At 52.7% G+C, this 57,671-nt stretch carries 50 protein-coding genes (1 of these 50 running past the window's edge); 25 read left to right on the plus strand and 25 right to left on the minus strand.

What is annotated here, in order from left to right; genetic code table 11:
* The first annotated feature begins 158 nt into the window (after positions 1 to 158).
* Positions 159 to 1,568, plus strand: a complete 1,410-nt coding sequence (locus A9B99_RS11355) for a glycoside-pentoside-hexuronide family transporter (protein WP_064597556.1) — start codon at positions 159 to 161, stop codon at positions 1,566 to 1,568.
* Entirely contained in the window at positions 1,565 to 3,886 is a 2,322-nt protein-coding gene (gene yicI / locus A9B99_RS11360; RefSeq protein ID WP_064597558.1) for an alpha-xylosidase, read from the plus strand. The genes A9B99_RS11355 and yicI overlap by 4 nt, the downstream gene beginning before the upstream one ends.
* 66 nt (positions 3,887 to 3,952) lie before the next feature.
* Here yicI and A9B99_RS11365 read toward each other — a convergent pair whose 3' ends face one another.
* Positions 3,953 to 4,552 carry a nitroreductase family protein gene (locus A9B99_RS11365; RefSeq protein WP_064598035.1) on the minus strand — a complete coding sequence of 200 codons (600 nt, stop codon included), beginning with the start codon at positions 4,550 to 4,552 and terminating at the stop codon, positions 3,953 to 3,955.
* 612 nt (positions 4,553 to 5,164) lie between these two features.
* Here A9B99_RS11365 and A9B99_RS11370 point away from each other — a divergent pair.
* The 13 genes from A9B99_RS11370 (at position 5,165) to arsC (ending at position 16,481) form a co-directional block, all read left to right on the plus strand.
* Positions 5,165 to 6,730 (plus strand): BglG family transcription antiterminator, encoded by a 1,566-nt coding sequence (locus A9B99_RS11370; RefSeq protein WP_064597560.1) that lies wholly within the window; start codon positions 5,165 to 5,167, stop codon positions 6,728 to 6,730.
* A gap of 24 nt (positions 6,731 to 6,754) precedes the next feature.
* On the plus strand, positions 6,755 to 7,225 hold the full coding sequence (locus A9B99_RS11375) for a PTS sugar transporter subunit IIA (RefSeq protein ID WP_064597561.1): 471 nt from the start codon (positions 6,755 to 6,757) through the stop codon (positions 7,223 to 7,225).
* Positions 7,226 to 7,296: 71 nt separating this feature from the next.
* On the plus strand, positions 7,297 to 7,611 hold the full coding sequence (locus A9B99_RS11380; RefSeq protein WP_064597563.1) for a PTS fructose transporter subunit IIB: 315 nt from the start codon (positions 7,297 to 7,299) through the stop codon (positions 7,609 to 7,611).
* A 23-nt stretch (positions 7,612 to 7,634) separates the two neighbouring features.
* Positions 7,635 to 8,726, plus strand: coding sequence for a PTS fructose transporter subunit IIC (locus tag A9B99_RS11385; RefSeq protein ID WP_064597565.1), 1,092 nt, complete (start codon positions 7,635 to 7,637; stop codon positions 8,724 to 8,726).
* Positions 8,727 to 8,738: 12 nt separating this feature from the next.
* Positions 8,739 to 9,590: a class II fructose-bisphosphate aldolase gene (locus A9B99_RS11390; RefSeq protein WP_064597567.1), complete on the plus strand. Its 852-nt coding sequence runs from the start codon at positions 8,739 to 8,741 to the stop codon at positions 9,588 to 9,590.
* A gap of 78 nt (positions 9,591 to 9,668) precedes the next feature.
* Positions 9,669 to 10,529 carry a ketose-bisphosphate aldolase gene (locus A9B99_RS11395; protein WP_064597569.1) on the plus strand — a complete coding sequence of 287 codons (861 nt, stop codon included), beginning with the start codon at positions 9,669 to 9,671 and terminating at the stop codon, positions 10,527 to 10,529.
* Positions 10,530 to 10,762: 233 nt separating this feature from the next.
* Entirely contained in the window at positions 10,763 to 11,677 is a 915-nt protein-coding gene (locus A9B99_RS11400; RefSeq protein WP_064597571.1) for an ROK family protein, read from the plus strand.
* Positions 11,678 to 11,859: 182 nt separating this feature from the next.
* Positions 11,860 to 11,961 carry an ilvB operon leader peptide IvbL gene (ivbL, locus tag A9B99_RS23845; RefSeq protein ID WP_110027050.1) on the plus strand — a complete coding sequence of 34 codons (102 nt, stop codon included), beginning with the start codon at positions 11,860 to 11,862 and terminating at the stop codon, positions 11,959 to 11,961.
* 107 nt (positions 11,962 to 12,068) lie between these two features.
* Complete coding sequence (ilvB, locus tag A9B99_RS11405; RefSeq protein ID WP_064597573.1) at positions 12,069 to 13,757, plus strand: acetolactate synthase large subunit; 1,689 nt, start codon at positions 12,069 to 12,071, stop codon at positions 13,755 to 13,757.
* A gap of 3 nt (positions 13,758 to 13,760) precedes the next feature.
* Positions 13,761 to 14,051 (plus strand): acetolactate synthase small subunit, encoded by a 291-nt coding sequence (gene ilvN / locus A9B99_RS11410; RefSeq protein WP_064597575.1) that lies wholly within the window; start codon positions 13,761 to 13,763, stop codon positions 14,049 to 14,051.
* 239 nt (positions 14,052 to 14,290) lie between these two features.
* On the plus strand, positions 14,291 to 14,641 hold the full coding sequence (locus A9B99_RS11415) for a metalloregulator ArsR/SmtB family transcription factor (RefSeq protein WP_064597577.1): 351 nt from the start codon (positions 14,291 to 14,293) through the stop codon (positions 14,639 to 14,641).
* 112 nt (positions 14,642 to 14,753) lie between these two features.
* A complete protein-coding gene (locus A9B99_RS11420) occupies positions 14,754 to 16,043 on the plus strand; it encodes an arsenic transporter (protein WP_064597579.1) in 1,290 nt (429 codons plus the stop codon).
* A 12-nt stretch (positions 16,044 to 16,055) separates the two neighbouring features.
* Entirely contained in the window at positions 16,056 to 16,481 is a 426-nt protein-coding gene (arsC, locus tag A9B99_RS11425; protein ID WP_064597581.1) for a glutaredoxin-dependent arsenate reductase, read from the plus strand.
* A 228-nt stretch (positions 16,482 to 16,709) separates the two neighbouring features.
* Here the strand turns inward: arsC and A9B99_RS11430 are convergent, their stop codons facing one another.
* The 6 genes from A9B99_RS11430 to fdnG all read right to left on the minus strand — a co-directional run bounded on the left by A9B99_RS11430 (position 16,710) and on the right by fdnG (position 24,453).
* Positions 16,710 to 17,483, minus strand: coding sequence for a retron system putative HNH endonuclease (locus A9B99_RS11430; RefSeq protein WP_064597582.1), 774 nt, complete (start codon positions 17,481 to 17,483; stop codon positions 16,710 to 16,712).
* Positions 17,471 to 18,829 carry an AAA family ATPase gene (locus A9B99_RS11435; RefSeq protein ID WP_064597584.1) on the minus strand — a complete coding sequence of 453 codons (1,359 nt, stop codon included), beginning with the start codon at positions 18,827 to 18,829 and terminating at the stop codon, positions 17,471 to 17,473. The genes A9B99_RS11430 and A9B99_RS11435 overlap by 13 nt, the downstream gene beginning before the upstream one ends.
* Positions 18,830 to 18,914: 85 nt before the next feature.
* Positions 18,915 to 19,844, minus strand: coding sequence for a formate dehydrogenase accessory protein FdhE (gene fdhE, locus A9B99_RS11440; RefSeq protein WP_064597586.1), 930 nt, complete (start codon positions 19,842 to 19,844; stop codon positions 18,915 to 18,917).
* On the minus strand, positions 19,841 to 20,476 hold the full coding sequence (gene fdoI / locus A9B99_RS11445) for a formate dehydrogenase cytochrome b556 subunit (RefSeq protein WP_064597588.1): 636 nt from the start codon (positions 20,474 to 20,476) through the stop codon (positions 19,841 to 19,843). Before fdoI ends, fdhE begins: the two co-directional genes overlap by 4 nt.
* Positions 20,473 to 21,393, minus strand: a complete 921-nt coding sequence (gene fdxH, locus A9B99_RS11450; protein ID WP_064597590.1) for a formate dehydrogenase subunit beta — start codon at positions 21,391 to 21,393, stop codon at positions 20,473 to 20,475. Before fdxH ends, fdoI begins: the two co-directional genes overlap by 4 nt.
* Before the next feature lie 12 nt (positions 21,394 to 21,405).
* A complete protein-coding gene (gene fdnG, locus A9B99_RS11455) occupies positions 21,406 to 24,453 on the minus strand; it encodes a formate dehydrogenase-N subunit alpha (RefSeq protein WP_156519045.1) in 3,048 nt (1,015 codons plus the stop codon).
* Between the two features lie 163 nt (positions 24,454 to 24,616).
* On the opposite strand from fdnG, the gene fdhD reads away from it, so the two are divergent.
* A complete protein-coding gene (gene fdhD, locus A9B99_RS11465; protein WP_064597596.1) occupies positions 24,617 to 25,450 on the plus strand; it encodes a formate dehydrogenase accessory sulfurtransferase FdhD in 834 nt (277 codons plus the stop codon).
* Between the two features lie 1,022 nt (positions 25,451 to 26,472).
* Positions 26,473 to 27,108, plus strand: coding sequence for a glutaredoxin 2 (gene grxB, locus A9B99_RS11475; RefSeq protein ID WP_064597599.1), 636 nt, complete (start codon positions 26,473 to 26,475; stop codon positions 27,106 to 27,108).
* A 57-nt stretch (positions 27,109 to 27,165) separates the two neighbouring features.
* Here grxB and rhaM read toward each other — a convergent pair whose 3' ends face one another.
* The 5 genes from rhaM to rhaB are packed head-to-tail and all read right to left on the minus strand — an operon-like array spanning position 27,166 to position 32,196.
* A complete protein-coding gene (gene rhaM / locus A9B99_RS11480) occupies positions 27,166 to 27,480 on the minus strand; it encodes an L-rhamnose mutarotase (RefSeq protein WP_064597601.1) in 315 nt (104 codons plus the stop codon).
* Positions 27,477 to 28,625, minus strand: coding sequence for a lactaldehyde reductase (fucO, locus tag A9B99_RS11485; RefSeq protein ID WP_064597603.1), 1,149 nt, complete (start codon positions 28,623 to 28,625; stop codon positions 27,477 to 27,479). Before fucO ends, rhaM begins: the two co-directional genes overlap by 4 nt.
* An 11-nt stretch (positions 28,626 to 28,636) precedes the next feature.
* Complete coding sequence (gene rhaD / locus A9B99_RS11490) at positions 28,637 to 29,461, minus strand: rhamnulose-1-phosphate aldolase (protein WP_064597605.1); 825 nt, start codon at positions 29,459 to 29,461, stop codon at positions 28,637 to 28,639.
* Positions 29,462 to 29,470: 9 nt separating this feature from the next.
* Positions 29,471 to 30,727 carry an L-rhamnose isomerase gene (rhaA, locus tag A9B99_RS11495; RefSeq protein ID WP_064597606.1) on the minus strand — a complete coding sequence of 419 codons (1,257 nt, stop codon included), beginning with the start codon at positions 30,725 to 30,727 and terminating at the stop codon, positions 29,471 to 29,473.
* The gene (gene rhaB, locus A9B99_RS11500; RefSeq protein ID WP_064597609.1) at positions 30,724 to 32,196 is read right to left on the minus strand and encodes a rhamnulokinase; all 1,473 of its coding nucleotides are present in this window, start codon (positions 32,194 to 32,196) and stop codon (positions 30,724 to 30,726) included. The genes rhaA and rhaB overlap by 4 nt, the downstream gene beginning before the upstream one ends.
* A gap of 303 nt (positions 32,197 to 32,499) precedes the next feature.
* Here rhaB and rhaS point away from each other — a divergent pair, with 303 nt between their 5' ends.
* Positions 32,500 to 33,336: an HTH-type transcriptional activator RhaS gene (gene rhaS, locus A9B99_RS11505; protein ID WP_064597611.1), complete on the plus strand. Its 837-nt coding sequence runs from the start codon at positions 32,500 to 32,502 to the stop codon at positions 33,334 to 33,336.
* Between the two features lie 72 nt (positions 33,337 to 33,408).
* On the plus strand, positions 33,409 to 34,239 hold the full coding sequence (rhaR, locus tag A9B99_RS11510) for an HTH-type transcriptional activator RhaR (RefSeq protein WP_064597613.1): 831 nt from the start codon (positions 33,409 to 33,411) through the stop codon (positions 34,237 to 34,239).
* A gap of 26 nt (positions 34,240 to 34,265) precedes the next feature.
* On the opposite strand, the gene rhaT is transcribed toward rhaR, so the two are convergent.
* From rhaT to A9B99_RS11530, 4 genes are all read right to left on the minus strand, one after another.
* Positions 34,266 to 35,300, minus strand: a complete 1,035-nt coding sequence (rhaT, locus tag A9B99_RS11515; protein WP_064597615.1) for an L-rhamnose/proton symporter RhaT — start codon at positions 35,298 to 35,300, stop codon at positions 34,266 to 34,268.
* 260 nt (positions 35,301 to 35,560) lie between these two features.
* Positions 35,561 to 36,868 (minus strand): TRAP transporter large permease, encoded by a 1,308-nt coding sequence (locus A9B99_RS11520; RefSeq protein ID WP_064597618.1) that lies wholly within the window; start codon positions 36,866 to 36,868, stop codon positions 35,561 to 35,563.
* Positions 36,861 to 37,376 (minus strand): TRAP transporter small permease, encoded by a 516-nt coding sequence (locus A9B99_RS11525; protein WP_064597621.1) that lies wholly within the window; start codon positions 37,374 to 37,376, stop codon positions 36,861 to 36,863. The genes A9B99_RS11520 and A9B99_RS11525 overlap by 8 nt, the downstream gene beginning before the upstream one ends.
* Positions 37,373 to 38,371, minus strand: a complete 999-nt coding sequence (locus A9B99_RS11530; RefSeq protein ID WP_064597623.1) for a TRAP transporter substrate-binding protein — start codon at positions 38,369 to 38,371, stop codon at positions 37,373 to 37,375. Before A9B99_RS11530 ends, A9B99_RS11525 begins: the two co-directional genes overlap by 4 nt.
* Before the next feature lie 298 nt (positions 38,372 to 38,669).
* On the opposite strand from A9B99_RS11530, the gene sodA reads away from it, so the two are divergent.
* On the plus strand, positions 38,670 to 39,290 hold the full coding sequence (sodA, locus tag A9B99_RS11535) for a superoxide dismutase [Mn] (RefSeq protein WP_064597625.1): 621 nt from the start codon (positions 38,670 to 38,672) through the stop codon (positions 39,288 to 39,290).
* 843 nt (positions 39,291 to 40,133) lie between these two features.
* Entirely contained in the window at positions 40,134 to 40,814 is a 681-nt protein-coding gene (gene yiiM, locus A9B99_RS11545; RefSeq protein WP_064597629.1) for a 6-hydroxyaminopurine reductase, read from the plus strand.
* Positions 40,815 to 41,029: 215 nt separating this feature from the next.
* Here yiiM and lldD read toward each other — a convergent pair whose 3' ends face one another.
* The 7 genes from lldD to A9B99_RS11580 all read right to left on the minus strand — a co-directional run bounded on the left by lldD (position 41,030) and on the right by A9B99_RS11580 (position 49,328).
* Positions 41,030 to 42,220 (minus strand): FMN-dependent L-lactate dehydrogenase LldD, encoded by a 1,191-nt coding sequence (gene lldD, locus A9B99_RS11550; RefSeq protein WP_064597630.1) that lies wholly within the window; start codon positions 42,218 to 42,220, stop codon positions 41,030 to 41,032.
* Between the two features lie 3 nt (positions 42,221 to 42,223).
* A complete protein-coding gene (lldR, locus tag A9B99_RS11555; protein WP_064597631.1) occupies positions 42,224 to 43,006 on the minus strand; it encodes a transcriptional regulator LldR in 783 nt (260 codons plus the stop codon).
* Positions 43,003 to 44,658 carry an L-lactate permease gene (lldP, locus tag A9B99_RS11560; RefSeq protein ID WP_064597632.1) on the minus strand — a complete coding sequence of 552 codons (1,656 nt, stop codon included), beginning with the start codon at positions 44,656 to 44,658 and terminating at the stop codon, positions 43,003 to 43,005. Before lldP ends, lldR begins: the two co-directional genes overlap by 4 nt.
* Positions 44,659 to 44,910: 252 nt before the next feature.
* On the minus strand, positions 44,911 to 45,273 hold the full coding sequence (locus tag A9B99_RS11565; protein ID WP_064597634.1) for a YibL family ribosome-associated protein: 363 nt from the start codon (positions 45,271 to 45,273) through the stop codon (positions 44,911 to 44,913).
* Positions 45,274 to 45,405: 132 nt separating this feature from the next.
* Entirely contained in the window at positions 45,406 to 46,020 is a 615-nt protein-coding gene (gene mtlR, locus A9B99_RS11570) for a mannitol operon repressor MtlR (protein ID WP_197499273.1), read from the minus strand.
* The gene (mtlD, locus tag A9B99_RS11575; RefSeq protein WP_064597638.1) at positions 45,995 to 47,134 is read right to left on the minus strand and encodes a mannitol-1-phosphate 5-dehydrogenase; all 1,140 of its coding nucleotides are present in this window, start codon (positions 47,132 to 47,134) and stop codon (positions 45,995 to 45,997) included. The genes mtlR and mtlD overlap by 26 nt, the downstream gene beginning before the upstream one ends.
* Before the next feature lie 268 nt (positions 47,135 to 47,402).
* On the minus strand, positions 47,403 to 49,328 hold the full coding sequence (locus tag A9B99_RS11580; protein WP_064597640.1) for a PTS mannitol transporter subunit IICBA: 1,926 nt from the start codon (positions 49,326 to 49,328) through the stop codon (positions 47,403 to 47,405).
* A 524-nt stretch (positions 49,329 to 49,852) separates the two neighbouring features.
* Between A9B99_RS11580 and A9B99_RS11585 the strand changes: the two genes are divergently transcribed.
* From A9B99_RS11585 to selB, 3 genes are all read left to right on the plus strand, one after another.
* Complete coding sequence (locus A9B99_RS11585) at positions 49,853 to 50,461, plus strand: glutathione S-transferase (RefSeq protein WP_064597642.1); 609 nt, start codon at positions 49,853 to 49,855, stop codon at positions 50,459 to 50,461.
* A 72-nt stretch (positions 50,462 to 50,533) separates the two neighbouring features.
* On the plus strand, positions 50,534 to 51,925 hold the full coding sequence (gene selA, locus A9B99_RS11590) for an L-seryl-tRNA(Sec) selenium transferase (protein ID WP_064597644.1): 1,392 nt from the start codon (positions 50,534 to 50,536) through the stop codon (positions 51,923 to 51,925).
* A complete protein-coding gene (gene selB, locus A9B99_RS11595) occupies positions 51,922 to 53,769 on the plus strand; it encodes a selenocysteine-specific translation elongation factor (protein WP_064597646.1) in 1,848 nt (615 codons plus the stop codon). The genes selA and selB overlap by 4 nt, the downstream gene beginning before the upstream one ends.
* An 84-nt stretch (positions 53,770 to 53,853) precedes the next feature.
* On the opposite strand, the gene A9B99_RS11600 is transcribed toward selB, so the two are convergent.
* Together A9B99_RS11600 and A9B99_RS11605 are read right to left on the minus strand one after the other, a co-directional pair.
* Positions 53,854 to 55,830, minus strand: coding sequence for a glycoside hydrolase family 127 protein (locus A9B99_RS11600; protein ID WP_156519046.1), 1,977 nt, complete (start codon positions 55,828 to 55,830; stop codon positions 53,854 to 53,856).
* A 10-nt stretch (positions 55,831 to 55,840) separates the two neighbouring features.
* A complete protein-coding gene (locus tag A9B99_RS11605) occupies positions 55,841 to 57,244 on the minus strand; it encodes an MFS transporter (protein ID WP_064597650.1) in 1,404 nt (467 codons plus the stop codon).
* 259 nt (positions 57,245 to 57,503) lie between these two features.
* On the opposite strand from A9B99_RS11605, the gene A9B99_RS11610 reads away from it, so the two are divergent.
* On the plus strand, positions 57,504 to 57,671 hold the beginning of the coding sequence (locus A9B99_RS11610) for an AraC family transcriptional regulator (RefSeq protein ID WP_064598037.1). The gene runs 654 nt beyond the window's last position; 168 of the gene's 822 nt are visible here — the first part of the coding sequence; its start codon is at positions 57,504 to 57,506; its stop codon lies off the right edge, out of view.

Raw genomic sequence — 57,671 nt, forward strand, 5'->3', positions numbered from 1 at the left:
TTGAAATCTTGCTTTCAGGTCAACAGGTTGCGCAGATCACAGAAAACAAGAAACGTAATTCCATTACCAGAAAAAACAATACAACCCCTGTCTGGAATCTTCTAAAACGGCAACAGAACACCTTACTTCTGTCTCTGTTAGCCTGAGGAAAACGCACAATGAACAGTCAGGTTTTATCTCTGAAGGAGAAATTTGGTTATGGTCTGGGTGATGCCGCCAGCCATATTGTCTTTGATAACGTCATGCTTTACATGATGTTTTTTTATACCGATATCTTTGGGCTACCAGCTGCCTTCGTTGGTACCATGTTCCTTCTGGCGCGTGCGCTGGATGCGGTATCTGACCCGTGCATGGGGCTGATAGCAGACCGCACCCGCAGCCGTTCCGGTAAGTTCCGCCCATGGATTTTATGGGGCGCATTGCCGTTTGGTATTGTCTGTGTGTTTGCCTATAGCTCACCGGATTTGTCGATGAGTGGCAAAATGATTTATGCCGCCGTGACTTACACCCTGCTCACGCTGATGTATACCGTTGTGAATATTCCTTATTGCGCACTGGGCGGGGTTATCACCAACGACCCGGACCAGCGTATTTCCCTGCAATCCTGGCGGTTTGTGCTGGCAACCGCGGGCGGCATGCTGTCTACGGTGTTAATGATGCCGCTGGTCAAACTGATTGGTGGCGACAATAAAGCGCTGGGCTTCCAGGGCGGTATTGCTGTGCTCGCTGTCGTGGCTATTTTGATGTTCCTGTTTTGTTTCTGGAGCACAAAAGAACGTGTTGAAACCCCACCGAATGCCACGCCAATGCGTGAAGACCTGCGTGACATCCTGAAAAATGACCAGTGGCGCATTGTCGGTGTGCTGACCATTCTCAATATTCTTGCCGTGGCAGTACGTGGCGGGGCGATGATGTATTACGTCACCTGGATAATGGGCAAGCCCGGTGTGTTTGCCCTGTTCCTGACCACGTATTGTGTGGGCAACTTACTCGGCAGTGCTCTGGCAAAACCCCTGACCAGTTTGCTGTGCAAAGTGGAGGTGTTCTGGTTAACCAACGCGGCGCTGTGCGTGATAAGTGCGGGGATGTTTTTTGTACCGATGCATGAAACCGCGCTGATGTTCATTCTGATTGCCGTCATTGGGGTACTGCACCAGCTCGTTACCCCAATCCAGTGGGTGATGATGTCCGATACCGTTGATTACGGTGAATGGCAGAATGGTAAACGCCTGACGGGCATCAGCTTTGCCGGCACCTTGTTTGTGCTGAAGCTGGGCCTGGCGATTGGCGGTGCAATAATCGGCTGGCTGCTGGCATTTGGTGGCTACAGTGCTGGAGCCACCGCGCAAAACAGTGCAACACTTTCTATCATTATTGGCCTGTTTACCCTGGTGCCCGCAGTTTGCTACCTGATAAGCGCGGTAGTGGCAAAACGCTATTACACCCTGAAAACCCCTTTCCTGAAAAAAATACTCGCTGAACTGGCACAGAACACGCGCGATAACCAACAGCCGCTTCTGGATGTGCCGGTGTCTGAACCACACCAAGTTAAGAGGATTGAGTCATGAAAATCAGTGACGGTAACTGGCTGATTCAGCCGGGTCTTGCCCTTATTCACCCGCTACAAGTGTTTGAGGCACAGCAGCAGGGCAATGAACTGGTGGTGTACGCCGCACCACGGGATGTGCGTGAGCGTGCCTGGCAACTGGATACCCCGTTGTTCACTCTGTGTTTCTTTTCACCACAAACCGGCATTATTGGTGTGCGTATTGAACACTTTCAGGGGGGCGTGGCGCGCGGCCCCGATTACCCGTTACAGGCAGACAGCTCAACGCCCGTCACCATCGAAAACAGTGAAACCTGCGCCATGCTGACCAGCGGCAACCTCAGTGTGCGGGTAAGTAAAGGTGAGTTTTGGGCACTGGATTTCCTGCGTGATGGCGAACGGATCACCGGCAGCCAGGTGAAAAATAATGGCTATGTGCAGGACGCTAACAGCGGCAAAAATTACATGTTCGAACGCCTCGACCTGGGCGTCGGCGAAACGGTATACGGCCTGGGTGAACGCTTTACGGCTCTGGTGCGCAATGGGCAATCGGTAGAAACCTGGAACCGCGATGGTGGCACCAGCACAGAGCAGGCCTATAAAAATATCCCGTTCTGGCTCACCAACAAAGGCTACGGCGTTCTGGTCAACCACCCGGAAAATGTCTCGTTCGAAGTGGGTTCTGAAAAAGTCTCCAAAGTGCAGTTCAGTGTGGAAGGAGAATACCTGGAATACTTTGTGATTGACGGCCCCACACCGAAAGCGGTGCTGGACCGCTACACCCGCTTTACCGGCCGCCCGGCGCTGCCTCCGGCCTGGTCTTTTGGCCTGTGGCTCACCACGTCGTTCACCACCAATTACGATGAAGCCACCGTTAACCGTTTTATTGATGGCATGGCAGAACGCCAGTTGCCGCTGCATGTGTTCCACTTCGACTGCTTCTGGATGAAAGCATTCCAGTGGTGTGATTTTGAGTGGGATCCGGCGACATTCCCGGACCCGGAAGGCATGCTGGCCCGCCTGAAAGCGCGCGGGCTGAAAATATGCGTGTGGATCAACCCCTATATCGGCCAGAAATCGCCGCTGTTTGCCGAAGGCAAAGAGAAAGGGTATTTACTCAAACGCCCCGATGGCAGTGTGTGGCAGTGGGATAAATGGCAGCCAGGCCAGGGCATTGTAGATTTCACCAACCCGGATGCCTGCACCTGGTACGCCGGGCACCTGAAACGCCTGGTGGCAATGGGGGTGGACTGTTTCAAAACCGATTTCGGCGAGCGTATTCCGGTGGATGTCGCGTGGCATGATGGTTCCGACCCACAGAAAATGCACAATCACTACGCTTTTTTGTACAACGCCTTAGTGTGGCAGGCGCTCAAAGATACCGTGGGTGAAGAAGAGGCGGTGCTGTTTGCCCGTTCAGCCTCGGTTGGCGCGCAACAGTTCCCTGTGCACTGGGGGGGCGATTGCTACGCCAATTATGAATCTATGGCCGAAAGCCTGCGGGGCGGTTTATCGATTGGCCTGTCGGGCTTTGGGTTCTGGAGCCATGATATTGGCGGCTTTGAAAACACGGCACCGGCCGATGTCTATAAACGCTGGTGCGCGTTCGGCCTGCTTTCCAGCCACAGTCGCCTGCATGGCAGCAAGTCTTACCGCGTGCCCTGGGCTTATGATGACGAAGCCTGCGATGTGGTGCGCCATTTTACCCAGCTTAAATGCCGTTTAATGCCGTATTTATACCGCCAGGCGGTGCTGGCCCATGAATGCGGGACGCCAGTGATGCGCGCCATGATGCTGGAGTTCCCGGATGACCCGGGCTGTGATTATCTCGACCGCCAGTACATGCTGGGTGACAGTCTGTTAGTAGCGCCAGTATTCAGTGAGCAGGGCGATGTAGCATTTTACCTGCCAGCAGGGCGCTGGACCCATTTATGGCATAACGATGAACTGGCTGGTGGCTGGCATAAACAGCGCCATGACGTTATGAGCCTGCCGGTGTATGTGCGTGATAATACGTTACTGGCACTGGGTAATAACGACCAGAAGCCGGATTATGCCTGGCATGAAGGCACGGCATTCCAGTTATTTAACCTGGATGACGGGCGTGAGGCTGTGTGTGAAGTGCCTGCTCAGGATGGCAGCACTCTGTTTACCCTGCGGGTAAAACGTGAAGGCGGCACGCTACAGGTGCATGGCGAAGGGGATGCCCGTAACTGGCACCTTTGCCTGCGCAATATTCACCAGGTAAAAGCAGTGCAACAAGGGGAAAGCCAGAACAGTGAATGGGGGCTTGTGGTTCGCCCGGTTTCTGGGGCGTCATCACTGGTGGTGCATTATTGAGTTGCGGTTTGAGTGATATAAAAACGCCCGGGTATATTGCCCGGGCGTTTTTTAAAACTGTGTGGCTTATTTAGCAACCACAAAGCGGTCTGCATCGTCCATAAACGCTTTATCGCCAGCAGGTGCTTCAATAGAACCGAAGTTCATTTGCGCACGCAGTTTCCAGCTTGCCGGAATGTTCCAGGTGCGCTGTACATCTTCGTCTACCAGTGGGTTGTAGTGTTGCAGGTTCGCTCCAATGCCTTTCTCGGCCAGCGCCATCCACACGGCGTACTGTGCAATACCGGTGCTGTGTTCAGACCATACCGGGAAGTTATCCGCATAAGCGGCAAACTGTTCTTGCAGGTTTTTCACAACATTCTGGTCTTCAAAGAACAGCACGGAACCAGCTGCCGCCGCAAAGCCATCAATTTTTTGTGAAGTCGGGGCGAAATGTTCTGCCGGGACAATTTTACGTAGTTGTTCGCGGGTCAGTTCCCAGAATTTAGTGTGTTCTGCACCCAGCAGGATCAGCGCACGAGAGCTCTGCGAGTTAAACGCAGAAGGTGCCTGGCGAATGGCTTCTTTAATCAGGGCGACAACGGCATCATCAGAAACAGGCAGTGTCTTACCCAGTGCATAAACGGTACGGCGTTGGGTTGCCAGCGAATGGAATTCTTGTTGCATAATCTCTCCCGAACTAGTCTCAGTACCTTTGAATAAGTTAATCAGGTTTTTAATCCACATTTTCTTTAAGGTCAATCTCAAAGCATGCCATTAACATGGCTGAACCAGAAAAGGCAGAGGATCTGTGATACCTGTCTCAATGCCCGTTTGATCAGTAAGTTACTTCTGGCATTTTGCTGGTTAACGTGGCGTTAGCGGCAGCCTGAAGCGCCCTGATGTGTAATGATAGTACGCCTGGCGGAACTTGAGAGAAAACTGAACTATTTGTTGTTATATTTCAAAAAAACTGAACAAAATGGAGGTGCGGTGTAGTGCTGAACTATATGGTGAGAAAAGACGCTGGAGAATAAATACACCAGCTGTGTCGGTTAATAAAATTAATAATTGAGATGCCTGTCACGCAAAGTAATTGCAAAAATGTGATCTGCTCAGAATAAATGAGCCATTTTCAGCGGTGTTTGTTAATTGTCCGGATATATGGACAGTTTTTAGTATTGTAGCTGCACATGTGGCTCTCTATATTTATTATCACAGAGCGTTCACAGAAACGGTGCCAGAAAAATTGAGCGGTTAATTTTATTTATTAATCTGGTCTGTAACTAAAGGTAAAAAATGAAAATGATTACCTCACGACAACACAGATTATTACGTTTCCTGTTACAACAGCAGGAATATGCCACGTTACTCAGTCTGGCAGAGCAGTTTGCTGTGTCGGAAAAAACTATTCAGCGCGATCTGAATATCATTAATGATTACCTGGCTGAGTGGAATATCCGGGCAGATAAAAAAGCCGGTGCCGGTGTTTTGCTGGTGGCTGAAAATATGGCGGATTTATTGCAACTGGAACAAAAAATTAACGGCGAAAATGATGACGCTGGCGGGATTATGGGCCATGCCCGCCGGGTAAAAATCGCCTCTCAGTTACTGAGTGAGACCCCAAAAGAAACCTCAATCAATAAGTTGTCAGAACGTTACTTCATTAGCAATGCCTCTATTGTCAATGACTTAAGGATTATTGAAGAATGGATAACTCCCCTGGGGCTACAGTTAATTCGTAGCCAAAGCGGCACCCGTATTAAAGGTAATGAAAACAGTGTGCGCCAGGCGATGGCCGCACTGATTAACGGGTTGATGAACCACCAGGAGCCAGGGTCCGTGAACCATTCACGGCTGGACCCAGGGAGCTATAAAGCGCTGGTTCAGTATTTTGGTGAGGAAGATGTCGCTTTTGTCCAGGCACTGTTGCAGGAGATGGAACAGGCACTGGCCTACCCACTGGGTGAACCTTATTACATCAACATTTTTACCCATATTTTAATTATGATGCACCGCCGCACCAGGGGAAATTTACTGGATAATCCGGGCTATGTTACCCGGTCGCATGTGGATGACCCGGTTTTTGTGGTTGCCGGGAAAATGGTGGCAGAAATCGAACAACGTATTGGTCTGCCATTACCTGAAGATGAAGTGTGGTTTATCTACCAATATATTATTTCGTCCGGTGTGCTGGTAATGGAAAATCAAAGTGGCAGCCTGTTGCATGCCGAATTATTTAGCGATGAGGCCCGTGATATTACGCTGCATTTGGTCACGAAGTTTTCGCGGTTAATTAACATTGAACTTAATCTTGACCAACAATTATACGAAGGGCTGGTGGTGCATATTCGGCCATTAATTAACCGGCTTAACTACCAAATCATTATTCGCAACCCATTGCTGGATGATATTAAAAATGAGCTGGCGGATATTTATTACCTGACACGTATCGCAGTAGAACAGGTGTTTGTTCGCTACACGCCGCGGGCTGTGTCTGACGATGAAGTGGGCTACCTGGCGGTGCATTTCCAGGCGGCGGTTGAACGCCAGATTGCCCGTAAGCGCGTGTTGCTGGTGTGTTCAACGGGTATAGGGACATCGCATTTACTGAAAAGCCGGATTCTGCGGGCATTTCCTGACTGGGAAATTGTGGGTGTTGTCTCTTCAGCAACTGCGCAAAGCGTAACCCAGCAAATGGCGCCAGACCTGGTTATTTCCACGGTTCATCTGCCTGAAGGGGAAACTCCGGTGGTGTATGTCACTGCGTTTTTCAATGATGCGGATATCCGGCGGGTTACCGACAAACTGATAACAGAAAAACTGCACCAGGCCAGTGAGGCTTATGCAGTGACACAACTTTGATTCTATTGTGGTGAGAGGTGGTTTATGGATATCACGAAAATATTAAATGTCAGCCATGTGAAGTTAAATATGGTGGCGAAAACAAAAGACGAAGTGATTGAAGAATTAACGGATTTATTATTAGCCGATGGTGCAATTACCAACCGCGATGAGTTTATTCGCGATGTCTGGCAGCGGGAAGCTGAAGGGTCTACAGGGTTTGAAAATCATATTGCCATTCCCCATGGTAAATCCTCGGCTGTCAGCCATACCACACTTGCCATTGGGCGTACCCAACAGGATATTCCCTGGGAAACACTGGATGGCAGCCATGTCCGCTGCATCATTTTATTTGCTGTTCGCCTGGAGGATCAAAATACCACACATATTCGTTTGTTATCTCAAGTTGCCAGTGCGCTGGCGGATGATGACGTAATCGCCCGGCTGCTGGCAGAAAATAATCCAAATAATATTATTCAGTTATTTAGCCAATACGCTGAAACAGATATCTGCTAACCCTACAAACTCATTATCTTTTTACTTAATAGCGGTAGTGAAAATAGTGAGAATAACTATCGAGAGTGATTATGAATATTGTTTGTGTTGCCGCCTGTACAGCAGGCATTGCCCATACTTATATCGCACGTGAGAAACTGATTAAAGGAGCCAAACAACTTGGGCACCAAATTAAAGTGGAAACCCAGGGAACTATTGGTACAGAAAATGAGTTACTGCCAGATGATATCGCTCAGGCTGATGTCGTGATTCTGGCAATAGATGTGAAAATAAAAGGTGAGGAGCGTTTTAAAAATAAACGTGTGGTGCGTGTTAAAACCGAGGTGGTGATTAAATCACCGGTCCAGTTTATTGAAAAAGTCGCGAAGTCATTAAGCCACGCCTGATCCTCACACTGGAGGGTTTTATCATGAAAGAAAATAAAACACCGGTTTCTCAGGAAATAAAGCGCCATTTATTAACAGGTATTTCCTGGATGATTCCCCTGATTGTCGCTGCCGGGATTTGTATTGCCCTGGGGCAAATCCTGGGTGGAACGGATGTCGGCAAAAAAGTGGATACAATCCCGTGGATGCTCAACCAAATCGGTGGCTGGGGGATGGGGTTAATCGTACCGTTAATTTGTGCTGCCATTGCTTATTCAATTGCCGATCGGCCCGGTTTTGCTCCGGGGTTAATTGTCGGGTTTGTCTGCGGGCAAATTCACACCGGGTTTATTGGCGGGATGCTGGGGGGTTTTTTGGTGGGCTACACCGTATTGCTGCTTAAACGGTACATAAAGTTACCGCAGTCCATGCAGGGGCTAATGCCCATCATGATATTGCCAGTGTTAAGCACCATTATCAGCGGGCTGTTGATGATGACCTTAATCGGCAAGCCTATAGCCTGGTTGCAGGAAGCGTTGATTCAGATGTTGCAATCCATGCAGGGCGGTTCCCGCTTTGTGATGGGCGCTATTCTTGGCGCGATGGCGACGTTTGATTTTGGCGGTCCGGTGAATAAAACCATGTCGCTGTTCGCCGATGGCATGCTGGTCAGTGGTGTTTATGGCCCGGAAGCCGTGAAGTTTGTTGGGTCGATTATTCCACCGTTTGGCATCACGCTGTCGTTCCTGCTGACCCGCCACAAATATACCCGTGCCGAAAAAGAGGCCCTGAAAGCCGCGTTCCCCATGGGCATTTGCATGATAACCGAAGGGGTAATTCCTATTGCCGCACGGGACTTATTGCGGGTGGTAGCCTCCTGCGTTGTTGCCTCGGCAGTCGCTGGCGGGCTGATTATGGTCTGGGGAGTGGAAAGCCCGGTTCCCCATGGTGGCATGTTTGTAGTGCCGTTATTCACTCATCCCTGGTTGTTCTGCCTGGCGCTGGGCATTGGCACGGTTATCTGCGGTGTCATGTTGTCGATTATCAAAAAACCAGTCACTGAACAGGATGAAGAGTTTGATGAACTCTCTGACCAAAAAGTGGATGACGACGAAATTACCTTCACCCTGGAATAAACGGAGCGTGCCATGTTTGCTGAAATGAAAACTCTGGTCGCACAGGCACAACAAGGGCATTACGCCTTGCTCGCCATCAACTGCGTCAATATGGAAACAGCAAGGGCCGCCATTCGTGTTGCTGAACAACACCGGGCGCCCATCATTCTGAATCTGTATCAGGCGCATTTAGCGCACTTTCCGGCAGATATCGCTTTCCCTCTGGTGAAATCGCTGGCCGAAAAAGCACAGGTACCGGTTACCCTGAGCCTGGATCATGGTAAAGATCCGGGCCACATTCACCGCTGCTTCCGGGCCGGATTTAGTGGGTTGATGATTGATGCCTCGGCTTTTCCGCTGGATGAAAACGTGCGACAAACCCGGGCGGTGGTGGAACTGGCTGCCAGTGCTGGTGTGTGCGTTGAAGGGGAACTGGGGCACCTGGGAGACGCACCGGTCTATAACCATGCCACGAATCGCGACCTGATGACCAACCCGGCAGATGTCGCCCCGTTTATTGCCAGAACCGGCATTGATTTGTTGGCGGTGTCTGTGGGAACAGCACATGGTATGTACCCGGAAGGGGTCATCCCGGCAATTGACTTTGACCGGCTGGCTGCTGTTTACCGTGAATCATCGGTGCCTCTGGCGCTGCATGGCGGGAGCGGTACGCCATTTAGTGAACTTGCCCGCTGCCCGCAATTTGGGGTGGCAAAAATCAACGTGGGCGCGGCGGTGTTTGATGCCGGGAAAAACGCCTTACTTCATACCCTTTGCCACGATAAAGACCGCGATATGGATGCGGTAATGGCCGCAATGGAAGAGGCCTGTATGGCTGCTATTGAGCCATATCTGGAAGCCAGCGGCGCTATCGGCAAAGCCTGATTATTCACTGTGTTACCTGTTATGCCAGCGTAATCCTGCCTGGCAGGGCTGGCTGTTACCCAAAAATGGAGAATGACGATGTTAGTGTCCATGCAACAACTCCTGAAATATACCCGCCAACACCACTTCGCGGTGGGGGCATTTAATGTGGCGGATAGCTGTTTTGTGCGCGCTGTAGTGGAAGAAGCAGAGGCCGCAAACGCGCCGGCGATTATCTCTATTCACCCCAGCGAACATGACTTTGTTGGCGATGCGTTTTTTGCCTATGTGCGGGACATTACCCTGCGCAGCCCGGTGCCCTTCGTGATTCACCTTGATCACGGGGCATCTATTGAACATGTGCAACGGGCGATTCAGTGCGGGTTCACATCTGTAATGATTGACGGCTCTCTGCTGCCTTATGAAGAGAATGTGGCGCTAACCCGCGAAGCCGTGCGCCTGGCGCATGCGGTTGGCGTGTCTGTTGAAGGGGAACTGGGCACGATTGGGCAAACCGGCACTTCTGTTGAAGGTGGTGTGTCCAAAGTCACCTATACCGACCCGGCGCAGGCGGAAGACTTTGTTAACCGCACTGGTGTGGATACCCTGGCCGTCGCTATTGGTACGGCGCACGGCATCTACCCGAAAGGCATGCAACCACAGTTACAGATGCACATTCTGAAAGATATTGCCGGGCGTACTTCCATTCCTCTGGTGCTGCATGGCGGCTCAGCTAACCCCGATGCGGAAATTGCTGAATCCGTCACGTTGGGTGTCGGGAAAGTAAATATCTCCAGTGATATGAAGTATGCCTATTTCCAGAAAGTGCGCGAGATTTTAAGCAAAGAAACCTGGTGGGATCCTAACGTTATCTACCCTGAGCCTATCAAGGCCGCGCGTGAAGTGATCCGCTACAAAATGAAGCTGTTCAATTCCGTGGATAAAGCCAGCCTGTATTGAGCAGGATGGCGGGTAACGGAGCTGGTTATCCATTGTGTGATAACCGGCCTGAATGTGATGACAAACCTCATGTCCGCACAGAACGAGAGGATGTCACCCAATAAAAAACCAGGAAAATCAATTTATTGATTTTCGGCTGCTAACTAAAAAGAAGGAAAACCACGCTTTTCCCTTCTTTTTCATCAATCTGTGGCGTGCTGATGCACGCCGTTTTTGCCTGAAGGGGGTGAACTGTGTTGCAGGCAGGGCTGGATATTGGTGGCACGAAAATCGCGGCGGTGGTGCTGGACAGCACTGGCCGGGAGTGCGGGCGCTGGCGGCAGCCCACACAAAAAAGCAGTTATGAGCAGTTTCTGGAAAGCGTGAGCCAGCTGGTGAATACCCTGCGCCAGCAGCTTGCAGAGCCTTTTTCACTGGGTATTGCGTTGCCGGGCAGTGTGTCGCCAGTTTCCGGGCGCATTCGTAACGCCAATATTTTAGTGCTGAACGGGCAACCGCTGGCGCAGGATTTGGCTACGCGCCTCGGGCAACCTGTTACCCTGGCGAATGACGCTAACTGTTTTGCGCTCTCGGAGGCCAGAGATGGTGCCGGTGCGGGGTACAGCAGTGTTTTCGGTATGACATTAGGCACCGGCTGTGGCGGTGGCCTGGTTTTCAATAACCAACTGATTATTGGTGGATACGGCTCGGCGGCGGAGTGTGGCCATATTCCTTTGCCGGGGTATCAACCAGAGAATGATGGCCCGGCTGTGCGTTGCTATTGCGGGCAGGAAAACTGTGCCGAAAGTTTTGTTTCCGGTACAGGCCTGGCGCGCGGGTATCACTTGCTGGCCGGGGAAGAAGTTTGTGGTGAGCAGGTGATAAGCCGTGCACAGGCAGGTGACGCAGCCGCGCTGCAGCAAGTTGCCCGTTTCCGCAGCCAGCTTTCTCGCCTGCTGGCGACAATAATTAACGTGGTGGACCCGGCAGTGATTGTGCTGGGTGGCGGGTTATCACAATCCCCACTGTTGCTGGAAGGTATGGCGCAACAGGTTGCTCCCCGGGTATTTACCGACCACTTCCAAACCCCGATTGTTACCGCTCAGCACGGGGCGAGCAGTGGAATGCGCGGTGCAGCATGGCTGGGCGCTGAACAGGGGGTGCGGTAACAAGCGGTGTTATGTGCCAACGGGCGAACCGCAATGGCAGGGCTGCAACGGTTGTGACAGGCGTCAGAAGGAAACGTGACTGTGGCAACAATTTCCTGTTATTGCCAAAAAAATCGTTGTCTAAACGCGCCAGCTGTGTTTGTATATTTTTTAACGTAAAAATAACACAACACAGGCCCCAAATGACTGCAATCCGCAATGCACAGGCTCTACTACTTACCGCGCTAACCGCCGCGGTAGTGGTCGTCGTGCGTGTGGTGGTGGTCGTCGGCAAAGCGCCGTAGGGTCTGAATCAACGCACGATTCCAAACCCCGCCGGCGCAAACCGGGCGGGGTTTTTACTTCCGACTCGCCCAACAACGCTGGCCCAGAAGAAAAAGGATACTGGAGCATGGCAACAACGGGCAGCAGCATATCGCAATCTCAGCGCATGACAGGCGCGCAGTTAATTGTTCACTTACTGGAACGGCAGGGGATAACCCAGGTCACCGGCATTCCTGGCGGTACCGTGTTACCGCTGTATGATGCATTAAGTGAAAGCAAACAAATTCGCCATATTCTGGCTCGCCACGAACAGGGGGCTGGTTTTATCGCCCAGGGAATGGCGCGAACCCAGGGAAAACCCGCAGTGTGTATGGCCTGCAGTGGGCCGGGCGCGACCAACCTGGTGACAGCCATTGCCGATGCCCGGCTGGATTCAATTCCACTGGTGTGTATCACCGGCCAGGTGCCGTCCGCAATGATTGGCACCGATGCGTTCCAGGAAGTGGACACTTACGGCATCTCCATTCCCATTACCAAACATAACTACCTGGTGCGCCATATCAGCGAATTGCCGCAGGTTATCAGTGACGCGTTCCGTATTGCTCAGTCTGGCCGCCCGGGCCCGGTATGGGTGGATATCCCGAAAGATATTCAGACGGCGGAAATCGACCTTGATTGCCTGCCTGAACCCGGTGTGCGCCAGGGGGCTCCGGCCTTTTCGGCTCAGGCAGTTAGTGAAGCGGCAGCGATGATTAACCAGGCAAAGCGCCCGGTACTCTACCTGGGCGGGGGGGCTATTGGGGCTGCAGAGCAGGCGCGCCAGCTGGCGGAAACAGCCAACCTGCCAACTACCATGACACTCATGGCGCTGGGTACGCTGCCTTCTCATCACCCGTTATCACTGGGGATGCTGGGGATGCATGGCGCAAGAAGCACGAACTACATTCTGCAGGAAGCAGATTTACTGGTGGTGATGGGGGCGCGTTTTGACGACCGCGCCATTGGTAAAACGGCAGAGTTTTGCCCCAATGCCAAAATCATTCATGTGGATATCGACCGGGCGGAACTGGGGAAAATCAAACAGGCCCATGTTGCCATTCAGGGCGATGTCAGTGAGGTACTGGCGCAGTTACTGCCCCAGGTGATGCCACAACCCCGCACCGAGTGGCGCGCGCTGGTGAATGATTTACAGCGCGAGTTTCCCACCCACTTCAGCAGTGAAGACCCGTTATCGCACTATGGCCTGATCAACGCGGTTGCACAGTGTGTGGATGACAACGCGGTGATCACCACCGATGTGGGGCAGCACCAAATGTGGGTGGCGCAGGCTTACCCGCTGAACCGCCCGCGCCAGTGGCTGACTTCCGGCGGCCTTGGCACGATGGGGTTTGGCCTGCCCGCGGCGATTGGCGCAGCACTGGCAGAACCAGAACGCACGGTGATTTGCTTTACTGGCGATGGCAGCCTGATGATGAATATTCAGGAAATGGCAACGCTTGCGGAAAATGGCCTGAATGTGAAAATCGTGCTGATGAACAACCATGCGCTGGGCCTGGTGCATCAGCAGCAAACTCTGTTCTATAACCAGAATGTTTATGCCTGTACCTATCCTGGCATGACGCAATTCATGCCGATTGCCGCCGGGTTTGGTCTGGCAACCTGCGATTTAAATGCCGCGCCTGACCCGCAGGCTGCACTGCGCGAGGCAATTTCCCGCCCGGGGCCGTGCCTGATTCATGCCAGCATCGACCCGAATGAAAAAGTGTATCCGATGGTACCGCCAGGTGCGGCCAATACTGAAATGGTGGGGGAATAAGCCATGCAACAACAACATTGTGAAGCCGTTATCCTGGAACTAACCGTGCGTAACCACCCGGGCGTAATGTCCCATGTGTGTGGTTTGTTTGCCCGCCGGGCCTTTAACGTTGAAGGGATTTTGTGTCTGCCACTGGAAAAGGGTGATCAGAGCCGTATCTGGTTGCAGGTGCTTGATGACCAGCGCCTGGAACAGATGATTAGCCAGATAGATAAACTGGAAGATGTGGTACAGGTTACCCGCCATGAAGCGGATCCTGGTGTGTTTAATAAGCTGGGGCTGTTTTTCCAGTAGCACTTTCCCGCCTGTTCTGGCACCCGGCCGGGAGATTCACTTCCGGCCGTTAGTTTTATGCGTGCCCGCCGTTCTGCCAGCCCGTCAATTTACTGCGTTACCGGTATTTTGCCTTTCCCCAGTTTATGTCGGGGTCTTCATGCGTGTTTTTAGAAGTTTTTACATATGGAAAAACGAATATGTTTTTGACTTTTTATATATGAAGCGCGACACTGCCTGCCAGTTACAGGAGAACCCATATGGCACAACTCACCCCGCTGGCATTATTCAAAAATCTGTCTGATGAAACCCGTCTGAACATTATTCTGCTGCTCAGAGAGATGGGCGAAGTGTGTGTGTGCAACCTTTGTAATCTGCTGAACCAGTCGCAGCCGAAAATCTCCCGCCATCTGGGTATGTTACGGGAAAGTGGGTTATTACTGGGCCGCAAGCAAGGGAAATGGGTGCATTACCGTTTGTCGCCACAAATACCCACATGGGCAGCGCAAGTGATTGAGCAGGCCTGGTTAAGTGAGCAGGAGACTATTCAGAGTTTAGCCCATGTTCAACGGGGGAAGAGTAGTACAGGCTGTGGTGTGTCAGTGTGTTAAGTATTTTCTGTTCATATTCGAATAAACATATTTAATAAGTTGAGCGGTACTGAGTGCCGGCTCATTTTTTATGGTGACTCAGAGCAGCTTTGCTGTTCTGCCTGGAGGAGTTATGTTGCTGGCCGGGGCTATTTTTATCCTGACTATTGTATTGGTTATCTGGCAGCCGAAAGGCCTGGGGATTGGCTGGAGCGCTATGCTTGGCGCAATACTCGCGCTGGTGACGGGGGTGGTGCAACTCAGTGATATTCCTGTGGTGTGGCATATTGTCTGGAATGCAACAGCGACCTTTATCGCCATTATTATCATCAGCCTGTTGCTGGATGAATCCGGCTTTTTTGAATGGGCCGCGCTGCATGTGGCGCGCTGGGGAAATGGCCGTGGGCGGCTGTTATTTACCTGTATTATTTTGCTGGGTGCGGCGGTCTCTGCGTTGTTTGCCAACGATGGCGCAGCGTTGATTTTAACGCCTATCGTTATTGCCATGCTGCTGGCGCTTGGGTTCAGCAAAGGTGCCACGCTGGCCTTTGTGATGGCGGCGGGTTTTATTGCTGATACCGCCAGCCTGCCGCTGGTGGTTTCTAACCTGGTGAATATTGTTTCTGCAGACTTCTTCCGCCTGGGGTTCAATGAATACGCCTCGGTGATGGTTCCCGTGGATATTGCCGCTATTATTGCCACCCTGGTGATGCTGCACTGGTTTTTCCGCAAAGAAATTCCGCCTGAATATGACCTTGCCCGCCTGAAAGACCCGGCGCTGGCCATTAAAGATAAAGCCACGTTCAATACCGGCTGGGTTGTGCTGGTGCTGTTGCTGCTGGGCTTTTTTGTCCTGGAGCCAATGGGTATTCCGGTGAGTGCCATTTCTGCGGTGGGCGCGCTGGTGTTGTTTGTGGTTGCGAAGCGGGGTCATGCCATTAATACCGGTAAAGTGCTGCGTGGTGCGCCCTGGCAGATAGTGATTTTTTCGTTAGGGATGTACCTGGTGGTGTATGGCCTGCGCAACGCCGGGTTGACCAGCCATCTTTCTGATATTTTGAACTGGCTCTCTGGCTACGGGCTTTGGGCTGCAACTCTTGGAACCGGGTTCCTGACCGCAATTCTTTCCTCCATTATGAATAACTTGCCCAGTGTGTTGGTTGGGGCGTTGTCGATTGATGGCAGTACAGCCACGGGCGTTATCAAGGAAGCGATGGTGTACGCCAATGTGATTGGCTGCGATTTGGGGCCGAAAATCACCCCAATTGGTAGCCTGGCGACTTTGTTGTGGCTACACGTTCTTGCGCAAAAGAATATGAGGATCACCTGGGGTGGCTACTTTCGCACTGGGGTAATCATGACATTGCCCGTTTTGTTTGTGACGCTGGCGGCACTGGTGCTGCGCCTTTCTTTCACTTTGTAATGAGATATTGCTATGAGCAACATCACCATATATCACAACCCCAATTGTGGTACTTCACGCAACACGCTGGAGATGATTCGTAACAGCGGCGCAGAGCCTGACGTTATCCTTTACCTGGAAACCCCGCCTGCGCGGGATGAACTGGTTAAACTGATTGCCGATATGGGCATTTCTGTGTGGGCATTGCTGCGTAAAAATGTTGAGCCATTTACCGACCTTGGCCTGGAGGAGGGGAAGTTCTCCGACGACCAGTTGATTGATTTTATGTTGCAGTACCCCATTCTGATTAACCGCCCGATAGTTGTGACCCCACTGGGAACCCGGTTGTGCCGGCCATCTGAAGTGGTGCTGGATATTCTGCCGGGTGAGCAAAAAGGCGCGTTTGCCAAGGAAGATGGTGAGCAGGTGGTAGACAACACCGGCAAGCGGTTGAAGTAAAGCCTGAGTTTAAGTAAAAAATAAAGGGCAATGGCTTCTGGTTACTGCCTGCGCCATTGCCTTATTTTTCAGCTCGCCTGGTCAGCAAAGGGGGCTTTGTTGTAAGGCCGGTGTAATATTCCGCGCCCGAGGCCTGTATCACCGCCTTCAGTGTGCGCCATTTTTTATTGTGGCAATATTTACGCTGTATTCAGGAAGTCATTTGGATAACGCCTGAACCCCGGGCAGTTAATCAATATGAGCGCAATGCTGCTGGATCACTTGTTCACCCAAAGAGCCGAATAATGCCCGGGTGGCTGAATGAAATGCCCGCAGTTGTGCAAATGCGGGCTGAATTAACTGGGGGTGTTTACGCGGTGTGAGCGTTAATTCGCATTCTGCCAAATGGCGGACAGCCTCAACGGCATTGTCGTTAATGAGCCGGGTTATTTCATCTTCAATTTCTTTAAGCCAGCGCCGCCGCTCTGCAATGAGAAAAGGCGCATTCAGGTTCAGCAAGGTGATGGTGTAATCTGCTTTAGCAGTGTCTGCTGCAGATAACCCACTTTTAGGCTGAATACTTCCATCCAGTGGTAAATAGACAAAATAGTCACGGCAGTTTGCTGACTGCGGGGAAATAAATAAATTTGGGTTATAGAGACTTCCTTTATGGTGCCCGGCAAATCTGGCTGAACCGGTATAGGTTTTTAAATCCTGATCTGAAAGGGCGCTGCGCAGCAGATTTAACTCATCGAACGTGCGAGTGGGAAAGAGGCTTTTGGGTTGTTCATGCTCGAAATGAGAACCAATGCCGTGGGTGTTTTGTATATCCGCTAAATTAAGCTCTGTATAACAACACAAACCAAATTGTTCGACCAGAAGTTGGTGAAATAACGTATTACGGTTATCTCTGAAGTTTTTCCAGGCGCGCCTCGCCGCATCGTGTGTTGCCGGAATACCATTATTGGCTTGTGCCGCCGCCAGGTTGGCGTTGCCGCGCACTTGTTTTTTTATTCTGCGCATTTCCCTAAGAACTCCTTACGCTGAATCGCTCTGTCTGCGGCTGCCAGGTCAGAATGATGTTCGCCCATCATCTCCTGAAGGCGTGCTCTGAGCGCCAGCGCCTGGGCGCTTTTCCCCATGCCAGATTCAATCATGACAAAGTACTCTTTGAGCATATCGCTGTGATTAAGCGGAGGGCGGGTATCCACACCCAAAACCTGGGTCAGCACATAATGGCTCTGCTCACCAAAAGTATTACCAAGTGGTTTATGAGCGGTGTGTTGGCCCAGAATTAAAATTTGCTCTTTTCTTACGGTGGTTAATACCTGGGGACTGTGAGTGGTAACAATAAATTGCAGGCCTGGAAATGCCGCTCCAAGGTTTTGTAATACAAGCTGTTGCCACTGAGGGTGAAGATGCATATCAACTTCATCAATCAGTACCATGCCTTGTGTTTTTACTACGGCATTTTCCTGAAGATGGCTGTTGAGGCGAACACAACGGTAGGCAATATCAGCGACCATACCCACCATATTACGGACACCATCGCTGAGCATGGAAACCGGAACATTACCTTGTTCAGGATGGCTGGCGATAATTTCTTTCGCCGTTGCACTATAACGAATATTGGACCAGCCAGATGGCTGCAGTACGGTATTAACTGCTGTTGTAATTGCCCTGAGCAGGCGGCTGCGTAATGTATTGCCTGAAACTAACGCATCAGATAACCCCGACTCTTCAAGGATTTTCATTTTGCGCTCAAGTTCAGCAATTGTTTCATCACGTAGCCAGACGGCAAATGCAGAATAGCTGGATTCTGGGTCCATACAATCGCGATACCCTTCAAACCGGCTGGATTTACTCAGTGAAGCAACTTTTAAGGAGGAGAGTTTTTTTTGTTTCCACAAACGGCCAGTGCCGTAATAACCAAATAAAGGTAATTCTGCTGGCTTATTATCCTGCACATCTTTCTGTAGTTGTTTAGCAAAATCTTTCAGGCTTTTGACTTGAGTGGTGCGGCCTTTCAGGGTGTTCCTCACCCGGCTCCAGTTTTCGGGAAATCCGCCAGGGTAATCCTGCCAGGTGGTGCAACTAATCGTTACCGGGAATTGGTATTCCATCGCGAAGGTATCATCAGCATCTTCCCGGGTATGTTTCGCCAGGTGAATTTCGTTGTCATGAACGCCACGATCAACCCCTGTTCCCAGTGCCGTGAAGAATTGACCATAGGCAATTGAAATGGCATCAAGAAGAGAGGTTTTTCCCTGGCCGTTCAGACCGACAAGAACATTTATGCCCGGACCAAATTCACATTCAAATTGCCGGAACCCTCTGAAATTTTCCAGAAAGAGTCGTTTCAATTTCATGATAGATAACCCACAGCCCTGAAGGTTGCACAATGTGATTGTTTAAAACGTTTGCAGTCTTCTGCCAGCAAACGTTTCAGGATGGTTATTCCCCTTCCCCCGGGAACAGGAACGGGTTGATGCTGCTGCGGGCAAAGCCTTCCTGCTCCATGCGGGCATCCAGCACCAGGGAGGCCAGGTCATCGGCAACGGCTTCGACGTTCGGGTCTTTTTCCTGGTAGAGCACCTTCAGATAGGTGCTGCAGTCACCACAGCTTTCCGCTTTAATGGCGGCCTGTTCGCTGTCCAGAGACCAGTAGTGTAAATCGCGGGTCTGCTCGCAGTTGCTGCATTTTACCCGCACCATGTGCCACTCAGTTTCGCACAGGTTGCAGTGCAGGTAACGCAGGCCATTATTGCTACCGATATGCACCATACTGGAGACCGGCATACTGCCACAGACCGGGCAAAACTGGCGGTGTTCGCCATATTCCGCGCGGGCTTTACCCGGAATTAACGCGGCCATTTGCGCCCAGTAGAGTGACAAGGCGGCCCAGATAAAAGGCGCTTTATCGCTGCTGACTGCCACAAAATCGCTGGCGAACAGGCTGGTTGCCATGCTCTCCAGTTCCTGCTCAGACGCCTTCTCCAGGTTTTCAATCACGGCCAGCGCCGGGCCGCTCATTTCAGGCTTCAGCTCGGCAATCAGTGAGTGCAGGAGTTTATGCCAGTGTTTATCACGCGGCAGAGTGTGAATATCCAGCGGCGGTTTACCACTTTCGGCCGCACTGGCAATCAGGCTGGTGAGGTCCAGTTGCAGTGGGTGGTCGTACAGCACCACTTCCTGGGCATGGGCAATCAGTGCGGCAAAGCGCAGGTAATCACCCAGCGGGTTACTCTCAGCCAGTTCGCGCAGGCGTTCTGCCCGGCGGTTATAAAGATTCTTGAGTCTGGGGAATAATAACGGCGGAATCATATCCGCCGTGCGTTTTTCGCTCTTCTCCAACTGATCTTGCGGAATAATGCGAATACTCATTCAGTTGATTTTTCCTGTTTCTGGCGTAATTCGCGGAACCAGCGTGGGTGGTGCTTTTTCGCCCAGGCGCTGGTAACCCAGCCCTCCACCATGGCGGTAATTGTCCCTTTCACCCACAGCGCCGCGTAGATATGCACCATGATAACCACAATCAGGGCCACTGCCGCAAATGAATGTACCAGTAATGCGGCACGAATGAGCGGAATCGGGAAGGCGCTGGCAAAATAAGGCCGCCAGATAACCACGCCACTTGCCAGTAGCAATAGCAGGCAAATAATCGCCGCCCAGAACACACATTTCTGGCCGAAATTATAGCGCCCGGTATCGCCAACCTCCTCATTTTTCGCAATTTTATGGATATTTTTTGCCCACAAAATGTCGTCGCGATTAATCAGGTTATGGTGCCAGTAACGGAAGAACATGATGATAAAAGACGCGAACATCACCACCCCGGCGAAGGGGTGGAGAATACGGGCCAGTTGCGGCGTACCAAAAATGTTCATCAGCCAGTTAAAGGAAGGGAAGAAGAACCCCAGCCCACTGACAGCCGCCAGCAAAAAACAGAACGCGGTTATCCAGTGGTTAATGCGCTCTGGCGCGGTGTAGCGCACTATTTTGTCGGACTTTTTCATTGGCGGCCCCCGTTATGGTTACTCTGGTGGCGGTGGTTGTCCTCGTCATCATCATCCTGGTCATCGGCCCGGTTCGGGCCAACTCCTACATAGTGGAAAATACTGGCGGCGAAGGTTGCCGCAAAGCCAATAGCGGCCAGCGGTTTCCATACCCCTTTCCAGAATTTCACTGTCGGGCTGATGGACGGGTTTCCCGGCAAGCCGTGATACAGGCCCGGTTTGTCGGCATGGTGTAACACATACATGACGTGAGTACCGCCAACGCCTTGTGGGTCATACAACCCGGCGTTATCGAACCCACGGGTTTTCAGCTCGCTGATGCGCTCACTGGCAACGTTTTTCATGTCTTCTTTGGAGCCAAAATGGATGGCGCCGGTCGGGCAGGTTTTCACACAAGCGGGTTCCTGGCCGACAGTCACCCGGTCCACACACAGAGTGCATTTGTAAACCCGGTTGTCGTCCGGGTTCATGCGCGGGACATCGAACGGGCAACCGGCAATGCAGTAACCACAGCCAATACACTGCTCAGACTGAAAATCCACAATGCCGTTGGCATACTGAATAATAGCGCCTTCCGATGGGCAGGCTTTCAGGCAGCCCGGGTCGGCACAGTGCATGCAGCCATCTTTACGGATTAACCACTCCAGTTTGTCGTTCTGCTCCACTTCGGAAAAACGCATCACCGTCCAGGATTTGGCTGTCAGGTCGGCGGGGTTGTCGTATACTCCCACGTTGTGACCGATTTCATCCCGGATGTCATTCCATTCCGAACACGCCACCTGGCAGGCTTTACAGCCAATACAGGTGGTGACATCAATAAGCTTCGCCACTTCCTGCTGGTGGTCCCGCGCTTGTGGCGCGGGGGTAACACCGTTGGTTGCGGAACGACGAATGATGTCTTGCGATTGATAAGCCATAAATCGTCTCCGTTACACTTTTTCCACGTTGACCAGGAAGGTTTTGAACTCTGGCGTCTGGGTATTGGCATCGCCCACGAACGGCGTCAGTGTATTGGCAAGAAAGCCTTTACGTGCCACACCTTCGTAGCCCCAGTGAATCGGTACACCGATGGTGTCGATGTTTTTACCATCCACTTTGAGGGTGCGAATACGCTTGGTCACCACCGCTTTGGCTTTGATATAGCCACGGTTAGAGGAGACTTTCACCATATCGCCATGTGCAATTCCCAGCTTGTTCGCCAGCTTTTCACCAATTTCCACAAACTGTTCTGGCTGCGCGATAGCGTTAAGCAGGGCGTGCTTGGTCCAGTAGTGGAAGTGTTCCGTCAGGCGGTATGTGGTGCCGACATACGGGAACTTGTCGGCTTTCCCCATGGCGTCACGGTCGTCGTTAAACAGGCGCGCCGCCGGGTTGGAGACCACTTTCGGATGTAACGGGTTGGTGCCAATTGGCGTTTCAAAAGGTTCATAGTGTTCCGGGAACGGCCCTTCCGCCATTTTGTCGATGGCGAACAGGCGGCCCATACCTTCCGGCTGCATGATGAACGGCCCGACACCACTGCCAGGTGCGGCTGTGCTGTAATCCGCGACATCCACGCCGCTCCATTTGGCACCATCCCATTTTAGTAACTGGCGTTTTGGATCCCACGGGTTGCCTTGCGGGTCTGCAGACGCACGGTTATAGAGAATGCGGCGGTTAAGCGGCCAGGCCCATGCCCAGCCCAGCGTATTCCCCAGCCCGGATGGGTCGGCGTTATCTCGGCGCGCCATCTGGTTACCTTCTGGCGTCCAGCTACCGGTGAATATCCAGCAACCGCTTGAGGTGGTGCCGTCATCACGCAGGTGGGCGAAGGTGGACAATTGCTGGCCTTTTTTCACCAGCACATTGCCTTTATCGTCAAGGATATCCGCCAGGGCTTTACCGTTGCTTTCCCGCGCCACTTCTTCGGTATCTGGCGCTTGTGGCGTAAGGTAATTCCAGGTCATGTTGAGCACTGGCTCAGGCACTGTACCGCCTTCACTGGCGTACATTTCGCGCAGACGCAGATAAATACCGGCGAGGATTTCGCCATCATTCAGCGCTTCGCCTGGGGCATCTGCACCTTTCCAGTGCCACTGCAGCCAGCGGCCAGAGTTGACGATAGAGCCATTTTCTTCTGCAAAACAGGTGGATGGCAGGCGGAACACTTCGGTCTGAATAGTGGACGGGTCCACATCATTCGACTCGCCGTGGTTTTGCCAGAATGTCGCCGTTTCGGTGTTCAGTGGGTCGATAGTTATCAGGTATTTCAGCTTCGACAGCGATGCCACGACTTTGTTTTTATTCGGGAACGACGCCACCGGGTTAAAGCCCTGGCAAATATAGCCATTCACTTTCCCCTGATGCATCATCTCGAAATACTGCAACACGTCGTACATCTTGTCCCATTTGGGTAACCAGTCGAACCCCCAACTGTTTTCTTTGGTGGCGTGTTCCCCGAAGAAGGCTTTCATCATGGAGACGAAGAATTTCGGGTAGTTGCCCCAGTAGTTTACCTGGCCGGGCAGCGTGGGTTTGGGCGTGCTGGCTTGCAGGTAGGTTTCCAGGCTGGTCTGCTTCTCACTCGGCAACGAGAGGTAGCCCGGCAGGCTCTGCGACAGCAGCCCCAGGTCCGTCAGCCCCTGAATATTCGAGTGCCCGCGCAGGGCGTTAACCCCGCCACCTGCCATGCCCATATTCCCCAGTAGCAACTGGATCATCGCCATGGTGCGGATGTTCTGTGCGCCTACGGAGTGCTGTGTCCAGCCGAGGGCATACAGGAACGAGGTGGTTTTGTCTTTCGCACTGGTTTCGGCAAGGTATTCGCACACCTGCAGGAAATCTGCCCTGGGTGTCCCGCAGATATTTTCCACCATCTCTGGCGTATAGCGTGAGACGTGGGTTTTCAGCAGGTTCCAGACACAACGCGGGTGGCTTAACGTGGTATCGCGCTTCGCAAAGCCCTGGTCATCCAACTCGTAATGCCAGGTGGTTTTATCGTATTTGCGGGTTTGCTCGTCATAGCCTGAGAACAGACCATCTTCGAAGCTGAAATCCTCACGCACTATCAGGCTGGCGTTAGTGTAGGCTTCGACATACTCGCGGTTAATTTTGTTGTTGGTAATCAGGTACAGCAATACGCCTGACAAAAATGCGATGTCAGTACCGGAACGGATTGGCGTGTAAAAATCAGCGACAGACGCTGTACGGGTAAAACGCGGATCGATAACAATCAGCTTCGCGCCGTTGCGGATTTTGGCTTCCATCGCCCAGCGGAACCCAACCGGATGCGCTTCAGCGGCGTTGCCACCCATTACAACGACAAGATCGGCGTTCTTGATATCCACCCAGTGGTTGGTCATGGCACCACGACCAAACGTCGGAGCAAGACTTGCTACCGTTGGTCCGTGTCAGACACGCGCCTGGTTGTCGACCGCCAGCATACCCAGCGACCGGGAAAATTTTTGGGTTAGATAGCCCGATTCATTGCTTGAGGCGGATGCGCACAGCATGCCGGTGGTGAGCCAGCGGTTGACTGTGGTGCCCTCAGCATTCTGCGCGACAAAGTTGGCGTCGCGGTCTTCCTTCATTAGTTTGGCGATGCGCTCAAACGCTTCTGACCAGGAAATACGTTGCCACTTATCAGAACCTGGCGCGCGGTACTCCGGGTATTTCAGGCGGCTTTCACTGTGGATAAAATCCACCAGACCGGCACCTTTCGGGCACAGTGCGCCCCGGTTTACCGGGTGATCCGGATCCCCTTCGATATGGAAAATTGAGGATTTTGCATTTTTTGCGCCGTCGCCGAGGCTGTACATCAATAGCCCACAACCGACTGAACAATATGTGCAGGTATTGCGGGTTTCGCGGCTGCGCAGCAATTTATATTGCCGGGTCTCCGCTAACGCTTCACCTGGGGCAAACCCCAGTGCCGCAGCTGTTGTACCTGCCATACCGCCAGCGCAGATCTTAAAGAACTGCCTTCTGCTGACCTGCATGGTTTACTCCTTGTTCGACATTGTCACGGTTATTTTCTTTTTTGCGGTGTGTGCCGCAAAGGTTCACACTATGCGAATAGTTAAATATCCCTGTATCCATCAAGGATAGTCTGAAAAGAATATCATAATGTTGCTAAGGCTGTTTTATTACGGTTAATACAAAGTGAAAAGAGAACCGGTTGACTACTTAGAAAATGTGGCAGAGTGCTCATCTGCCAGACAAATCCCGCTGTGGAAACGCAGTGATTTAACGCATGCGCAACCTGACTGGCTGGCAGAAGAAGTGCCGGTTGCACTGGTTTACAACGGTATTTCTCATGTTGTGATGATGGCTTCGCCAAAAGACCTGGAATTATTTGCCCTTGGTTTCTCTTTATCGGAAGGGATTGTTGAAACTTCACAGGAAATTTATGGCATGGAAGTTGTGCCATCCTGTAACGGCCTTGAAGTGCAAATTGAACTCTCCAGCCGCCGCTTTATGGGACTGAAAGAACGCCGCCGGGCGCTGGCCGGGCGCACTGGCTGTGGTGTGTGCGGTGTAGAGCAACTGAATGACATTGGCAAACCGATTACCCCGTTGCCTTTTACTCAAACCTTTGACCTGCGCTATCTGGATTCCGGGCTTGGCGGCCTGAAAACATTCCAGCCAGTGGGGCAGCTCACCGGTTGTACCCATGTTGCCGCATGGATGATGCCAGACGGCGTGCTTGCCGGTGGCCACGAAGATGTGGGCCGCCATGTGGCGCTGGATAAACTGTTGGGGCGTCGCAGCCGTGAGCACTGGCCGCAGGGTGCGGTGCTGGTGTCCAGCCGGGCCAGTTACGAGATGGTGCAAAAATCAGCTATGTGCGGTGTGGAGATTCTGTTCGCTGTTTCTGCCGCAACCACGCTGGCGGTTGAAGTGGCTGAACGTTGTAATCTGACGCTGGTGGGGTTCAGTAAGCCAGGGCGTGCTACGGTGTATACCCATCCGCAGCGGTTAGTTGCGGCGGAGTAATGGGTCTCGGGCTGGTGTGGTTATTTTGGTTCACTTGCAGTGGAACCAGCTGTTTCCGTTCACTTCCAGTGATGTGGTTAATGCGGCCTCACAGCCAGTGAACGTGTTAAGGGGCCCGCCCCTTAACAATCCGGTTTTTCGCGGGCGACCGGTGCTGCGCACTGCGTTCACCTCCGGGCAGTCAGCCTGCGGCCGGCTCGACTCGGCATCCATGCCTCGTTTCGCCTTATTCCGCCGTCCGGGCGGAATAACCTTGTCTTCCTTTCTGAGGTTCACCGGTCTTACGCGAACTGTCCCCGCTGCAAGTGACGGATTGTTTGTGTTGTGCTGAGTGGCTGTATGTTCTGTGCCTGGTATGTCTTTGTGTGTTTTTTGCTGGCAGATTACTGTTACTGCGGTGACTGTTCCGTTCACTTGCAGTGTGGTTGTTTCCATTCACTTGCAGTGTGTCAGTGTAGCGGGTTCCGTTCACCTGAAGTTAAGTGGCTAATGTGGCTTCACAGCCTGTGAACGGGCAAAGGGGGCTCGCCCCCTTCGCAATCCCCGTTTTCGCGGGCAACCGGTGCTGCGCACTGCGTTCACCTCCGGGCAGTCAGCCTGCGGCCGGCTCGACTCGGCGTCCTGCCTCGTTTCACCTTATTCCGCCATCCGGGCGGAATAACCTTGTCTTCCTTTCTGCGGTTCACCGGTTTTACGCGAACTGTCCCCGCTGCAAGTAGCGGATTGTTTGTGTTGTGCTGAGTGGCTGTGGGATTTGTGTGTTATCTGTTTTCTTTATTTTTTGCTGCGGGCTTACAAACGGGTGGGTTTGGGTGGCCTCTAAATCGTTGAGGCGTGCCTGGTGGCAACAGCAAGTCTGCCAGCACAGTATTGCTATTCGCCAGTTGCGTTGCGTTCTTCATCCCCTTTACATCTCCCTGCTTCCTGCCCCACAATGGTTAGATTGCTAATTGATTCTTGTTTGCGTTCTGTCTCCAGGGCCTTGCCGGCCATACACCTGATTCTGTTTTGTGAGGCGAGTTATGAAGCTTTTTATTTACCAACATTGCCCGTTTTGTTTGCGTGCGCAGATGATTGTCGGGCTGAAAAGTTTGCCCGTCGATATCGATATCATTATGGAAGGCGATGCTGAAACCCCAACCCGTATGGTAGGGCGCAAGGTGGTGCCCATTTTGCAAAAAGAAGATGGCAGTTATATGCCGGAAAGTATGGATATTGTGCACTATCTTGACAGCAAACAGGCACCTCTGGTGGCAACGGGAACAGTAGATGCGGCGATAGAAGCCTGGTGCAAACAGGTATCAAAAAGCGCGTTTAACCTTGCCGTGCCGCGTTTTACTAAGGGTGATTTTGCCGAGCTGGCAACGCCACAAGCTCGTGAGGCTTACCGCCTGCGTGAAGAAAAAGCATTTGGCGACCTGGAGCAACTGATTGCCGATACGCCCGCGTTACTGGCAGATGTAGAGCCTCAACTGGCGGCACTGGAGCCACTGGTTGCCGAACGCGACACTATTGATATTACTGATTTTATTTTGTTCCCGGTATTGCGCAGCCTGACTATTGTCAAAAATATCCACTTTGGTGACCAGGTGCAGGCTTACCTGGCGCGTATTGCGGGGGCAACCGGTGTAAGCCTGCTGACTGAGCAGGCCATGTAATAGCGCAACGCAACCAGGCTGCAACACTGTGCGGCCTGGTTGTTATCACCTGAACACTCAGGGCAAATAAAATACCGGTTTGAGTGTATCGCTTAACGGGCTGTTATCTGAGTGAGTTGGCATTACATCCCGCATATACTTCCACCACCGCTGGCAAACCTCAGTTTGTGCAACAGCGTCCCAACGTTCTTCTGATTCAATCTCTACTGTGGCAAACAGGAGATGGCGCTCAGCGTCGAGATAAATAGCATAGTGATGAGCACCGTGCTGTTTAAGAACCGCTTCCAGCTCAGGCCAAATCGGCGAATGGCGGTGTTGATACTCTTCATGTGCATCGGGGTTCACCTGCATAACAAATGCTTTACGGATCATAATGCCTCCAGATAAAGCGCCCGCACTTCTTCTCGTGTCGCGGTGCGTGGGTTACACGGCGCACAAGGGGCTGCCAGAGCTTTATCCAGCCAGCCTTCTATATCTTCCTGAGTCACACCCAGTTTGCTGAACCCGGTGGGAATGCCGACACGGGCTGACAGTTCGCGAATCGCTTCTATCGCTTTCTCACTGGCTAACTCCTGGCTCATTCCCTGCGTATTCACGCCCATGGCTTCGGCGACGCGCACAAAACGGGCTACGGCAGCCGGACGGTTAAAGTTTTCAATAACAGGCAGCAGAATTGCATTACACACACCGTGTGGCAGGTCGTGGGTTGCGCCTGGCTGGTGGGCCAGTGCATGTACCAGCCCCAGCCCGGCGCTGTTGAATGCCATGCCCGCCAGATACTGGCCATAAGCCATCATTTCGCGGGCTTCCAGGTCTTTGCCGTTATCAACCGCTTTTGGCAACCAGGTACTGATCAGGCGAATCGCTTCCAGCGCATTGGCGTCTGTCAGTGGGTGTGCGCCAATCGACACATAGGCTTCAATGGCGTGGGTCAGCGCATCCATCCCGGTAGCGGCGGTAACCGATGCCGGAATGTTGAGCATCACGCTGGCGTCATCGACAGCGAAATCCGGAATGATATTCGGGTCGATAATCACTTCTTTGACTTTGCGTTCACTGTTGATGATCACTGCGTTGCTGGTCATTTCAGCGGCGGTGCCAGCGGTGGTGTTGATCGCCACCAGGTGAACACCCGGGTTTTTCACTTTGCCTACCCCGGAATAATTGGTCGAAGGTGCCGGGTTAGCGGTTAAGATCTTGATGGCTTTGGCGGTATCAATTGGGCTGCCGCCGCCAAAGGCGATGATAAAATTACATTTTGCGTCCCGGAACGCCTTAAAGCCTTGTTGTACCAGTGCTTCTGTTGGGTTGGGGAACACCGCATCGAATAAATGGTATTCCATGTTGTGGTGTTTCATGGCGGCGAACAGGGAATCGAGCAGACCCAGTGTCACCAGTTGCCCGTCAGTGACTATCAGCGCTTTACCCCACTGTTTTCCTGACACCATATGAACCATATCCCCAATCGCACCTGCGCCATGCAGACTGATTTTGGGTAATGCCAGCATAAAACTCATGATAGTGCTCCTTACGCATTAAGGGCTTCAGCCATTGGCGTGACGCCAAAGCGTTTGCCAAGGGCTATCAGTTGTTCTGTGGTGATGGTTTGTTTCATTCCGCCCATCGACAATACTTTCACCAGAACCTGGGAAGATTTCTCTGCGGTATCTATCAAACCGAACGCTTCGTCTAAGTCAGGCCCGGTACCGAAGACACCGTGGTGCGGCCACAGCACCAGGCTGTGAGATTTCATTTGTTCTGCGGTGGCGCTACCAATGCCATCGGTGCCTGGCACCATCCAGGGCACAATGCCAATGCCGTTCGGGAACACCACCAGGCATTCCGTGCTGCCTTCCCACAATTTGCGGGTGAAGCTGGCAGCATTGAGTGGCAGAACATAAGTCAGGGCAATCAGGTTAGTGGCGTGGCAATGCATGATTACCCGGTCGCGGTCGCCTGAAAGCTGTTTACGCACGGCATGAGATTGCAGGTGCGCGGCCAGTTCAGAAGTGGGCAGGCCGCCTTCACTCAGGCCCCAGTGAATATGGTAAGCCATGCCGTCATCAGTAATGCGCAGCAGCACCAGGTTTGCGGCTGGGTCAATCTGTACATTACGGAAGAATTTGCCGGAGCCGGTGACCAGGAACCAGCATCCTGCCAGTTCTTTCGCGGGCTGAGTCAGTTCTTCGCAGCGTGGCTCTGCATAGAAGTCATTGCGATAAGGTTCCACATCTGCGGCGTCCACACGCAGGCTGATATTGCCGCCATTACGCTCATCCCAGCCTTTGAGCCACATATCACTGGTGGCTTTAACCATTCCGGTTACAAACCAGGAAGAAAGAATAGATTGCATGTGAACTCCTTAGCGTTGACGTAAAACGTCGTTTTCATAATGGCGAACGGTGGTGAGCCAGGAGGCATCAGCCGGGGTATCGTGTTGCTGGCAATAACGTTCCCAGACTGCCTGCCATGGCAGTGATTTTTGCTCTTCGAGCAGCGCCAGGCGTGCTGTATAGTCGCCTTCCAGCTCTAGCTGGCGCAGTTTTGCGGTAGGTTCCAGTAAGGCGCGCAACAGGGCTTTTTTCATATTGCGGGTGCCAATCACCCAGGCGGCGATACGGTTAATCGAGGCATCAAAGAAATCGAGACCAATGTGTACGCGGTCGAACAAGTTGTTGCGCACAATTTCACTGGCGATGGCCTGGGTTTCATCATCGAGCAGCACAACGTGGTCGCTGTCCCAGCGTACCGGGCGGCTGACGTGCAGCAACAGGCGCGGCACATACAACATGGCGGCGGATATTTTGTCGGAGATAACTTCGGTTGGGTGGAAGTGGCCGGCATCCAGGCACAGTGCGGTCTGGCGACTGGTGGCGTAACCCATGTAGAACTCGCTGGAACCTACGGTGTAGCTTTCTGCGCCAATACCGAACAGTTTGCTTTCTACCGCATCGATATGGTGAGCCGGGTTGAGTTTTTCACTGATGATTTCATCCAGCGCGGCCAGTAAACGCTGGCGCGGGGCGAGGCGGTCTACCGTGATGTCTTTCATGCCATCCGGGATCCAGATATTCATCACAGAGGGTGTGCCCAACTGTTCGCCAAAATAGGCGGAAATACGGCGGCTGGCTTTGCAGTGATCAATCCAGAACTGGCGGATTTTGTCGTCCGGGTGGGACAGCGTGAAGCCATCGGCACTCAGCGGGTGCGAAAAGCAGGTGGGGTTAAAATCCAGCCCCAGTTTTTGCGCTTTCGCCCAGTTCACCCAGTTGGCGAAATGTTCTGGTTTTATCTCATCGCGTTCAACAGGTGTTGCTGATTCCAGATAAATAGCGTGCAGATTCAGGCGTTTTGGCCCGGGGATCAGGCTCATCGCTTGTTCTAAATCGGCCCGTAATTCTGCGGCGGTGCGTGCTTTCCCCGGGTAATTACCGGTGGCCTGAATGCCGCCAGTCAGCGCGCCTTCCGGGTTTTCAAAACCCACGACATCATCGCCCTGCCAGCAGTGCATGGAAACAGGCAGGCGGTCCAGTTGTTGCAGGGCTTTCTCAGCATCCACACCCGCTGCAGCAAAGCGTTGTTTTGCCAGTTCCCAGGCTTGATCAAGTTGAGTGCTCATGCGCAAAGCTCCTTATTCGGTTGAAGTTGTTGTGGAAACTGCGCGACATAGCGGGCAATTTCACTGTCTGAATCGGGTTGGAAATGGGTAAGTGGTTGGCTGCTGAACACCACATAGCGGAAGTCATCGACATCGTGGATGTCATCCAGCGCCATGAGCTGGCAGCCGATATTGCCCAGAGTCGAGGCTTCAGTTGGGCCTGCGATAACAGGTATGCCGCAGGCGTCAGCACAAAGCTGGTTAAGGAAATGGTTCTGGCTGCCACCGCCAACAATATGCAGTGCATCGAACGGGCGATTGCGCAGATTGGCCAGTTCACGCAGGGTGTCTGCGTAGAGCAACGCCAGGCTGTCGAAAATGCAGCGCGCCAGTTGAGCATCATCTTCAGGAATTGCCTGGTGGGTTTCCCGGCAGGCGGCCTGAATTTCCCGCCCCATATTGTCCGGGTTGATAAAACGGTCATCGTTGGGGTTAATCAGCGAGCGGCAGGCGGGGAGCGCTTTTGCCCGCTCAATCAGGTCTGGTAAATCAGTGACCTGGTATTCACGGCAGACACGTTGCAGTAACCACAGGCCCATAATGTTTTTCAGCACCCGGTAGCGCCCTTCAGCGCCGCCTTCATTGGTGATGTTCGCGGCCAGTGCCGCCGGGTTGGTCCAGGGACGACGGCTTTCAAAGCCCATCAGAGACCAGGTGCCAGACGAAATCCAGGCGGCGTTTTTGCTTTGCAGGGGCACAGCAAGTACGGCGCTGGCAGTATCATGGGTTGCGACAGAAACCAGTGGAATACGTTTCCCTTCGCGGCATACCCAGTGGCCAATCAGGTTGCCGGGGTGGGTGGGGGCGCCAAACCAGTGGGCTGGCACGCCTGCCCAGCCCAGCAGTTCCTGGTCCCAGTTATCGGTGTTGATATTCACCAACTGTGTGGTTGTGGCGTTGGTGTATTCCCAGTTGAGGTTGCCGGTAAGGCGAAACGCCAGGTAATCGGGGATCAACAAGGCATGGGCTACCTGCCCCTGCAGTTCCGGTTGTTGTTCAGCCAGTGCTCTTAGTTGGTACAGCGTATTGAATGGCAGAAACTGGATGCCGGTTTTGCGGTAGATAACCTCTTTACCCAGCGTGTGAAATGCTCCGGCCATCACGCCATCTGTGCGGCTGTCACGGTAGGAAACCGGCAGGCCAACTCGCTGGCCGTTGGCGTCAATCAGGACAAAATCCACGCCCCAGGTATCAATGCCAATGCTGTCTACGGTAATGCCGTGGTCGCAGACTTGTTGCAGACCCGTGCGAATTTCCTGTTCCAGCTTATCCACATCCCAGGTATCAAAGCCGTCAACCGTTTTCAGGCAATTAGCGAAGCGGTGAATTTCTGTTAACGCTATCTGGCGCTGAATGTTGTCGTAGGTTGCCAGCATTACCCGGCCACTTGAGGCGCCCAGGTCAACCGCGACGCAATGGCGAATCGTCATGTTGGGTATCCTTTCTGAAGTTGATACCCGCCAGTCTACGGAGTGGCTGCCTTTGCCACCTTTTTACCAATGACAACGGAAAATTGGGGCTGGCAAACAGATAAAGTTGAACGTGAGGCACTTCACAGTTTGCTGTTTAACCGTGAAAAGTATGTGGTGTGATGCTTTCCACAGTTTCGAAGAATACCCGCTGTTTCTTGAAAAAATGGCGCAGAACTGCGTTTTTCACGTCAAAAACTTAAGGTGACAACCGCAGTGCTTATCTACTATCAGTCCACACTTAACTCCGTGTGGGAGGTAATGATGACGGTATTACATAGCGTTGATTTTTTCCCATCGAAGGGGGCTTCAGTAGCAATTGAACCCCGGTTGCCACAGGTGGCATTTCCGGAACATCACCATGATTTTTGTGAAATTGTGATTGTTGAGCATGGAACTGGCACTCATATTTTTAATGGTCAGCCTTATACCCTGAGTGGTGGTTCTGTGTGTTTTGTGCGCGAGCATGACCGGCATTTATACGAACATACTGAAAATCTGTTTCTGACCAATGTGTTGTACCGTTCTCCTGGCGGGTTCAGTTTTTTATCCGGTCTGGAAAAGCTGTTGCCGCAGGAACAGGATGGCTTTTATCCCTCGCACTGGCGCGTCAGCCAGAACGTGTTACAGCAAATAAAACCCTTATTGAACCAACTGGAACTTGCAGGTGATAACCCCGAAATTAACGCCGTTGCCTGCAGAGAAATGGCATTTATGCAACTGCTGGTTTTGTTACGCCAGGGCAGCCTTGCCCAGAATCACCCCAGCCCGGACGGCCGGGTGGACCAGCTACTAAGCTGGCTGGAGCAGCACTTTGCTGAAGATGTTTGTTGGGATGTGCTCGCAGAGCAGCATGCGCTTTCATTACGTACATTGCACCGCCAGCTTAAACAGCGCACCGGGTTAACACCTCAGCGCTATCTGAACCGCCTGCGGTTGATCAAAGCGCGCCATTTATTGCGCCACTCTGAAGACAGCATTACCAATATTGCCTACCAGTGCGGGTTTGGTGACAGTAACCATTTTTCGACGCTGTTTAAACGCGAGTTCACCTGGTCGCCACGGGATATTCGCCTGGGGCGCGACACACAACTGCAGTAACGCGAAGATTATCACCGATTTTTTAGTAGGAAGCATCAATAATGCCTGTTGCGTGATAACCGGAGCGGTACTGTGTCCTGCCATTTGATCCTGAAAAAAAATGATTTTTTCACTTCCGCTACTCAGCCTGTCGTAGTGGCGGACCGCTATCCGCAAAATGTCTTTGCCGAACATACCCATGAATTTTGCGAACTGGTGCTGGTGTGGCGTGGTAATGGGCTGCATGTGCTTAACGACCGGCCTTATCGCATTACGTGTGGAGACTTGTTTTATGTCCGGGCGCAGGACCGGCACAGCTATGAAGTGGTGAACGACCTGGTGTTACACAATGTGATTTATTGCCCGGAACGGCTCACGCTGAATGTGAACTGGGATGAATTACTTTCGGGTGAGAACACCACTTGTTCTGATCCGCGCTGGCGGCTGGACAGCCAGGGGATGGCCCTGGCAAAACCACTGATTGACCACCTGGAAAATGAAACCTTGCGCCAGGAAGACAGCCTTTCCGGCTATGCCGTAGAGAGTTTGTTTTTGCAATTACTGGTAACGCTGAAACGCCACCGTTACCAGCCAACACAAACTCCAGGCTCGGGGGAAAACCTCGATTTCCTGATGGCGGCACTGGGCCAGAGCCTGGATTCGCCATTTGATCTGGCCGAGTTTTGTGGCCGCCACCAGTTATCTGAACGGGCGCTGCGCCAGTTATTTCGCCAGCGCACCGGCATGAGTATCAGCCAGTATTTACGCCAGCAGCGCCTGTGCCACGCACAATATTTATTACGGAATACGGAGTTGTTAATCAGTGATATTGCCACACGTTGTGGTTTTGAAGACAGTAACTACTTTTCCGTGGTTTTCACGCGAGAAACAGGCATGACGCCACGGTTGTGGCGCCAGCGTTAAGTTTGCGGCAGGGCCGGATATTCGCTTTATTGCGCCATACCCAGGCCCACAATATTGGCAGCGATAATAATTACCACACAACCCACACTCAGCACACCCACCGGGCGGCGGCCCGCATTGTTCCACTCTTTGAGTACCAGCCCGACCAAACCACCACACAGCACATAGAAGCTCATATGCAGCATCCAGCTCATATAGTCGTACTGCGCCGGGATGCGGGCGTGGCCCCAGGCATAGAAGAAGAACTGCAGGTACCACATTAATCCACCCAGCATGGAAAGTAACACGTTGGTGATAATCAGTGGCTTAGCCAGTGAGAAATCAGCTTTGACAGAGAGGTCTTTCACTTTTGCCAGACGAACAAAACAGAAGCCAAGGTTCACTACTGCACCGCCGCCCATGATGATGACATAGCTTGGCAGAGCCGTGTACAACGGATCAATGCCTAATGCCGCCGCGGCTTCGTGCATCGGTTTGGCGGCATCCATGGCGAATGACATCCCGGCAGAGAATATCCCGCACATTACGGCGAGGAGCAGGCCTTTTTTCAGGTTAAAGTCTTCCGCTTTGATACCCATTTTGCGTTCTTTTAACTGGCCTGCACGGGTCACGATAGCAACGCCAATCACAGCGACCAGAACGCCTGCCAGCGTCATTCGGCCGCCTTCAGTCCCAATCAACACCTCAAATTTGCCATTGAGAATGGGCGTCATTAGCGTACCGACAATCAGCGTAATACCGATGGCGATTCCTATCCCCATCGACATCCCGAGGTAACGCATTGTCAGGCCATAGTTAATGTTCCCGATGCCCCACATTGCGCCGAACAGGAATACAGGCAGCAGTGTCGACAGGCTGAATGAACTGTAATAAGCCCAGAAGTGAGGCAACAAAATGGCGCTGACCAGCCAGGGCAGCACAATCCATGAAACTATCCCGCCGACCGACCACATGGTTTCCCATGACCAGTTTTTTACTTTCTTAAAAGGGGCGTAAAAGCAGGCCGCGCTGGCTGCGCCAACCAGATGCCATAAAATCCCCATGGTAATGGCGTCATTCATCCTCAAACCCTCGTTGTTATTGAATGCCGGGCGCGTAAATGCACCTGATACTGGCGAGTGTATGGGGCGGCGTCATTACGAACCTTCAGGCAAATGACGCAGGGTGATGAAAGCTGGCAAAAATCAGTGGGTGGGCGCGATGAAGATCACAATTCAGTATTTTGGTGAATAATTTGCGGTAAATTCGAGTCTTTTTGCTCGGTTAAACGCCGCCTGTCATCAAAAGCCCGCCAGTAGCCTGAACTGGCGGGCAGAATCCATTACATCACACCCAGTAAGCGGGGCAGGAATAATGTGATTTCAGGTACAAAGGTAATCAGCAGCAGCACACCAATAATGGCAGCGTAGAAAGGCATTAACGGGCGGATGACGTCTTCTACTTTTACCCGGCCGACACTGGCGCCGACATACAACCCACTACCAACAGGTGGCGTGATCGTCCCGATCGCCAGGTTGTAGATCATGATGATCCCAAAATGCACCGGATCGACACCCAGTTTTACCATAATCGGCAGCAGGATCGGCGTGAAAATCAGAATGGCCGGGCCGATATCCATAAAAGCGCCAATCACCAGTAAAAATGCCGTAATCACCAGAAGAATAACGATTTTGTTCTCGGATATGCCCAGTAATAATTTGCTGAGCGCCGCCGGAATACTGGTTATCGACATGGAAAATGACATGGCAGAAGAGGTGGCAAGCAGGAACATAATAATGCCGGTCATAACCACGGTTTGCACAAAGACGCCGGGTAAATCTTTCAGCGCCAGGGTTTTGTATAACACCAGAGTCAGAAACAGGGTATACACCACCGCAATGGCGGAGGCCTCAATGGCGGTAAAAATCCCCATCACAATACCGCCTACGATAATCACAATCAGCAACAGGCTGGGTACGGCCTCCAGCGTTACTTTCCAGGCAACCCCTTTTTGCAGGGCGAAAAAGACACGGTAGTTGTTACGCTTAGCCACCACAAGTGTTACCAACATGCAGCCCACACCCCACAGGCAGCCTGCTACCATACCGCCAGCAAACAAGGCGGCAATAGATGTTCCGCCGCTTGCCAGCGCATAGAGAATGAATGCGGTAGTCGGTGGGATTAACATCCCCGTGGGCGCGGAAGCAATGTTAACGGCCGAAGCGAATCCCCGGTTATAACCTTCTTTAGCGCTCATGGGCACCATCACACCGCCAATAGAAGTCGAAGCGGCAATGGCCGAGCCGGAAATTGCACCAAACATCATATTGCCGACGATGTTGGTATAAGAGAGTGAGCCTGGCAGCCTGCCAGTGAACAGTTTGGCAAAATTTACCAGCCGGGTGGCAATTCCGCCGCTGTTCATGATGACCCCGGAGAGAATAAAGAAAGGGACAGCCAGCAAAGAGAAGCTGTCCAGGCTGGAAAACATTTTCTGTGCGGTGGCAAACATAGCGATATCAAATGGCAGAACCAGCAGCATGGTGCTGCAGGAGGCCACCACAATACAGATACCAATGGGCGCACCTAACCCCAGAAGCACCACAAACACAGCGATTAACAGCCCGGAGGCCAGCACGGGATCAATCATGGTTTTCCTCCAGAGACGGGGTAGCAGTGTGTGGCACACCACGTAAATTTTTAACGGTCGCAGCAATGTTCAGGATGCTGTAAATGATGATAAGCAGGCCTGAAACCGGCAGAGCGTAGTAGACCTGGCCCATAGGAATTTGTAGCACCGGTGATACCTGAAGCATGGAAATACCGGCGATTTTTAACCCGCCAATAATCAGGATATAGAGTGAGAAGAGCGCAAAAGTCAGTTGCAGCACCAGCATCCACCAGGCACGCAGGTGCTCAGGCGCCTTATTAAGCAGCAGTGTCAGGCTGATATGTTCCTGTTTCCCGCACACGTAGGCCATGCCCAGCATAGAGAGCCATACCAAAGAAAAGCGCAGCAGTTCTTCAGTCCAGATGCTGGGCGCGCCTATGACATAGCGGCTGATTACCTGCCAGCAAACGACTACCACCATCATGGCGAGCAGGGTGCCACCCACAATTTCCAGACCGCGGTCCAGCATGCGTCGGATGTTATTCATAACCCCTTCCTCTTGTGTGATTCCATTGCGCGGATTTGTTGATACAGGTCATTCAACGCAGGCTTGCTCTCCAGGTTTTGGTAAATGGGCTGGACAGCTTGCTGGAATGGTGTGAGGTCAATATCGTTGAACACCACACCAAACTGGCTGACGGCGAGCTGTTTGGTGTCTTCAATGGCTTTATCCCACGCCGCTTTTTCGAACTCGATTGCGTCTTTCACGGCCTGCTGCACAATCGCCAGTTGTTCCGGGGTCAGCTTTTCTTTGGTGAGGTTGCTCATCAGCAGGATATCGGGAATACGGGTGTGCATATCGTAGGTGTAATAACGCGCCACTTCGCCGTGACGGGCGATAGTCAGTGCGAATTCGTTATTCTCGGCACCATCCAGAATGCCTTGCTGGAGCGAGGTGTAAACTTCAGCCTGGCCCATGGCAATGGGTGATGCACCCAGTAGCCGCAACGTGGTGATGGCGGTTTCACTCTGCATAACCCGGATTTTTTTCCCTTTCAGGTCGTTAATGCTGCGAATGGGGCCTTTGCTCATATAAAAATTGCGTGCGCCGGAATCGAACCAGCCAATACCGGTGAACCCTTGTGGTGCGGTGGATTCATACACCGGCCGCATAATGTTCGGGTTGTCCATCACGGCATAGAAATGCGCTTTGCTGTTAAACAGATATGGCAGAGAAAACACACCATAGTAAGGTGAAAAGCTTTCCAGTAAACCTGAAGAGACCTTGGTGATATCCACAACACCCACCTGTGCCAGCTCTACCAGTTCGCGCTCGCCGCCCAGTTGCCCGTCTGGAAACCAGAGCACTTTAATATCACCATGAGTGCGTTGTTCAATCTGCTCGCCCAGGTAATGCAGCGCGTCTTTAACTGGCTGGCTGTTTTCTGCGTAGGCAATGCGTAAGACAGTTTCTGCGTGGCCGGGCAGGGAGAGAAGCAGGGCGAACAGGCAGGGTAAGATATTTCTGATATTTGGTTTCATATAAATCAGTCCGTTATTTTATTTTCGCCATTAAAGTGAAATGTACGTTGAAACCGGGGGGAATAACCTTTGTAGTTTTGCCAGCAACAGGTAAAAACTGGCGAGAAAAACAGGGTACTGGCGGGGGTTGTCACACTTTTACCTTTCACTACGCCTGGCGTTTTTTTCATCATGGTGGTGAAAAACCACACACTCTATACGGCATTGATAATCATTTTCAATATCATTTAAGTAACTATAATGACCAAACTGATTACGCGGCGCTAACAGCCGCCCGACAATAATGGAGATGAGAACGATGAGTTATACACTGCCATCCCTGCCTTATGCTTATGACGCGCTGGAACCGCACTTCGACAAAATGACGATGGAAATCCATCATACTAAGCACCATCAGACCTATGTGAATAACGCGAATGCTGCGCTGGAAAGCCTGCCAGAGTTCGCTTCATTATCTGCTGAAGAGCTGATCACCAAACTGGCTGAATTACCGGCAGACAAGCAAACTGTTCTGCGTAACAACGCGGGTGGCCATGCTAACCACAGCCTGTTCTGGAAAGGCCTGAAAACCGGTACCACTCTGCAGGGCGACCTGAAAGCGGCCATCGAACGTGATTTTGGTAGCGTTGAAAGCTTCCAGGAAACATTTGAAAAAGCGGCTGCAACCCGTTTTGGTTCTGGCTGGGCCTGGCTGGTGGTAAAAGATGGCAAACTGGCCGTGGTTTCTACCGCTAACCAGGACAACCCGCTGATGGGTGAAGCTATTTCTGGCGCTTCCGGCTTCCCGATTATTGGCCTGGATGTATGGGAACACGCTTATTACCTGAAATTCCAGAACCGCCGCCCGGATTACATTAAAGCATTCTGGAACGTAGTTAACTGGGACGAAGCTGCTGCCCGTTTCGCATCAGTGAAATAATCATGGTTCGATAGATAATCCCGGAGCTTTACAGGTGCTGGAGCCCGGCACAGTGACTGCACCACAGGGAGCGTGGTGAACAGGCAATGGCATACCAGCCTGCTCCGGAGATTGTTCCAGCGTAAAAGAAGAAGGCCCGCATTTGCAGGCCTTCTTCTTTTTATAGAACGGGATTAAATATCATTAAACTCACGTACCAGACGGCCTGTTCGGGTACCGCTCCGGGTCGGCATCCTGCCTCCCGTCGCTCTGCCTGCGTCCTGCAGGCAGCCCCGGTCCGCCAGACACGCCTCAACGATTTAGAGGCCACACCCACACACCCGCCTGTCATATCTCAGCAAAAAACACACAAAGACATACCAGGCACAGAACATACAGCCACACCAGACAACACAAGAAAATAGCCACTGGCAGCGGGGACAGTTCGCGTAAGACCGGTGAACCGGAGAAAGGAAGACAAGGTTATTCCGCCCGGACGGCGGAATAAGGCGAACCGAGGCATGGATGCCGAGTCGAGCCGGCCGCAGGCTGACTGCCCGGAGGTGAACGTAGTGCGCAGCACCGGTCGCCCGCGAAAAACCGGATTGTTAAGGGGCGGGCCCCTTAACACGTTCACAGGCTGTGAAGCCACATTAACCACATCACTTCAAGTGAACGGAACTTTCACCGAACCGGCATCAGTGCAAAGTGAACGGAAACCGCCACACAGCCACACTGAAAAGTTCACCACACTGGCATCAGTGCAACCCCCCCCAGAACAATCCCCCACTAAATTCCTGTTGCAATCCTGCACCTGACAAGCGAGCCTTTATTAAGACCGCCCGTGCTTGCAAGGAGAGTAGTATGCGTTACCCCGTCCAGGTTTATACCGGCACCATCAAGGATTACCCCGGCAGCCGCCCCAGTGCTATTGCCAAATACCAGCGTGAAGGTGAACTATTGCTGACTCCTTTGGGCCTGGAAGGCGACAGCCAGGCAGAAGTTGGTATTCACGGCGGGCCGGATAGGGCGTTGTGCCACTACCCCCGGGAGCATTATGAAGCCTGGGCTCAGTCTTTCCCGGAACAGGCTGGTTTGTTTGCGCCTCCGGCACTGGGAGAAAACCTTTCCACCACCGGGCTGACCGAGCGCAATGTGCACATTGGCGATATTTTTTGCTGGGGCGACACGCTGATTCAGGTCACTCAGCCCCGTTCGCCATGTTTTAAACTGAACTTTCATTTCGGCATTAGCGACTTTTCCCGGCAAATACAGGAAACCGGGCGCTGTGGCTGGTTGTATCGTGTGGTCAGCCCTGGAAAAGTGTATACGGATAAGCCGCTGGAGCTGGTCTCTCGCGTAAGTGATATCTCGGTTTACCAGGCCGCAGCCATTGCCTGGCATATGCCGTTTGATGATGAACAGTACCACCTGTTGTTAAGTGCTGCCGGGTTGTCTGCCTCCTGGACGAAAACCCTGCAGAAACGCCGCCTCACAGGAAAGATTGAAGACTTCTCGCACCGTTTGTGGGGTAAGAAAAGCTGAATGGTGGTAACTGATAAGCGCCCTGTAAGGGCGCTTTATATTGATGAAAAAGAAGGAAAAAGCGTGATTTTTCCTTCTTTTTAGTTAGCGGGTGAAAATCAATGGATTGATTTTCCAGGTTTTTTTATTGGGTGGCTTCCTCTCGTTCTGTGCGGACATGAGGTTTGTCATCAGACTCAAGCGCCCGGTGCGGGCGCTTTGGAAAAGGCGGGTTATCAGGCAGCATCAGGGTGGTGGGGCACACTACTGAGTGTATGGTGAATTTCCGCACCTGCCTGCACCAGTGAATCGCGGCTGATATCCTTGATGGTGTTGGCGCCAGTCAGTGTCATGGCAACCCGCATCTCTTTTTCAATCAACTGCAACAGGTTTGCCACACCTGCTTCGCCGTGGGTTGCCAGCGCATAGAGATAAGCGCGCCCCAGTAAGGTACTGTCGGCACCCAGCGCAATCATGCGTACCACATCCAGCCCATTGCGAATGCCGCTGTCGGCCAGAATAGTGATATCCCCTTTTACCGCATCGGCAATGGCGGGCAGGGCGCGGGCAGAAGAGAGCACGCCGTCCAGTTGCCGCCCACCATGGTTAGAAACCACAATGCCATCGGCACCAAAACGTACTGCGTCGCGGGCATCGTCCGGGTCGAGGATCCCTTTGATTACCATTGGGCCATCCCAGAATTCACGGATCCACTCCAGGTCTTTCCAGCAAATTGATGGGTCGAAATTTTTTGCCAGCCAGCCGATATAATCTTCCAGTCCCGTGGGTTTGCCCAAATAAGCGGAAATATTCCCTAAATCATGAGGGCGACCAAACAGGCCCACATCCCATGACCAGGACGGGTGTGTTACCGCTTGCCAGTAGCGGCGTAGTGCGGCATAGGGGCCGCTCATACCTGAGTGGGCGTCACGGTAACGCGCGCCAGGTGTTGGCATATCTACGGTGAATACCAGCGTTGTGCAGCCGGCGGCTTTGGCGCGTTCCAGAGCATTACGCATAAAACCGCGGTCTTTTAACACATATAACTGGAACCACATTGGCCGGTTAATCGCCGGGGTGACTTCTTCAATAGGGCACACTGAAACAGTGGACAAGGTAAACGGAATGCCGTGTGCCGCTGCCGCGCGGGCTGCCTGAACTTCGCCTCGCCGGGCATACATGCCACACAAACCCACCGGGCCAAGAGCAACTGGCATACTAAGGGTTTCGTTGAACAGTTTCGTTTCAAGGCTCAGCTCAGCCATATTGTTCAGGACCCGCTGGCGCAGGGCAACGTCCGATAAGTCTGCGACATTGCGTTTGAGCGTATGTTCGGCATAGGCTCCGCCATCAATATAGTGAAACAGAAATGGTGGTAATTTGCGTTGCGCTGCGGCGCGATAGTCGCTGGCGGCAGAAATAATCATGCTTCATTCTCCCTGGGAATAATCAGTGTCAGTATCAGGCAGGCGAGTAACCCGTGCCTGGCGGGCTTCGTCTTCATCCAGCCGTTTAATAGTGGTATGCACAAAACCTAAATGGTGAGTGGCGGCTTTGCGTGCAGCCTCCGCGTCGCCCATCAGAATGGCATCCAGCATCCTCTGATGCTGCTCTGTTAACTGGGCGAAAATCGGCGGGTGGGTGTACATGCGCTGGCGGCTTTGCATCACTGAGGATTGCAGTAAATCGAAAAACCCCCGCATGGTTTGCAGTAACACCACGTTGTGTGACGCTTCTGCCACAGCAAGGTGAAAGCGCAGGTCAGCCTGAGCCGCCAGATTAGGATCATCACTCTCTTTAAATTGTAGCGTGGCGTCAAAACAGTATTGCAGGCGTTCTTTATCAGCAGGTGTTGCCCGCATTGCAGCGTGCCAGGCGGTACTGGCTTCAATGGCGTATCGGGCTTCCAGAATATCGTAACGGTAGTCCGGGTCATCGGCCATCAGGTGGCGAATGGGTTGCACAATGCGTTGCTCTGACCAGGGTTCCAGTTGGTAGCGAATAAAGGTACCGCCTCCGCGCCTGCTTAACAGCAAGCCTTCACTAATCAGCATTTGCAGTGCTTCGCGCAGGGAATTGCGCGAAACACCCAGTTCGACAGCCAGTTGGCGTTCAGCGGGCAAACGCATGCCCGCTTCCAGTTTGTGTTCACGAATATAACCGCGCAGGCGTTCAACCAGTTGCTCTGCGCGGCGGGGTAAAACTAACGTCATGGAATCATCCAGGTTAAAAAATAGGCCTGCAGTGTGGTAATCGCGCCCACCATGCAGGTGAAGATCAGGCTGTGTTTTACCGTGAAGCGGAACAGGTCTGCTTCTTTACCCACCAGGCCCACAGCCGCACAGGCAATGGCGATGGATTGCGGCGAGATCATTTTGCCCGTAACACCGCCAGTGGTATTGGCTGTCACCATTAACAAGTCAGAAACACCAATTTGCTGGGCTGCCGTTGCCTGTAATGCGGCAAACAGGGCATTGGATGAGGTATCTGAACCTGTCAGGAACACGCCAAGCCAGCCCAGGAAGGGTGAGAAGAAGGTAAAGGCTGGCCCGGTGTGGGCGAGTGCCAGTGCCAGGGTGGACGACAAGCCTGAGTAATTGGAGATAAACGCGAAAGCCAGCACCATCCCAATGGAATAAATCGGCAGCAACAGGTCGCGCACTGTTTCGTTGAAGGTTGCCAGTGCTGCGCGTGGCTTCATTTTCAGCCAGACAATAGAAAGCAACGCGGCGAACAGAATGGCGGTACCGGTGGCAGACAGGTAATCAAATTTAAATACTGCCGGGTAAGGGGTGCTGTTGGCCACAACAGGCGGCATACGGGCCACCAGGTTATCCAGGAACGGGACAGAAACTTTAACCACCCAGTGCGCCAGCGGGCCATCAGCCGCAAACAGGGCTTTAAATGGCGGAATGCTCCACAGTGTGACTGTCGCGGTTAAAAACAGAAACGGGGTCCAGGCGCGAATTACCTGGCCACGGGTATAATTCTTGCGAGCCAGTGTCTGGTCGACAACTGCGGCAGACACATCGCCAAAGCGGAAAATACGGGCAGGTTTCCAGCGGCGTAAAAACAACGTCAGGCACACCAGTGATACCAGTGAAGAGATGATATCCGGCAACTCCGGGCCCAGCAGGTTAGAGCTCAGAAACTGGGCAATGGCGAATGAACCACCGGCAACCATCACCGCAGGCCAGGTTTCTTTCATGCCGCGCCAGCCATCCATAATCGCCATGATCCAGAACAGCACAATAATGGTCAGGAAGGGTAACTGGCGGCCAACCATCTGGCCGATATGGAAACTGTCCAGCCCGGTTACTTGCCCGGCAACCAGAATTGGAATGCCCATCGCGCCAAATGCCACCGGCGCTGTGTTAACAATCAGGCACAGGCCCGCCGCATACAGTGGGTTAAACCCCAGCCCAACCAGCAGTGCTGCGGTAATGGCAACAGGTGCACCAAACCCTGCCGCGCCTTCCAGAAATGCGCCAAAGGAGAAGCCCACAATCAGCATTTGCAAGCGCTGGTCTGGCGTGATGGAGAGAATCGAGGCCCGGATAATATCGAACTGGCCGGTTTTTTCAGAAATACGGTACACAAATACGGCGGCGATAATTATCCAGGCAATCGGCCACAAGCCATAGAAGAAACCATATCCCACCGAAGCCAGCGCCCGGTCAACCGGCATCCGGTAGAAAAACAGTGCTACCAGTAAGGCTATCACTACAGTGAATGTTGCCGCCTGGTAGCCTTTCATTTTGAGCTTTATCAGGGCGAAGAAGAAAAACAGAATCGGCAGCGCGGCTATCAGGCTGGACAGCCAGATATTGCCTGCGGGGTCGTAGTTCTGATGCCAAAGATGCATAGCAGGTGTCTCCCGGGAACCTTTTTATTGCCTTCAGGCTCGCGTTTACCAGATGATACTGGTTACGCTTTTGTAAAATTGGTTCCACCAATGTAGGGTTGTAGGTTAAATGCCAATAAATAGTTAACCCTGTGTTAACGAAAAGCAACGCTATTGCGACGGTTTTTTATCTTGTGTGAAGAAGAGGGAATATTCAGGGGGAATTGGTAGGACCAAAAAGCCCACTCGTCGAGGACTGAGTGGGCAGATAATTCAGAATGCAGTGCGGGAGAAACCGGTCATCACTTTCAGGCCCATTTCACGGCCGAGTGCCGTCATCGGGTGCACGACCACCAGGCCACGGACGCTTTTTTTGAGTTTGCCCATATCCGCCTGCTCTTTTTTGGTGATTTCCCGGCGAAACGGCATACCCAGTAGCTTTTGGGCTTCTTTGCTCAGCTTTTGATTAACAACCTGGTGTAACCGGGTTATCTCGGTTTCCAGTGTCTCTTTTTCTGCCGCCAGTTCACTGTATTTCTCCGCATCGTTAACCAGAGAAAGGCTGGCTTGTTGGTGGTTAATCGCGTCGAGGCGGTCGCTCAGGCGTTTGATTTCGTTTTTTTCTACGTCTTTCATGTTACTTACTCAGGGCTGTCTGGTTTGTGGCAAGAATACACTATTTCCGCGTGGGCTGCCTGTCATGGCGTAAGAGAACGGGAGAACGGTGAAGTCGCTCAGGTGTTGCGGCGCAATTGAGCCGCAAAGAGATCACTTTTTTTGAAAGGCCTTTTTCAGGCTGATGGTGGAGATAAGTTCAGTTAACGAAAGCACCATGGTGGATCGCACCATTTGTTGGTAACGCTGGCGTTGCATGGTTAGCAGGCTGGCATCGGCACCTTCCAGTAACACTGGCGTGGGTGGCAGTGCGGCAACACAGTGTAATTCACCAAATGGGCCGAGAATTTCGTCATCAGTAAAACTGTACTCATTACCATCGTGGTTCAGTTCTTCACGCAGGGCGATAAGCAATTCGCAGTCTTCATATTCCAGGCGGTTCAGTACACCCAGACCATAAATCAGCTTTAACCGTACCGCGAGATCGCCCAGCGGACCATTGCCATGCAGCAGGGGTTCCACCGCGTATTTAACGGCATAATCGTCTTTGCGAAAGACCTGGAGCACCAGAATATTGACGGCTTCCGTAAGTAATTCTACGGCTGCTATCAAGAAGCTTCTTACGGTTTTGCCAGCATTCAGACGCTCAAGCACACGGTTTTCAAATGCCTGTGGTTCTTCCATCTTTGCCTGCATACCTGACAATCTTCCAGGGCGCGTGACCGCGCCCGTTATTTCATCTTCAGGCGTTGAATGCTGCAACGACATCATTGGCGACATCGCTGTTCGCATCGAGCCCGGAAACGTCTGCCAGAGCAGCTCGAGGGCCTTTTTCCGCCAGTAATTTTGCTAACTCCTGAGCTTGCGAATCCTGTTCACTGTGGTAGTGCATTGCCGCGGCAATACCTTTCACCAGGTTCGGGTGAGGCAAGCCATATTCCAGTGTCCCCAGCAGCGGTTTGATCAGACGGTCGCCCGCGCTCAGTTTACGCAATGGCTGGCGACCAACTCGTTCCACATCATCTTTCAGATATGGGTTCTCAAAACGACCAAGGATTTTCTGGATATAGGCTGCGTGTTTCTCTGCATCAAAGCCATAACGCTTGATGAGCACCGCGCCGCTCTCTTCCATTGCGCCTTTTACAACAGCGCGAATTGCCGGGTCAAGGATGGCATCACGAATCGTCTGGTGACCCGCCATTTGACCAAGGTACGCGGTTATAGCATGCCCGGTGTTCAGCGTGAAGAGCTTACGTTCAACAAATGCCATCAGGTTATCAGTTAATTCCATTCCTTTGATGGCAGGCAGCTCGCCAACGAACTGGGTTTTGTCGACAATCCACTCGCTGAAGGTTTCAACAGTGACTTCCAGTGGGTCATTGGTGGCTTCGGAAGGGGGAACAATACGGTCAACGGCAGAGTCAACAAAACCGATGTGGCTTTCTACCCAGGTTTTGTCCTCGCCACCCAGTGCATTGAATACATGGCCTTTCAGCTGTGTGGTGCCGCGCACCATGTTTTCACAGGCGATAATATTGAGTGGGGTGTCGTTACCCTGGGATTTACGTAACACCAGGCCTTTGGCGATAGCTGGTGCGATACGCTCCAGAATTTGTGGACCTACCGCGGTAGTCACCAAGTCTACACTGGCAATCAGTTTCACCACCTCATCACCGATGCTGCTGACGGCATCCACACCGGTAACGGTATCAATTTGCTTTTCTTCACCAACAACATGTACCTGGTAGCTGTGGCGTGCGTTTAATGCATCCAGTACCACCTGGTTAACATCTGCGAATGTCAGGCTGATACCGGCATCTGCCAGCAGTTTGCCGATAAAGCCCCGACCGATATTACCTGCGCCGAAATGTAATGCTTTCATGTGTAAACCTTCTCTAAATTATGGCTCCCGAAGAGGGCTAAGGTGAGTTACGTGGCTCAATCATCGCCTCACCGTAACCCTCTCCTGTGAAGGAGAGGGGAGATACGTTTTTATTGCCAGAATCGCTCAACGCCACTTCTGGCTATTATCTTGCTTTGTGCTGGCGAAGGGGTGTGCCATAGCCAGCGGTGCATCTGTTGCGCGTTTACCTGGTGTTGGCTGTTGCGCGATGCGTATCCTGTGCGGCTGCGAACGGCCGCACAGGGTATTACGCAGCCTGTTTGCCAGACAGCAGGTCCAGAACTTCCTGGACACTGGTGGTGGCGGCAAGGCGTTCAATCACACTCTCATCATCCAGTGCGTTGGTGAGGCTGGTGATAACCTGAATGTGTTCGTTATTGCGTGCTGCAATACCGATAACCAGACGGGCGATATCATCTTCTTCTTCACCAAAACGCACACCTTCCGGATACTGGCAGAACACCACACCGGTTTTCAGAACGCGGTCTTTGGCTTCTACTGTACCGTGCGGTACCGCGATAGACTCACCCAGGTAAGTCGGGGTCAGCTTTTCTCGGTCCAGCATGGCTTCAACGTACTCTGGCTGAACATAACCCCCTTTCACCAGTTGTTCACCGGCAAAACGGATGGCTTCTTCTTTAGTGGCAGCTTTGCGGCCAAGGAACACGTTATCTGCACCCAGGCGGAACAAGCCTTCTTCACTGGAGGTGAAGCTGTCTTCCAGGCTGTGCATCACTTTGGTTTCTTTCTCACTCAGGTGCTGGGATTCCAGCAGACGGTCAGTGAGGTTGGCATACAGGCTGCTGTCGAGGAAGTTGGTCAGTGAAATATGCTGAGCCTGAGGAGCCTGGCGCATAGCGCGCTCTGTCAGGTCGCGGTGCGTAATCACAATATCAACATCATCTGGCAGGCTGTTGATTGCACAGTTGGTTACTGAAATATGGTTCAGGCCTGCATTCTGGACTTTCTTACGCAGCACACCCGCACCCATTGCGCTGGAACCCATACCGGCGTCACAGGCAACAATGATTTTGCGTACATGGCTCAGGTCGTTGCTCAGGCCTGCACCAACAGCCAGCGGCGCACCAGCACCTTTAGACTGTGCTTTCATGTCGTGCATACGTGCAGTAGCTGCTTCCAGATCGTCTTCTTCTTTTACTTTGCTGGTTTTCAGCAGAACAGAAGCAATCACGAAGGAAACTGCCATGGCGGCGAAAATTGCAGTAATGTTAGCGAAGTAGGTACCTTTCGGGGTCATGGCCAGTACAGCCAGAATAGAACCCGGAGAAGCTGGAGAAACCAGGCCGCCGTGCAGCACGGTCAGAGTAAACACGCCAGTCATACCACCGAAAATAACGGCCAGCAGCAGACGCGGGTTCATCAGCACATACGGGAAGTAAATTTCGTGGATACCACCCAGGAAGTGGATGATAGCCGCACCGCCAGCGGACTGCTTGGCACTACCACGGCCGAAGAACATGTACGCCATCAGGATACCCATACCCGGGCCCGGGTTAGCTTCAATCAGGAAGAAGATAGATTTCCCGAGTTCATGAGATTGCTGGATACCCAACGGTGAGAAGATACCGTGGTTGATTGCGTTGTTGAGGAACAGAATTTTTGCCGGTTCAACAAAGATAGAAGCCAGCGGCAGCATGTCGTGTACGACCATGAAGTTAACGCCAACCGCCAGCACTTTTGACAGCACTTCAACAGCCGGGCCAATGCCAAGGAACGCCAGCATAGCCAGTAACATACCGATGATACCGGCAGAGAAGTTGTTCACCAGCATTTCGAAGCCGGAACGAATTTTACCGTCTACGAAACCATCGAATTTTTTAATGCAGTAACCGCCCAACGGTCCGGCAATCATTGCACCAAGGAACATTGGAATATCGGCGCCAACAATCACGCCCATGGTGGTAATCGCACCCACCACGCCACCGCGCTCATTGCCCACCAAACGGCCACCGGTGTAACCAATCAACAACGGCAACAGGTAGGAGATCATCGGCCCTACCAGTTTTGCCATCGTTGCGTTAGGCAACCAGCCTGTTGGAATAAATAACGCGGTGATAATACCCCAGGCGATAAATGCGCCAATGTTCGGCATTACCATATTGCTGAGAAAACGACCAAAGCTTTGCACCTTGATCTTGATATCGGATGACATAGAACACCCCTTCTTCTGTTTACGCGCTGGGATTCAACCCGGGTTTTATTGTTAACTGTGTCGGCAGAGGTAAGCGCCGAATTGATTCAGTGACGCGAATCTGGCACTTAACCGTGAATCTGTCCAGTCACCGGATATTTGTGTGATCAATATCACTATTTCATTGGGTCTTTATGGGGGTGTTTAGTGATTTTGATCACAAAAAATCAGTGTAAAAAAAACACAATGCGAAAAAAAGATGCCATATGAGCATGTAAATGTGATGTTAATCACATTTTAACGCGCGTTGTTTGTTTGTATTTTGTGATATTCATCACAATCTATTTTTGCGGTTTTTCCTGATTGTGATCAATAGCAACTTCGTGGTGTGGCCTGTCGGAACGGAATGAAAGTAAATTACATGTTAAATTTTTTCTGCAGGGCATGCCGTGCCGCAGGGGAATAGCGTATGATTTGAGGTAACGCTCACTTTTCATGATGTACTGGCATTTCACAATGCTCATTCACTGATGAGGGTTCTGCGCATGAAACTGGTCGGGAGTTACACAAGCCCTTTTGTTCGTAAAATATCGGTGCTGTTGCTGGAAAAAGGCATGGCCTTCGACTTTGTCAATGACTCGCCGTGGAATGAAAATAGCCATGTTGCGCAGTCTAATCCATTGGGGAAAGTACCGGTTCTGATTGCTGATGACGGTGCCTGCTGGTTTGACTCACCAGTTATTGCCTCTTTTCTGGAACTGACTCAGCCCGTGCCAGCCAGTATTCCGTCAGACCCGTATGCGGCTTTGCAGGTACGCCAGCTTGAAGCACTGGCCGACGGTGTCATGGATGCCGCTATTCTCTCTTTCCGTGAACAGCAACGCCCGGCAGCACACCAACTGGAAAGTGAACTGGTGCGCCAGCGGGAAAAAATACTGCGTGGGTTAGATGCGCTGGATGAAGCCGCCAAAAACGGGGCATTCAATACGCAACAACTGGATGTCGCGACTATTGCTGTGGGTTGTGCGATGGGCTACCTGAATTTTCGCCGTATCGCACCTGGCTGGTGTGTGGACCGCCCGCATCTGGTTAAATTGGTAGAGCAACTCTTTCAGCGTGACAGTTTTGCCCGCACTGAACCGCGTGTCGCTTGATCTCCGCTCAGGAAACCGGGGAAATCCCCCGGTACACTTTACTTTTGTCTTTTCAATGGCACTGCACACACTATGACTCAGGATCTCCGTCAGTTATTCAGCCAGATTCCGGCTATTGACCGTTTACTGCATGACCCGCAGATAACGCCGCTGGTGGCGCGTTTTGGGCACACGCAAGTGGTGAATGCGCTGCGTGAACGGGTACAGCAGGCCCGGCAATCCATTCTCCAGGCGCAGGTGTTACCTGCCTGGGCACAAAACTGGGCCACCGCCGTGGCGCAATACCTTGAGCAGGCAGGAAGGCCTGCCATTCGCCGTGTATTTAACCTGACAGGCACAGTGTTGCATACTAACCTGGGGCGCGCATTACAGGCTGAAGCAGCGGTACATGCTGTGTGTGATGCCATGCGCTACCCGGTAACCCTGGAGTACAGCCTGGATGGCGCGAGCCGTGGGCACCGGGACCAGGCGGTGGCTGGTTTGCTCTGCCAGCTTACTGGCGCGGAAGATGCCTGTGTAGTCAATAACAACGCCGCAGCGGTGCTGCTTATGCTGGCGGCGACCGCCGCAGGGAAAGAAGTGGTGGTGTCTCGTGGTGAACTGGTCGAAATCGGCGGGGCTTTCCGTATCCCCGATGTTATGCGCCAGGCCGGATGCCAGTTAGTGGAAGTCGGGACAACCAACCGAACCCACAGCAAGGATTACCGCCAGGCGGTGACAGAAAACACCGCATTATTCATGAAAGTGCACACCAGTAACTACCAGGTGATGGGCTTTACTGCCAGTGTCAGCGAAGCGCAACTGGTGGCGGAAGCTCAAGCGTACGGCATTCCGGTGGTCACTGATCTTGGCAGTGGTTCGCTGCTGGATATGCGTACCTGTGGTTTACCGCCAGAGCCGATGCCGCAGCAACTGATTGCCGATGGGGTTAGTCTGGTGAGTTTCTCTGGCGATAAACTGCTTGGCGGGCCACAGGCCGGGATTATTGTCGGTAAAAAAGAACTGATTGCAAACATCCAGCAACATCCGCTTAAACGCGCCCTGCGTGCCGATAAAATGACGCTTGCCGCTCTGGAAGCCACCCTGCGTTTGTATCTGCAACCCGAAACATTATTCGAGAATTTACCTACCCTGCGTTTGCTGCACCGTGACGCGGCGGCGATTCATGAACAAGCGCAGCGCCTGCTGCCTGCACTGGCGGCTCATTACAGCCCGGCGTTTACTGTGGCGGTGCAGCCTTGCCTGTCTCAGCCCGGAAGTGGGGCTTTGCCGGTAGATTCTCTGCCCAGTGCGGCACTGACTTTCACTCCGGTTTCCGGTCAGGGCAGTGAGCTGGAAGCGCTGGCTGCGCGTTTGCGTGGCCTACCGGTGCCGGTGATTGGGCGCATTGCCGGTGGTGGGCTGTGGCTGGATTTACGTTGCCTGGAAGATGAAGCGGGATTACTGGAGATGTTACTGCAATGATTATTGCCACTGCGGGCCATGTTGATCATGGGAAAACCTCGCTGATTCAGGCGTTGACCGGGGTGAATGCAGACCGTTTGCCTGAAGAAAAACAGCGCGGTATGACAATTGACCTGGGTTTTGCCTACTGGCCGCAACCCGATGGCCGCGTGATTGGGTTTATTGATGTACCGGGGCACGAAAAATTCCTCGCGAATATGCTGGCAGGTGTGGGCGGTATCGACCATGGCTTGCTGGTGGTTGCCTGCGATGATGGCGTAATGGCGCAAACCCTGGAGCACCTGGCGATTTTACAACTGACCGGGCAACCGGGTTTAACCGTTGTGCTGACGAAATCAGACCGGGTTAGTGCGGAACGCATTGAAGATGTGCGTGAAAGCGTGCACCACTTGCTGCTGGCTTATGGCTGGCATGAAGCACAGTTTTTCGTTACTTCGGTATCTGATGGTACTGGCATTGATGAGTTACGTGAGCATCTGCTGGCTTGTGAAGAGCAGTCTCATCGCACGGCGTGGCGCTTTCGCCTGGCTATCGACCGTGCGTTTACTGTCAAAGGTGCCGGGCTGGTGGTTACGGGTACCGCGCTGTCGGGCACGGTACAGGTTGGTGATACATTGTGGCTGGCTGGGGCAGATAAACCCATGCGGGTGCGTGGGTTGCATGCACAAAACCAGCCAGTGCAACAGGCTACTGCCGGTCAGCGTATTGCGCTGAACCTGAGTGGCGACGCGCAGAAAGCAGATATCAGCCGTGGCGACTGGTTGCTGGAGCACAGCCCACCGGCCCCCGGCGCTGAGCGTGTTATTGTCACACTAAGGTGCCACAGCCCGCTCCAGCAGTGGCAGCCGCTGCATATTTACCACGGTGCCAGTCATATCACCGGGCGGGTTTCGATACTGGAAGATGACCTGGCCGAATTGGTGCTGGACACGCCTTTGTTGCTGGCTGACAACGATTATCTGGTATTGCGGGATATCAGCGCCCGGCAAACCCTGGCTGGGGCGCGCGTCTTGCTGCTTAACTCACCCAAACGCGGTAAGCGTCAGCCTGAGTTTCTTGCCTGGCTGAAACAACTGGCCCGCTGCGAGGACGATGAATCCGTACTGAGGTGCCACCTGCAACGCCATGCTGTCTCACTGGCTGATTTCGCCTGGGCGCGGCAACTGCGCGAGCCTGAAATTAGCCAACTGGCACAAAGTACGGCTTTGTGTGTGGAAGGCCAGGTGGTGGGTAGCGGGCTTGCCCGCCGCTGGCAGGAAAAACTGCTGGCAACGCTTGCCGAGTACCACCAAAACCATGATGACCAGCCCGGCCCCGGGCGTGAGCGCTTGCGCCGTATGGCACTGCCCACAGAGCATGAAGGCCTGGTACTGGGGCTGATTGAACAATTACGCCAGCAAGGTGAAGTTGTCAGCCGCCAGGGCTGGCTGCATTTGCCTGGTTATGAACCAGGGTTTTCTCCGGCGGCAGAAGCTATCTGGCGCAAAGTGGAAGGGTTGTTTGCCGATGACCCCTGGTGGGTGCGCGACCTGGCAAAAAAAGCGGGCGAGGATGAACAAACTATGCGCCAGGTATTACGCCAGGCCGCACAACTCGGGCTGATCACGGCGATTGTGAAAGATCGTTACTACCGGCAGGAACGCATTCAGCAGTTTGCTGATCTGATCCGCGCGCTTGACCCCGAAAACGGATCCACCAGTGCGGCGGATTTCCGCGATCAGCTGGGTATTGGCCGCAAACTGGCGGTGCAAATTCTGGAATATTTCGACCGCACCGGCTTCACCCGCCGCCGGGGCAACGACCATTTACTGCGTGACCGGAATTTGTTTCAGGTTTCCGGGTAATCATAATTTTCCAAACAAAACCCCGCCAGCCAGCGCCTGGGGGGTTTTTTATTACGGCAATACTGCGGCAGTCATGCACAACAATCACGCCGGGCCTGGGGCTTCGTTTACCCAGACACGCATTTCTCCTTCACCACGGTTAGCCCAGGCGAACCAGGGGATGAAGGTCAGTGTGTGGGGAACGGGTGTGGCCGGGTGAGCATCATAGCGCCACAGGGCCTGTTTTTCGGGTTGATTTGCCTGGTAGCGCAGCCCTTCTGCCTGCAAAAGTACTTTATGCGCCAGGCTCGCAGTGCCATTCAGCAGGCGCGGTACAGCGTTTTCTGGTAACCACAGGTTATGCAGTTGTGCGCCGTTATCCGCTTCCTCCAGGCAATACACCACAGGTCCGCGTTGCAGGGCGACTTTCCCGGCTTGGTGGCGCACTAGTGGGTTACCGTACACACGCCGCACCGGCATGGGCAATGTAAGGCACAGAGTGTCGCCTTCCCGCCAGGTGCGTTGCAGGTGCAGGTAGCCGCGCACGACATCGCCCTGAACCGGCTGGCCGTTCAGGGTTACTGAAGGTGACGGGCACCAGTCTGGCAGGCGTAATGCAAGGGTGTGTGTGACGGGCTCTGGTGAAAGTACAGACAGCGTTACCTGTTCATCCCAGGGGTAGTTGCCGCTCAGACGCAAGCGCAGCCCGACAGCCCCCGCAACCAGTTCTGCCTCGTTGCCTACGTATAAATTCACATACAGCGCATCGCTGCGTGGCGTATAGATATAGTGGCCCAGCGAGGTTAACAGGCGGGCGATATTCGGCGGGCAACAGGCGCACCCGAACCAGCGTTGGCGCACCGGTTTAATATGGTCGTAAACATGGTTAAACGGCACCGCTTTGGGTTGCACTTCCAGCGGGTTTACATAGAAAAAGTGCTTGCCGTCCAGCGCCATACCGCCCAGCACGGTGTTATACAGCGCCCGCTCCATGACATCGCCGTACTGGCTGTCGGCCTCCATTTCCACCATACGGCGGGCAAACATCATCAGGCCGATAGACGCACAGCTTTCGGCATAGACAGTGTCATTGGGTAAGTCGTAATCGCTGCTGAACGCTTCACCGCTGGACTGGGAACCAATACCGCCCGTGATATACATCTGGCGCTGCGCCATATCCTGCCACAGGCGCAGGCAGGACTGGCGCAGGGTTTCATCTTCGCTCAGGCGTGCCAGGTGAGCGACGCCGGTCATCAGGTAGACAAAGCGCACAGCGTGGCCGGTTGCCTGGTTTTGTTCCACCAGGGGAAGGTGCGCCTGGCTGTAGGCTTTATCTTTTACCATCCACGCCGGGCCATAGGTATTCCAGTACGATGTTTTACCGCGCTTTTCATACTCTTCATCGTAATAGTGCGGTGACTGGCCGCGCTGGGTGACAAAGAAATGAGTCAGCTCGCGGTAGCGGGGCTCCTGGGTGACATCGAACAGGCGCATTAACGCCAGTTCAATTTCCGGGTGCCCCGGGTATCCCTGCAACTGGTGCTCTCCCGGGCCAAACACGTGGTCAATATGGTCAGCAAGGCGGCAGACCACATCCAACAGGCGGCGCTTACCAGTGGCCTGAAAGAAAGCCACGCCTGCTTCAATCATATGCCCGGCACAATATAACTCATGGCATTCCGCCAGGTTTGACCAGCGCTGTTCCGGCGCTTTGACAGTGAACCAGGTATTCAGGTAGCCGTCTTCGCACTGGGCGGCGGCGACCAGTTCAATAACGCCATCGGCAATGTGTTCCAGTTCAGCATCGGGTTTCTGGCACAAAGACCAGGCAACCGCCTCCAGCCACTTGGCGACATCGCTGTCCTGGAACACCATGCCGTAAAACTCACCGGCTTGCTGGCCTGCCGCAATGCGAAAGTTTTCAATAGCGTGGCTGGGCTCGGTATCCGCAATGCGGTCGTTCAGGGCATCCCACTGGTAAGGGATAACCACGTCGCGGACCAGGCGCTGGTACTGGCCCAAAAATGTGTCCGTAATCTTCAGGCGGTGTAAATCGACATCAAAAACAACATGCTGAGTCATAACAACCTCTTCAGGATGTGTGTACATGGCGCTGGCGTAAATCAGTTGCGATAGTCGCCATCATGGGGTTATTGAGGCGGCACTTGCGCAGCGCGAGAGCCAGTAACAAGTGAAAAGCGGCGGGCAGCAGGCTTTCAAGGGCGGTAATACCCTGCAGTGAGGCGGTGGTCTGGTTTTCCATACCGGGTTTGTAAGCCACAAAGATAAACACCAGGCTGATGATGCCCGCACTGGCAGCCCAGGCCAGCTTGATGAAAAACAGGTTGAAAGCGAAGTTCATGCCTGAAGAACGCACACGGGTTTTCCACTCACCGTAATCATCGGCGAACGCCATGATGGAAAAGTGCAGAGGAAGCGTGAAACCAAGAATAATGCCGTTACTGAGAATAATACCGAGCCATAACGTCTGCCATTGTGAGCCTGTGGGCAGAAACCACATGCCAGCGGCACAGGCGGCAAGCACCAGGTTGGTGTAGTAATAGAGTTTTACTGTATCAATTCGGCGGGCGAGTGGATTCACCAGGACGGCGCCGAGAATAGACGCCAGGGTCACCATAGTGAAAAACAGTGAAGCAAAAGCGGCGCTACCGTGCAGGACATAAGTAATAAAATACATATAGCCGCCGCCGCGCAGGTTAAACACATTGATAAGCAGGAACGACATCACCAGCATCAGTAATAACTGGTCATTTTTGCGCAACCCGGCCAGGTGTTCCCGCAGGCTAAATTTCCCCATCAACGCCAGTGGCACACGTTCACGAACCCAGAAAAAGCAGCACAGGAACATCACTACAGCAATACCACACAGCAGGCCAACCCCGAGCTGGTAACCTTTGGCGGCATTGCCGTGGCCCAGTTCAGCGACCAGCCACGGCAGCCCGACGGACACCAGAAAGCCTGCCACACCGCACAGAATAAAGCGCCAGGACTGGCAGGAAATCACTTCATCATGGCGGGTGGTCATGGTGTTGATAAGTGCGCAGTACGGCACATTAATGGCGGTATAACCGACAGACAGCATGAGATAAGTGCCAAACGCCCAGGCGATTTTCATGGTCATGCTGACATCCGGAACAGTAAACGTCAGTACGCCAATAATGCCGATGGGCAGTGCAACCCACAACTGCCATGGGCGGAACCGGCCCCAGCGGCTTTGCGTGCGGTCTGCCAGTACGCCCATAATGGGATCGGACACTGCATCGAACACTCGCAGACCGATAAATAGCGTTCCGACAATCGCCGGAGTCAGGCCGAAGACATCGGTGTAGAAAAACGTCAGAAAGTTCATGATAAGGCAGGTAATAACTGTCCCGCCGGCATCGCCCAGGCCATAACCGATTTTTTCCCGCAGGGATAATTTCGTGTCAGTGCGCTGAGTGACAATGTCTGTTTGTGATATAGGGGTAGAGGTCATGGTTAACGCCTCGCATTTTGCGTTGTCTGTACCCGAAACGAAACCGCTAATAAGCCGGGCTTTGGTTGTTGTTTGCGCAAACACTATTTATTTTGCACAAGGTTGCATGACCAACAAGACAAGAGAAAAGTATAAAAAGATGACGATTCCGACCTGGTAAAAATTTTGTGAAGAGGATCGGTTCTTGAGAAAAATAAATACTGCTGACAGCGCCACTCTGCATAATCAAGTGTAGTTAAGTGGATGAGTGATTATTTATATGATTGATTTTAATCTGTCTTTTCCTTTATCTGTACAAAATGGTGGTGTGTTTATTTCTCGTGGAGTGGGCATTCACCCGGAAAGAACGCTGACTTCCTGGGAAGTGATTTTTGTGGAAAAAGGGACACTTACGATTCAGGAAGACCATAAAGTTTTTGAGGTTGGC

It is taken from the genome of Mangrovibacter phragmitis, from assembly GCF_001655675.1.
Lineage (GTDB): Bacteria > Pseudomonadota > Gammaproteobacteria > Enterobacterales > Enterobacteriaceae > Mangrovibacter > Mangrovibacter phragmitis.

What these genes read in the sequence shown, in the direction of transcription:
- rhaS (WP_064597611.1), top strand. Translation starts at nt 32,500, where the DNA reads ATGACGGTATTACATAGCGTTGATTTTTTCCCATCGAAGGGGGCTTCA.
- selB (WP_064597646.1), top strand. Translation starts at nt 51,922, where the DNA reads ATGATTATTGCCACTGCGGGCCATGTTGATCATGGGAAAACCTCGCTG.
- fucO (WP_064597603.1), bottom strand. Translation starts at nt 28,625, where the DNA reads ATGAGTTTTATGCTGGCATTACCCAAAATCAGTCTGCATGGCGCAGGT.
- A9B99_RS11600 (WP_156519046.1), bottom strand. Translation starts at nt 55,830, where the DNA reads ATGACTCAGCATGTTGTTTTTGATGTCGATTTACACCGCCTGAAGATT.
- ilvB (WP_064597573.1), top strand. Translation starts at nt 12,069, where the DNA reads ATGGCAACAACGGGCAGCAGCATATCGCAATCTCAGCGCATGACAGGC.
- A9B99_RS11355 (WP_064597556.1), top strand. Translation starts at nt 159, where the DNA reads ATGAACAGTCAGGTTTTATCTCTGAAGGAGAAATTTGGTTATGGTCTG.
- mtlD (WP_064597638.1), bottom strand. Translation starts at nt 47,134, where the DNA reads ATGAAAGCATTACATTTCGGCGCAGGTAATATCGGTCGGGGCTTTATC.
- A9B99_RS11430 (WP_064597582.1), bottom strand. Translation starts at nt 17,483, where the DNA reads ATGCGCAGAATAAAAAAACAAGTGCGCGGCAACGCCAACCTGGCGGCG.
- rhaT (WP_064597615.1), bottom strand. Translation starts at nt 35,300, where the DNA reads ATGAATGACGCCATTACCATGGGGATTTTATGGCATCTGGTTGGCGCA.
- A9B99_RS11380 (WP_064597563.1), top strand. Translation starts at nt 7,297, where the DNA reads ATGAATATTGTTTGTGTTGCCGCCTGTACAGCAGGCATTGCCCATACT.
- mtlR (WP_197499273.1), bottom strand. Translation starts at nt 46,020, where the DNA reads ATGTCGTTGCAGCATTCAACGCCTGAAGATGAAATAACGGGCGCGGTC.
- A9B99_RS11415 (WP_064597577.1), top strand. Translation starts at nt 14,291, where the DNA reads ATGGCACAACTCACCCCGCTGGCATTATTCAAAAATCTGTCTGATGAA.
- selA (WP_064597644.1), top strand. Translation starts at nt 50,534, where the DNA reads ATGACTCAGGATCTCCGTCAGTTATTCAGCCAGATTCCGGCTATTGAC.
- A9B99_RS11525 (WP_064597621.1), bottom strand. Translation starts at nt 37,376, where the DNA reads ATGAATAACATCCGACGCATGCTGGACCGCGGTCTGGAAATTGTGGGT.
- A9B99_RS11390 (WP_064597567.1), top strand. Translation starts at nt 8,739, where the DNA reads ATGTTTGCTGAAATGAAAACTCTGGTCGCACAGGCACAACAAGGGCAT.
- A9B99_RS11565 (WP_064597634.1), bottom strand. Translation starts at nt 45,273, where the DNA reads ATGAAAGACGTAGAAAAAAACGAAATCAAACGCCTGAGCGACCGCCTC.
- A9B99_RS11365 (WP_064598035.1), bottom strand. Translation starts at nt 4,552, where the DNA reads ATGCAACAAGAATTCCATTCGCTGGCAACCCAACGCCGTACCGTTTAT.
- grxB (WP_064597599.1), top strand. Translation starts at nt 26,473, where the DNA reads ATGAAGCTTTTTATTTACCAACATTGCCCGTTTTGTTTGCGTGCGCAG.
- lldP (WP_064597632.1), bottom strand. Translation starts at nt 44,658, where the DNA reads ATGCATCTTTGGCATCAGAACTACGACCCCGCAGGCAATATCTGGCTG.
- rhaM (WP_064597601.1), bottom strand. Translation starts at nt 27,480, where the DNA reads ATGATCCGTAAAGCATTTGTTATGCAGGTGAACCCCGATGCACATGAA.
- A9B99_RS11385 (WP_064597565.1), top strand. Translation starts at nt 7,635, where the DNA reads ATGAAAGAAAATAAAACACCGGTTTCTCAGGAAATAAAGCGCCATTTA.
- A9B99_RS11375 (WP_064597561.1), top strand. Translation starts at nt 6,755, where the DNA reads ATGGATATCACGAAAATATTAAATGTCAGCCATGTGAAGTTAAATATG.
- yiiM (WP_064597629.1), top strand. Translation starts at nt 40,134, where the DNA reads ATGCGTTACCCCGTCCAGGTTTATACCGGCACCATCAAGGATTACCCC.
- yicI (WP_064597558.1), top strand. Translation starts at nt 1,565, where the DNA reads ATGAAAATCAGTGACGGTAACTGGCTGATTCAGCCGGGTCTTGCCCTT.
- lldD (WP_064597630.1), bottom strand. Translation starts at nt 42,220, where the DNA reads ATGATTATTTCTGCCGCCAGCGACTATCGCGCCGCAGCGCAACGCAAA.
- sodA (WP_064597625.1), top strand. Translation starts at nt 38,670, where the DNA reads ATGAGTTATACACTGCCATCCCTGCCTTATGCTTATGACGCGCTGGAA.
- rhaA (WP_064597606.1), bottom strand. Translation starts at nt 30,727, where the DNA reads ATGAGCACTCAACTTGATCAAGCCTGGGAACTGGCAAAACAACGCTTT.
- A9B99_RS11530 (WP_064597623.1), bottom strand. Translation starts at nt 38,371, where the DNA reads ATGAAACCAAATATCAGAAATATCTTACCCTGCCTGTTCGCCCTGCTT.
- A9B99_RS11520 (WP_064597618.1), bottom strand. Translation starts at nt 36,868, where the DNA reads ATGATTGATCCCGTGCTGGCCTCCGGGCTGTTAATCGCTGTGTTTGTG.
- A9B99_RS11605 (WP_064597650.1), bottom strand. Translation starts at nt 57,244, where the DNA reads ATGACCTCTACCCCTATATCACAAACAGACATTGTCACTCAGCGCACT.
- arsC (WP_064597581.1), top strand. Translation starts at nt 16,056, where the DNA reads ATGAGCAACATCACCATATATCACAACCCCAATTGTGGTACTTCACGC.
- fdoI (WP_064597588.1), bottom strand. Translation starts at nt 20,476, where the DNA reads ATGAAAAAGTCCGACAAAATAGTGCGCTACACCGCGCCAGAGCGCATT.
- A9B99_RS11585 (WP_064597642.1), top strand. Translation starts at nt 49,853, where the DNA reads ATGAAACTGGTCGGGAGTTACACAAGCCCTTTTGTTCGTAAAATATCG.
- fdxH (WP_064597590.1), bottom strand. Translation starts at nt 21,393, where the DNA reads ATGGCTTATCAATCGCAAGACATCATTCGTCGTTCCGCAACCAACGGT.
- fdhE (WP_064597586.1), bottom strand. Translation starts at nt 19,844, where the DNA reads ATGAGTATTCGCATTATTCCGCAAGATCAGTTGGAGAAGAGCGAAAAA.
- lldR (WP_064597631.1), bottom strand. Translation starts at nt 43,006, where the DNA reads ATGACGTTAGTTTTACCCCGCCGCGCAGAGCAACTGGTTGAACGCCTG.
- A9B99_RS11370 (WP_064597560.1), top strand. Translation starts at nt 5,165, where the DNA reads ATGAAAATGATTACCTCACGACAACACAGATTATTACGTTTCCTGTTA.
- rhaB (WP_064597609.1), bottom strand. Translation starts at nt 32,196, where the DNA reads ATGACGATTCGCCATTGCGTCGCGGTTGACCTGGGCGCCTCAAGTGGC.
- ivbL (WP_110027050.1), top strand. Translation starts at nt 11,860, where the DNA reads ATGACTGCAATCCGCAATGCACAGGCTCTACTACTTACCGCGCTAACC.
- A9B99_RS11580 (WP_064597640.1), bottom strand. Translation starts at nt 49,328, where the DNA reads ATGTCATCCGATATCAAGATCAAGGTGCAAAGCTTTGGTCGTTTTCTC.
- A9B99_RS11435 (WP_064597584.1), bottom strand. Translation starts at nt 18,829, where the DNA reads ATGAAATTGAAACGACTCTTTCTGGAAAATTTCAGAGGGTTCCGGCAA.
- A9B99_RS11420 (WP_064597579.1), top strand. Translation starts at nt 14,754, where the DNA reads ATGTTGCTGGCCGGGGCTATTTTTATCCTGACTATTGTATTGGTTATC.
- rhaD (WP_064597605.1), bottom strand. Translation starts at nt 29,461, where the DNA reads ATGCAATCTATTCTTTCTTCCTGGTTTGTAACCGGAATGGTTAAAGCC.
- ilvN (WP_064597575.1), top strand. Translation starts at nt 13,761, where the DNA reads ATGCAACAACAACATTGTGAAGCCGTTATCCTGGAACTAACCGTGCGT.
- A9B99_RS11395 (WP_064597569.1), top strand. Translation starts at nt 9,669, where the DNA reads ATGTTAGTGTCCATGCAACAACTCCTGAAATATACCCGCCAACACCAC.